We start from the raw sequence: 57671 nt of genomic DNA on the forward strand, positions 1-57671 counted from the left end.
CCCTCGGCTTCCGTAACCTCACCAATTACATCGCCCGCAGCCTGCTCGAATCAGGCGGCTTCAGACCCCACCTACACCCTCAATTACGATGAGCCTGTTAATCGCCGCCGAAACTTCACCCGTTTATTTTTTGCTTGAGACCACTCGATCTATTCGTTCACCCAGCCGTACCAATCGATCTGCTAACAGTAGAAAAAGCAGGCCCGGTGCACACGCGTAGAAGGTACTCGACTCGAATCTGGAGCTACCCGGAGAGGAATCAGAATTCGCTCTTTAAAAGCAGTATCTAAGCCCCGTACTCGAAAGAACTGCTGGGTCGGCCGAGAGCGCCTACTCACTCCTGCGGCGGCGGTACCGGTTGACCGGCACGCAAGTAGAACTACCCTGCTACAGGTATTCCTGGGTCAGATCCTCGCGCCGGTTGATGGCGAGTTTCTCGAAGATCCTGTACACGTGCCCTTCGACGGTACGCACCGACAGGGTGAGGAGATCGGCTATCTCCGCATTCTTCTTGCCGTCGATCACCAACCTGGCTATATCCCGTTCACGCCTGGTGAGTTTCGATACGCCGGCTGACGGTTGTGCAACTGCAACGGTTTCATTCCATCGCGCCAACGAACGGGAAATGCTCGCCTGTGCCGGGCGGTTCCCCTGGCTCTTGGCGAGGCGCAACCCCTCCCGCAGGGCAAGGATTCCAATTCCCTCGAATCCGCCGGTTGTCGCCTCTTCCGCAGCCTGGATGAGTCCCTCCGGGGTTCGGTTCAGCGCTGCATCGGCGAAGGACAACAAAGCAGTTGCCTCGGCACCTTCGGTTGCCTCGGCGAGCAGCCGTAACTCGGGAATCGAGTCCGCGATACCGAGTCGGATAGCCAGGAGCGTGACCTCCAGTTCGGAGGCCGACCATCCTTTGGCTTTGGCTTCCTGCTTCAGCGCCAGTAGATGCGCGGTCGCCTCCCCATCCTCGGTGAGCATAACCTGTGCTCCGGCGACATAACCTCTGCTGATCAGTTCGAACGCCGGGACCCCGGTGTGCAGCAGGTTTTTGTACTCGCTGACGAAAGTCCCGGCGAGCGCGGCATCACCCGCCTCGGCTGCGATGAAAGCGCCTAGTGCCAGTGCGAAAGGGCGCAGGGACAAGAGGTCGAGAACCCTCAGCTCCTCGATTGCACAAACGAGGACGTCGAGCGCATTGGCATTCTGTGCCTTGGCCAGATAGAGGACGGCCAACGCCACATCGTGCGCACCTGCGACGTCGGGCAGGCCTCCCATGAGCTTACGGCGGTAGGACGCCAGCTCCTCCTCCGCCTCATGCTGATGCCCTGCGCGGATGAGGAAGTACAGATGCCGGACCAGTACATGCTCGTAGGACAAAGGGTGGTGGTTGTCGACCTTCTCGAGTCTCCGCACCGCCCTGGTGGTGAACTCTACCGCTGTCTCCGGCCTGCCAGTGGATGCCAGAGTCTCGCCCAAAAGTGTCAGGGCCAGGAGTATCGCGTCCTCGTCGAGCGTCACTTCGGCGATTCTGAGGATTTCGGAGAGTCGTTCAGCGAGGCCCCCGTGTGTCGTCGATCGAAGGTCGCGCTGAATCGTCAGCAGTTCACGGTATAGCTCAATTGCGACGGTTCCGCTTGCGGATCCGGCTGCTGCGGTGCCGGACTTTGCGAGCGTATCGAGTTTGGCCAGCCAGATACCAGGACGGGTTGCGGCTCCGTCAGAGGTTTGGTGCGAGCGATGCTCGAGTTGGGAGCTGAGGAACGCACAGAGCTTGATGGTCGGGAAGTCGGTGGCACTGTGTGCGAGATCACCGAGAATACTGCAGGCGCGCTTGTACTCCCCGAGCCGTGCGTAGGCGCGCGCCAGCTGGGCTCGCCCGGCGCCCAGCAACTCGGGCGCGGTGATCTCCCCCGCTAATCTCAGGGCCGATGATGCCTGGGTAAGGTTGTTCGCCACTACCGCACCCCAAAGCAACCGCTCCTGGTCGACCGTTTCCCCACAGTCGAGCGACCACAGGAGGTACCGCAACTGCGCTTCAACGGTGAGCGGCTCATCCGGCGGCTTTTCAGCAAGCCGCCGCCGCAGCCTGAGACTTCGCCCGGCCGGAACCATGTGCCGCAGGACCTCCCCGTACAGTCGGTAGCGAGGACGAACCAGCCGGCCGGGAGCTTTCGAGATGTCGATGAGGCGGGCCTCAGCGAGCACATCCACATCGGTATGGCGGCCTACCTTGAACAGGTGCGCCAGCGCAATCGGTTCAGCAAGCGCAACGATTTCCATCGTTTCGCGCTCATCCGCGGACAGGCCGGAAAGGTGGCGTTTGAGAAGCTCCTCCAGTTTCGTATTTGAACTGAACTGGCTCGTGAGAATCCACACACCCTCACTGGCGGTGAAATGCTCCTGGAGTGTGGGCCCGGAGATGAGGGCTCGGACAAGCAGTGGGTTTCCCCCGGTGATGCTGGCGACGAGCGAGGAGGAAACGGCCGACAATCTTCCGCCGAGTACCTCCTCACACAACTCGTGGACCTGCTCCTGGGTCAGGGGGAGTAACGAGTGGCGTATCAGAAGACCATCGAGCGCCGTCGCCAACATGGCGGAGGCACTGTTCCGCCCGGGCCTGGCAAGCACCAACACCTTGACCTGCATCGACGAAACCAATTGGACGACCAACTCCACGGTCGAGTCATCCAACTCGTGCGCGTCGTCGAGGACCATCAGCGCCGGCTCTACCCGAGCACGCCCGGGTGGCCCGGTGCCTCGATCCGGGCTTTGCAGCCTGGCGAGGACGGTACGCATCACGGCAAGCGGTGAGGTCGACTCGCCGGCTGAGAGTTGTGTGAGCAACGGAGCCAGCGCACCATACGGCACGGTCGCCACAGCGGCGCTGGCGGTGATGTAGAAAACCTCCTGGCTCGGGGCGATTTCCCGCACGACCGCGTTGGCCAATGCGCTCTTGCCCGACCCGGATTCACCTTCCACCAGAACTCCCCGGAAATCCCGGATGCCATCTAGAACAGTGGCCAGATCACTGCTCCGGCCGATAAGGCGATGGGATCCTGAGCTCTGGAGCGCGCGTTCGCTCAACGGCTAGCCCACGATTTCAGAAAGCTCGACCCGCCCGGAAATATGAAGCTTGTCGAACAGCCTTCCAAGGTGCCAGTCGACGGTACGGGTTGATAGATTGAGCTCCCTTCCGAGTTCTGCACTCGTCGTGCCTTCTGCCGCTCGGCGCGCGAGCTCCAACTCGAACGGTGTGAGGAGGGCAAGTACCCTGTCCGGGCTGTTGGAGTAATGCAATTGCCGATAGCTGGCGTTCTCGAGTGTCCGCGCCACCTTGATGTCGGATTTGTTCCCGGATCGAAGAGCCGCAGCATGAGCAGCGGAGGCACTTTCGAAGTAAAGAAGCGTATTTCCTGCTTCCCTGGCGAATCTCGCTGCTTTCAAAAGCAATTGAGCATCATCGAGAAAAAGCCCGTTGCCCAGGTACTCCGACATCTCACCCAGCAGGCCGTCCGTCTTCTGCGCTGCCTCCGCGAGCCGCGCACCGGACTCTGCTCCCGACAACCGGACAGCGGCTGATAGAAAGGAAAGGCCGTGGCCGCTGTTGCCCAGCAGGAATTCCTCCTCCGCATGCCGAAAAAGCTCTGCCGCTGCCGCTTCCTTCGAATGGTTCGTCCTACTGAGCAGAAGAAAGTAGGAGGCTGCCCGTCCAACAATCCATGGCCCCCGGGAATCGAACGCACGGGCAAGAGCGGCGTGCTCCTGCGCCTGACCTGCCTTTTGTTGAAGGCTCAGAACATAGGCAGTGGCCGCATGAGCCAACTGCAACAGGGCGCTGGGTCGCTGCACCTGCAATTGGCTGAGTGCAGGAAGGAGCGACTGGAGCGCGACGTCGGGTCGACCGCCGTAGGCATGAACCAACCCCCGTGCGAGCTCACCGCCGACCAATTCACCAAGCCTCGCAGCTTTCAACTCCGAACCCCGCTCCAGCATGTCAAGGCATTCAGCGAACATGCCTGACACCATTAGTGAGGTGAAAACCTGAAAGTGCACCTCGCCGCGGACACTTCCCGGAAGGTCGTCCTGCCAAAGCTCCTCGAGGACGCTTCGGGCGAGTTCCACGCTCTCATGCTGCCTGCCCGTCATGGCGAAGGCCTCAGCGGTCATGCCGCCGGCCCTCACCCGCTGGCTGAAGGGCAGGTCATGATTCCCGTACATCCCGAGGACGGTTTCGGGGATTTCGCTGTATCTGCCCTCGAAACAGAACTGTTCTGCTTCGGCGAGCACCATATGGTTCGCGAGCATTGCCTGGTCGGCCTCTGGAAGCTGGTGCAGTGCCGTATTGATGGCGGACCGAAGGGATTCGTCCGGCCCCACAGGGGTGACCCGCGAAACCGATCGGGATACCCGCAGGTTCTCGATCATCACCGCAGCAACTACCTCAGGCGCCTCGGCTTCGGTGAGCGGCTCCATTCCGGCCAGCGTCGAGTCGGCTTCGTCCCAGCGGCCCAGTGCGACGAGTGCCCTGACCTCCTCCACCACAGCCCTGGGATTGCACCTGCGGTTTTCGATGACCTGCACGATCCGTAGTGCCGCCGCCGGATCGCGTAGCTCGTTTGCCGTCGACGCTGCCACAAGCAGCAATTCGTCGTCCGGCCGGGCGCCACTATCCAGTCCCCACAGCACATAATGCGGGAGGCTCAGCTTAGTCATATCCGAGGGGCGCACCGTAGGCATCATGTCCTCCCACAAGCTCCGGCAGCGCCCCGGCGGAAGATTGGCCCGGATGGCATCGGCGAACAACCTGTCCTTGAGCTGCACTACGGGTGATCGAATCAGCTTCGTTTCGAGGACCAGTTGCTCCTCGAGCCTGTCGACGACGGAAGGGTCCACCAGCCCTGCCAGAACGCTTAAGGGCAGCTCACCGGCGAGAGCCAGAATTTCGACGACGAACCGCTCCTGATCCGGGAAGGCGTCCAGTTTGGCAAGAGCCCCTGATGCGACCTCTCCCGAAAGCACCAATGGTTCGGCGAGCACCCACACACCATTGTGCAATCGCAAGGAGCCTTCCCGAAGTTGCTCCTTCGTGAGAATGTGAAGATGCATCGGCACTCCCCTGGCCGTGGACCAGAGACTCTGGATGGCGAGGGAAGAGACTCCCCCGCCCGCAACCTGCTCGATAAGATCTGCGCTGCTGCGAAAATCGAGTGGTCCGATCTCAATTCGTCGAAGATGATTCTCGAGGCAAAGCTTGGCGAATTCAGCACCACCCGCATCAACATCGCGGCAGGTTATCAGCAGCGTGACCAGTCTCGCACGCACAAGTTGGGCGAGCGTGAATGCAGCGAGCGGATCAATCCAATCCGCATTCTCGACCGATATGAGGATTCGGCGTCCGCCCGCCTTGTCCAGAAGGACCTGGGCGAGCCCTTCGAGCAAAAGGGCAGGATGGCGGAGAGTGTCCTCATCCAGGCCATTCAGCAAGAACTCCAAAGCACCGTATGGCCTCTTGGCGGAGCCTGCAGTTCCACGGATATATTCGACATGGAACTTGCCGGATACTTTTTCGAGAGCAAGCTTGGCAATTGTTGTCTTACCGATCCCGGATTCGCCGGTCAGGATCGCCCCTCCGCAACTGGGCAGCAACTGCGCAGCCGTCTTGCTTACCAGATCCTCGCGCCCGACTACTTTCCCCCTTGGCGCAGGAATGGTCACCTCGAATCAGCCATTCGAAAAAAGACGCAGAAAAAACTGCCGATAAATAAAGAGACCATTTTCGCTTTCCTCCCAAGGAGCGGACGACTATCTCAGGATGATCGCCTTAGTCTAGAGCGCTTCCTCAATACCGTCTATGAAAACCGACGACTGAACCTGTGTATCAGAATCTAGTGCATGGTGGCTCGATCGGTTGCCTCAAGTCCCGATGTACCCGATGCAGCCGGTCGTGTCGAGAAGATCGACCGATTCAAGTACCTCCCAGCCGCATAACCCAGTACCGGTTGATCCCCGGTGGACAGGCCGCCTGCGGGCGCCGCCGGGAGGGCCCGTGCAGAACAGCCAGGCGAGTACTCGTGGTTGCCGAAGCGGCCTGTTCCCGCAGTCCATACTCGTGCCGGCGTCAAGCCTCGAACCTACGCTCAGGGGACGGCTTGAAAATCTGGGGATAGAAGGCACCTGACTGAAAATCATGTTTGTGACGTCGGCCGGCGGGCATCTCGCGCAACTACTTCCACTGGAACCCTGGTGGCGCCATCACGCAAGGTCCTGGGTCACTTTCCGGCGGCCGGAGGTGGAGGCTGCCCTCGCGGAAGAGGATGTTACCTGGTGCTTCTACCCGACCACCCGGAATGTCCCGAACGCGATCAGGAATCTTGCCCTCGCATGGCCCACCCTGCGTCGGGACAGGCCCGATGTCGTGGTGTCCATCGGGGCCGGAGTGAGCGTTCCCTTTTTCCTCATGGCGCGGCTGCTCAAGATCCACACCGTGTATATCGAGTGCTTCGACCGCATCACCATGCCCACGCTGAGCGGCCGGCTCTGTTACCCGTTGTCCGAAATAATCTGCGTCCAGTGGGAGGAGCAGCTTCGCTTCTACCCGGACGCCATCAACATCGGCCCTGTGCTGTGAGCGCGTGTAGCCAGTCTCCCCAGGTAGTCGTATCCTTGGGGACCGACCATCACAAGTTCGACCGCCTGGTGGGGTGGGTCGACGAGTGGCTCGCTTCCCAGGATGAAAAACCTGCCTGCGTTGTGCAGCATGGAGCTAGCCGCCCGCCTGATCATGCCCGTGGCATAACGCGTATGCCACGGAAAGAGCTGCTGGGACTTTATGCTCAAGCCACGGTCGTGATCGTCCAGGGCGGTCCGGGCTCCATTCTTGACGCCCGTGAGGTGGGGCACCTGCCGATAGCCGTCCCACGCCTGCCTGAGCTCAACGAAGTGGTCGACGGACATCAGGTGGCTTTCTCGCGCACCATGGCGGCGCTCGGCAACGCCATCCTGGCGGAGGACTTCGAAACCTTCATCGAGAGGACCGAAGCCGCACTGAGGAATCCCAAATCAGTCCGCACACCACCCAGGAACTCGGGTGCTACTGCCGCGGCGTACAAACTCGGCCTGGCCGTGGACCGGCTGGACAAGGCCCCCACCGGACCCATCGCGGTGCGGCGTATCCGTCAGCTCCTGCTCAACCGGTAGTCCACCCGTCCATAGTCGGCTGGCCAGGCGTGCTCCTCGCGTTGCGCTCCGCCCGAGGAGCACGCCGGGGCAGCCGGCAGCCCGTTGAGGCATAGCGCCCGAACTCCTACCGGGCTGCCATGTCGCCGCCGGTTCCTCCATGAAAAAGGCCGCCGATCCGTCGCCGGAGGTGTCCTACTGATCGCCCCTTGCGTCTACTCAGCCCTAGTGGGGGAGCTTGCCCGGAACCGGGCTGGGTCGACACCGGCCGGCCGTCAGGGAGGGGTACCGGAGGATCGGGAAGAGGGGTCGGCGGCGGCTGGGGATGAAGCCTTGGTCTCAGGAAGACTTCTACGCCGCCGACCCCGACCTAGGGGCCCGCGTGGGGCTGGTACAAGGGGCACCTGATTCGTCGGAGCCCGTCATACCGGTAGCTGGACCAGGTCCCTCGGACCGGCCCAGCATGTCCAACGATAATCGAGCCGCCTTCAACTCTCACGAGTAGGAGGAACCTGAATTGACTCACCAACTACCTGATCATTGCAGTTCTGATTACCTGCAACCGTCACCGCTCCTACCCAATCAGTGGCGGGATGCTGGAGGTTCCGGATGTTCACCTACTGCGCATTCGTGCGGGCGTCGGAAGGGGCTTCGAAGACGGTCGCCAGCTCTTCACGCCGGCTGATGCCGAGCTTGCTGTAGATGCGGTACAGGTGACCCTCCACCGTCCTTGCCGAGACGGTCAGCCGATCGGCGATTGCACGGTTCGACTCGCCGTTGACCGCAAGCAACGCAATCTCCCGTTCGCGTGCCGTGAGGTCCCGGACCTGGTCAGAACTCCCCCCGATAAGTCCGTTGGCCCGTTCCATCAGTCCTGTACGGCGGCGGAGCGCCCTCAGTACTCCCCGCTGAGCTGAATGGTCACCACTTGCTGCATAGAGACGGAGCGCCCGGGCCGCGGCATCCACGGAAAGTGACTGCTTTTGGCTATTTTCGGCGAGATCGCCTGCATGCTCCATCCTGGCCGGATTCTTGGTCAGGACCGCCTGGGCATACTCGGAAAGAACCTCTGCCTCGATGCCCTCGAATGAGGAGGTGAGCTGGGCGAGGCGCCCGACATGGCGTTCGTCACCGCAGAGAAGTGACATCTCGAGGATGTCCTTCTCGCAAGCCCACATGCCTCTTTTTCGGGCGGTGCCGGCGAGGTCGGCCAGGTGGGCAAGATGTTCGACAGTCGGTTCAAGCAGCACGAAGGCAGCGGCGACATGTGCCTTACCGATGAGTGAGAACGCCAACGCACCGGTGTGGGAGAGACCAGTGAATTCCTCCGCAAGGCTCCGGGAGCGTGCCTCCTGACCCACTGCTGCGGCAGCCCAGGATGCAACGGCAAGAACATAGGGAAGAACCACGTCCCGGTCTGACAACCGCAGGGTGGCAATGGCTGTTGACAACAGCGGGGATGCGCCGTGAAATCGGCCTCTCCGGACCTCGAGGATCGCCTCGAATGCCGAGAGCGTCCCTGCTGAATAGAAGAGGCTGTCGCCTTCATCATCCTGGTGCCCCCGCAACACGGCTTCCGCCTCGGCGAATTCGCCGGTATGGATCAGCAGACTGAGGTGGCGAGTGAGGGTGAGGCTCTGCAATTCGGCCAGTGCATACGGCGCCCTCCCGATCATCCCGAGCGCGCGTGCTGTCAATTTCCGTCCCTCCGTCCCGCGGCCGGTCGCGCCGAGAGCTTCACCGAGAATTGCGCACGCCAGCACCGTGAGCTTCGCGTCCGGTGTGGTGGATTCTAGAAGCCGCCGCAGTATGTCTTCTGCCTCGACGTACCGTCCCTCGAGGTTCAGGGCGAAGCAGCTCAGGAGTTGCGCTTCGGACCGGGCATATCCCACGGATTTCATCGCGTCCGCTGGATTATCGAACCTCGTCGTGAGCAACTGGTTCATGCGGCGCACAGCCGCATGTACGTCCTCTGCCGTTCCATGCACCGCGAAGGTCACTCTCGCTGCGAGAATCGCGGCTGCGGACAGCGTTTCCGGGTCCTTCGCCGTCTCCATGAGTGAGAAGACGGAGGCTTCCATCAGAACCGGTTGACCAAGGAGAAACTGCGCCCTCGCCGTTTCAACCGCGGCCGCCGGCATACTTCCGCCTCCCTGTACAGCGCCGGCGAAACGCATGCCGGACTCGGGGTCGGAACGGCTCGTTGCCACATGGGCGGCGTCGAGAAGAACTGGATCATCGACCGTCGCGCCGCAGTCGAGCGCCCAGTGGAGGTGCCGGATCCGGCCCTTGCCGAAAGCCGGGAGTCCTCGGCCCACACTAGTGACGCGCTCCCTCAGGGAGGCGCTCCGCGCGGCTGGAACGAGCGTCCGAACGATCCGACCGTAGAGGGGCGGATGACAGGCAACAAGTGAATGTTCGGTGGGAAGCGGCAGGAGAAGCCCTGACGCGAGTAGCGCCCGAACGTCGTCGTCCCCGCCCAGTGCGGAAAGATCCGTCATGGGAAGCTTCCCGGCAAGGGCTACCGCTCCCAGGATGTCGCTCTGGGCCTCCGGGAGCTGACGCACAACGCTCGCGACGAGGTCGGACAGACCCGGATCGAGGCCGTCAGGTTTGGCAATGAGAACCCACGTCCCGTCGCTGAATGCCAGGGCCTCGGTTCGAACGGCATGTTCGAGTAGCGAGCGGAGGAACAGCGGATTCCCCTCGGATTCTCCCATGAAATACGCGCAGGCTCCCTGCGAGATCCTTCCTCCCAACCCGATCTCGCATACTTTCCGCACGTCCTCGAACGGAAGGCTCTGCAGCTCGAACCGGGAGAGGAGCCCGTCCTCGCTGAGTGAGGAAAGCTCCTCTGAACGGCCCGGGACCTTCCTCGCGAACGCAAGGAGCTTGACGGTCCCCGCAGTGACGAGCTGTGCCAGAAGATGGCTGCTGTCCGGATCGAGGGCGTGGGCATCGTCGACGATGATGACGACCGGCCTGCCGGCCGAACGCGTCCGAAAGTACAGAACGAGCGCGCGGAGCACTGAAACGGAACTTCCCATGTCCGCCGCGGACGCGTTAGCCAGCCAAGGCGTCAGGGCACCATAGGGAACATTGGCCATACCCGCTCCCGCATGCAGCAGGAAAGGTACTCCGAAATCCTGCACGGTTCCCGCCAGGTGGCGCGCCAGTGCGCTCTTACCCATTCCGATGGGTCCGTAGACGATGGCCCCGCTCGACGTCCGCTCCTTCACGCTGCCCAGCAACTCATCGACGAGGTCGTTTCGTCCCACAGGCACAGGCTCCCGAGGTTCGCTTGCCATTACTGTGTGCTGGTGCCCGGGAAAAGCTCGGCAAGCTCGGCGCGCGAACTCACACTCAGTTTCGAGTAAAGCTGATAGAGGTGGCCCTCGACAGTCCTCACCGAGACGCACATCTGCTGGGCAATGTCCCGGTTCGACGCACCAGCCGCCGCGGCGAACGCCACTTCCCTCTCCCTTTTGGTCAACCCCTCCAGTTTCTCCCCAGTGGTGTTCAAGGCATCGACATCAGGAACCACGGAGCGTACGCGTTGCTGGATATGGCGTATTGCACGCTTGTCCGAGGAATTTTGGGCGAGCTGCACGGCTGTCTGGGCGGCCTCCCGGGCGAACTTGTGGTCCCCCATGCCCGCCGCCATCTCCATGGCCTGTACCAGCAGTTCACTATCACTGTTGCCGAGCCCTTTGGCGTAGGTTTCACATAGCCGCGCGTACGCTCCCTGGGCACCAGCCGACGTCGAGGCAAGGGGCTCGATGGCGCTGCGATCACCCAGCCGGACGGCGCTGCAGAGAGCGAAGAGCTGGAAAGCCCTGGTTCCGCGGTTGGCATCGTTCCGAGCAAGGCTATGAAGATCCCTCGCCGCAGCTGCCTTCGATTCCATATGGGCGGATGCCAGGATCTGAAAATAGCGGGCGATCCGTTGGATCTTCCATGGGCTGCTGGACGAGGCTTCACTGAACGGGAGATAATGGATGGCCTGCTTGATGTCGCCTTCGATCGCATAGCAGTAGGCGATGCCCGCGGCTGCAGCTGGAAGAAGACCCTGCGGATCCCGAATCTGAAGCTGGTTGAATACCGGGATCAGTGACGACAACGCCGCTTCCGGCCGTCCGACCGACACCAGGGCAAGCCCCCGCGCCATGACTCCGCACGACTGGCCGGACATGTCGATTCCGGGAACTTCGAGGGCCGCCTGATTGAGCACCTGGACGGTGGATGACCGGTCACCGACCATGCGGTGGGCATCCTGGACCTGGGCCCAAGCGAGTTCTTTCGTATACCAGCTCAGTGAATCATCCGACAGGGCAACCGCCACCGCGTCTGCGAGCTCCAATGCCTCCAGCTGCTTGTTCGTCAGGATCCATGCCTCGCACAGCAGAGTCTGGAGACGGATCAGCATGTCCGAAACGCGAGGGCTGGTTCCCACCCACATGCGCTGCAGGAGGGTCTCATTTTCCCGAAAACGACCCAGGTGCGAGTTGAGTTCTGCGCGGGACAGCAGCAGTTCGTCCCAAAGGTGCGCCCGCCCCTGTTCGTCGAGGAGGCTTTCCCCCGCCTTGAGGATCTCTTCCGCCTCATCAAGCGGCCGTTCCGCACCGGCCTCTCCCCGATGCCGGAGGATGTCCGCCTTAACTATCTGTTGCCGGACACGGCTCTCGAGGTCAGGGTTACCGTTCCCGCGCGAAATCTGGGACAGTGCCGCCTGGGCTCCCTCATAATCCCCGAGGCCGATGAGCGCCCGCAGCATTTCGACCGCACCAGCACCGCGCGGGCCGCCGTCGGGATGCAGGGCACTGAGGTCGAGGGCTTCGGCGTACCGCCCGCGATGGTTTGCGCTCCGGGCCGCCAGGACCGCGGTATTCGGATCCACGGGTAGCGCACATCTTCGACGCCACGCGACATGCGCTTCGACGTCGAGGCCCAATATCTCCTGACCGTCAGCACCACCGACCAACTGGTTGTAGAGGACAAGTGCCTTCCCGTGCGGGATGGGCGCCGCGAGGGCACCCGAAAGGAAAAGGGTTGCGCAGCGCACGATCACCGGAGTGCAGTGGTCCACCTGGATGAGCCCCAGCGCCTGAAGCCCGTCGATCGCCGTACCGTGGCCGTCAGCCAGAAGCCTCGTCAACGGGAGGCGTCCGGCCAGGGCAATGAGGTCCATGAGCGAGCGTTGCGTCGGGGTGCAGTCCTTGAGGAGATCCGCCGCACCCACTGACGCCTCACTGCAGACGCTGAGCCGCCCGGGGACCACTGCCCAGGAACCCCCGCTCAGCACGAGTTGTCCCTGCACCCGGAGTTCGCGGAGGGCTCCTTTGAGAAACCTGGGGTTACCGGCACTTCGCTGCCGTGCCACACGAACGGCCTCGCCTGAGATCGGCGACCCGAGCTCGGCTTCGGCGAAAAGCGCTACTTCCTCGAAGGTGAATTCCTCGAGGTCGAACCGATGCAGCGAGCCTTCACTCCACAACGCCAAGAAAGCGGGGTCCACCCTTGAGAAGTCGCGCGTCGCCAGGATCACCTGCACGGTTCCACCGAGCACCAGCTGGCTGAGGATCATGGACGAAGCGGCATCCAGGTGCTCGGCATTGTCCACCGCGACCACTACGGGCCGGCCTTCTGCCTGGGCATCGAACAGTGCCGTGAGACCCTGAAGAACCAGGACCGGGTGTCCCAGGTGGTCCGGCTCCAGATTCGACATAAGAAAGTCGATAGCCCGGTACGACGAGTGAGCGGATTGCTCCGAACCCCGAACCCGCACGATATGAATGGTAGGGGCAGCAAGCTGAAGTGCCCGTTGGAGAAGTGCTGTCTTGCCGACACCTGCCGGCCCGACCAGGACTGCACCTGCAGCAGGGCCGCCCGTGAAAACTTCACCCAACTCGTCGAGCGTCCTCGAACGTCCGATGAAGGACTGCGGAGCGGCGGCACTCATGCCGGGTCTCCCGACGGTGTTCCCTGAGACCCGATGTGCGAGAACAAGAATCGATGAGATCCCATGAGACGGCTTCCCCTTCCCCAGTCTGTGGAAATGCTTTTTCCAGCCTAGGAACAGGAACCTGTAATTTCACGAGTGGTGCATGCGGGAAGAATCCGGATACCTACTCGGTTTCCCACTTACTCACGTGAACGGTCACGACAGTCGGCCCCCGCTTTCTACTCGCCCACCCGCGCCACGCCCACCCGGTATTACTTATCCAAGAGGCGGGATCACGTGCCTGCCGAGGACCGAGTGGCAAGAGATCTACGCGTTTCCGTCAAACAGGCTTGTCACCGAGCCGTCGTCGAATACTTCGCGGATAGCCCGTGCGATCAGCGGCGCGATGGAGAGCACTGTGAGCTGCGGGAATCTCTTCTCGGAGGGAATTGGCAGGGTATTGGTGACGACCACTTCACGGGCTCCGGATTCGGCGAGGCGGCGCGCCGCGGGATCGGAGAAAACTGCATGCGTTGCGGCGATGATGACGTCTTTTGCGCCTGCATTCTTGAGGACCTGCACTGCTCCCGAGATGGTTCCACCGGTGTCGATCATGTCATCGATGAGTACGCACGTTCGACCCTTCACCTGGCCCACTACCTGCTTGGAAACCGCCTGGTTCGGTACGGTCAGGTCCCTGCTCTTGTGGACGAAGGCCAGCGGCGCTCCCCCGAGGCGTTCCGCCCACTGCTCCGCTACACGGACGCGTCCGGTGTCGGGCGAAACGACAGTGACGTTGTCGGCGTCGACCCGTGACCGAATGTAGTCGGCGAGCAGAGGGATGGCCATGAGATGATCCACCGGCCCGTCGAAGAAGCCCTGGATCTGCGAGGTGTGCAGGTCCACGGACATGAGCCGGTTGGCGCCCGCCGTCTTGTACAGGTCGGCGATGAGCCGCGCCGAAATAGGTTCGCGGCCACGGCCCTTCTTGTCCTGCCGGGCGTAGGGGTAGAACGGCGAGACGACAGTGATGCGCTTGGCCGAAGCCCGCTTGAGCGAATCGATCATGATCAGCTGTTCCATGAGCCAATTGTTCAGCGGTGCAGGGTGCGCCTGGATGACGAACACGTCGGTACCGCGGACACTTTCGCCCGAGCGTACGTAGATCTCGCCGTTCGCGAAATCATAGGCAGAAACCGGCAGCAGCTCGGTCCCGAGCCAGGACGCGATCTCCTCGGCCAGTTCGGGATGTGCTCGCCCTGAGGCGAGCACCAGTTTCTTCTCGCCGCGTGCCGTAATCTCGCTCATGCGTGACCGCCTTCTTCTATGGGGGTGCTGGGGGTGTCGGTGGAAGCCAGGATACGGGCCGCTTCCGCGGCCTCCGCAGCAGCTGATCCTGGGCGTTTTTCGGACACCCAGCCCTCGGTGGTCTGCTGGGGAGCAAAGCTCACGGCCAGTGCTCCCGGCGGTACGTCCTTGCGAATCACTGCCCCCGCTCCGGTGTACGCGCCGTTCCCAACGGTGACAGGTGCAACGAAAACGGTGTTGGAGCTGGTGCGGACATGCGAGCCGATCACCGTGCGGTGTTTGCTGACGCCGTCGTAGTTGGCTGTGATATTGCCGCACCCGATGTTCGTGTACTCGCCGATCTCGGCATCGCCGGCGTATCCGAGGTGGGACAGCTTGGAGCCCCGGCCCACCGTCACGTTCTTGGTCTCATAGAAAGCCCCGATCTTCCCGTCCTCGCCAAGGACCGTGCCGGGTCGGAGGTAGGTGAAGGGCCCCACCGAGGCGCCGGCGCCGATGCGGGCGCCTGTACCGTGCGTACGGATCACCGAGGCGCCCTCCCCCACCTGCACGTCGGTGAGTGTGGTGCCAGGTCCGACGACGGCGTCGCGCGCCACCTTCGTGGCTCCGTGCAGCTGGGTGCCGGGCAGGATGGTCACGTCCTCGGCCAACAGCACTGTCGCATCGATCCAGGTGGTCGCCGGATCCACGATGCTGACACCCGCACGCATCCACCGCTCAAGGACGCGGCGGTTCAATTCCGCGCCGAGATGTGCGAGCTGGACCCGATCATTCGCGCCTTCCACCTGCCAGCGGTCAGTAGCCACGATCGCGGCCACACGCCCGCCGCCGGCCCGGGCGATGCCGAGCACGTCCGTCAGATACATCTCGCCCTGCGAGTTGTCAGCGTCCACCTGTAGCAGAGAGCTGCGCAGGATCCCGGCGTCGAACGCATAGATCCCGGAATTCACTTCGCGGATGGCCAACTGCGCTGCTGTAGCGTCCTTGTGCTCCACGATCGCCGTGACGGTGCCGTCGGCAGCACGCTCGATTCGGCCGTAACCTGTTGCATCATCAAGGACTGCGGTCAGGACCGTGACGGCGTTTGCGCCGTCGTTGTGTGCCTTCACCAGTGCCACCAGCGTTTCGGACGTGAGCAGCGGCACATCGCCGTAGGTCACCACAACGGTGCCGCTGAGGGGCCGGCCGGCGTCCACGTCCAGCGCGTCGAGGGCAACCTGTACGGCGCGGCCGGTGCCCGGGACGTCATCCTGGTCGACAAGGTGGACCCCGCCGTCGAGCTCGGTGATGTGCCGGGCCACGCGTTCACGCTCATGCCGCACGACGACGGCGAGCGCGTGCGGTTCGAGCCCGCGCGCAGCCTCGAGCGCATGGCCCACCATCGAAAGGCCGCCGAGCGGATGCAGGATCTTGGGGATACGCGACTTCATCCGGGTGCCGGCACCGGCAGCGAGAACGATCACTGCGGCCGGAGGGGAGGAGCCCGGAAGGGACGGCTTGGCAGTGTCTGGGTTCTGGGGGCTCACGAAGAAGCGCTCCTACCTGGTTCTGATCGGCCGGACGGACCCGGCGCAATTCTACGCGGCGCATTCGGCCGTTCCGCCCATAGGATTCGAACCTATACTCCACAGCTCCAAAGGCTGGGGTGCTGCCATTACACCAGGGCGGACCGCGCCATGCCCTGCCGGGACGGCGGGGCACCTGCGCACGGTTATCTAGTTTGCCACGTCCCGGCGCCCGACCGCGAGCCGGAACGATGGGCTGCCCTAGGAAGCACTTTCCAGCGCTGATATGCGCTCCTTCACGAGCTCCGCAATCCGTTCGTGACCGGCGTCGTTCGGGTGGAAGGCGTCCGAGTTCCCCAGCCAGGTCGGTTTTCCCTCCGGACCCCGCAGTCCGGTTTCCCCGAAAAGGCCCGACAGCGGTTGAAACACGCCACCGCGGCTGGTGCACTCGCGCTCGATGGCGGCGTTGAACCCGGTAGTTTGGTCCGACGCCGGATACCAGACGCCGAGGCACACGAGATGTACGCCGGGAGAAGCTTCCTCGAGGTCATCCAGATACGCCGCGTACTGGACGCCGAAGTCCCCGACGGGGTTGTTCCGCCCGGTGTCGTTGGTTCCCAGCTCCACTACGGCGAGGTCCACGCCGCGCGGAACCTCGAACCCGTCGGCCACCTCACATCAACGCTGAGACCGTACGGCATTCAGAATCCTCACGAGCGTCCGACACTGGTCATTTCAACCAACGATAACGACGCTATAACGGAGGCGCGAGGGTAAACCCGCGGTCTGACTACTCGATTTTGTAGGGCAACTACTCGCCCAGAATCTCCGCAGTTTCCATCCACTGCTCTTCAAGCTCGCCAGTCTCAGTCTGCAGTGCCCGCAGCTTGGCGTCGAGGTCCGCAATCCTGTCGAAGTCGGCATCGGCCTTGGATCCGGCCTCATTCATCTGCTGCTGAAGCTTGCCCTTCTGCGCGTCCACTTTGGTGATCTGCCGCTCGATACGCGTCAGGTCCTTGCGGGCCTGCCGCAGCTCGGCCTCCGACGAACCGCCCGTTCCCGCGGAACCTCCGCTGTTGGCCGGAGACGCCGCTGAACCGGTAGCTGTCAGTGGGCCGGCCGCCCTGCGCAGCTCAAGGTACTGGTCGACTCCTCCCGGAAGATCCCTCAGCCGGCCATCGCCAAGCAGCGCCATCTGCGAATCAGTGACCCGCTCCAGCAGGTAACGGTCGTGCGAAACGACAACAAGGGTGCCGGGCCAGCCGTCCAGGACGTCCTCGATCGCCGACAGGGTGTCGGTGTCGAGGTCATTGGTGGGCTCATCGAGCATGAGTACATTGGGCTCGCCGACCAGCAGCCGGAGCAGTTGCAGACGTCGGCGTTCTCCGCCCGACAGCTCGCTGACGCGGGTCCACTGCTTCTCATTGGTGAAGCCGAGCTGTTCGACGAGCTGGCTGGCCGACACCTCCTTGCCGCCCACACTGAAAACGCGTTTCTCGGCCTCGATCACCTCGATGACGCGGCTGTTGCCAAGCTCGTCAAGTTCACGGACCTCCTGCGAGAGCACAGCCGTCTGTACGGTCTTGCCCCGCTTGACCTTGCCGCCGGTGGGTAGGACGTCGCCGTTGAGGAGGTGGAGCAGTGTCGTCTTCCCCGATCCATTCACCCCGACCAGGCCCAGGCGCTGCCCCGGGGCGAGGCGCAGCGTCACGTCCTGGAAGAGCGTCCGTTGCCCGGCCCCGTCTCCGTCCACGGGGAGGGACAAACTGACGCCCTCCAGGTCGAGGACATCCTTGCCGAGCCTGGACATCGCCATCTTGCTGAGCGCCAGGGAGTCACGCGGTTCCGGAACATCGGCGATCAGCTCGTTCGCGGCCTCGATGCGGAATTTGGGTTTCGCCGTCCGTGCCGGAGCCCCGCGCCGTAGCCAGGCGAGCTCCTTCTTCACGAGCTGGACGCGTTTGGACTCGATCACGGAGTTCATGCGGTCACGCTCGGCGCGGGCCAGCACGTAGGCGGCATAGCCGCCGTCGAAATCGTCGACGACGGCGTCGTGGACCTCCCACGTATGGTTGCAGATCTCATCGAGGAACCAGCGGTCGTGGGTGACCACGAGGAGGCCGCCCTCGGTGGGGCGCCACCGCTGTCGGAGGTGCTGCGCAAGCCAGGCCACGCCCTCGACGTCGAGGTGGTTGGTGGGCTCGTCGAGCATGATCACGTCGTCGTCGCCGATCAGGAGCTTGGCCAGCGCCACCCGGCGCTTCTGCCCGCCCGAAAGGGAGGAAACCTTCGCATGCCAATCGACCTCGGAGACGAGCCCGCCCATCACGTCGCGGATTTTCGGGTTGGAGGCCCACTCATGGTCAGCCTGGTCCCCGACGATGGCCTGGCCCACTTCGAGCGCGCCGTCGAGGACGTCGGTCTGGTCGAGGTAACCGACCGAGACGTCGCGGCGCTGCGTCACGCGGCCCGAGTCAGGCTTCTGTCGCTGGGCAAGCAGACGCATCAGGGTGGATTTGCCGTCGCCGTTCCGCCCCACCACCCCGATGCGGTCGCCGTCCTCGAGGCCCAGGGAAACGCCGTCGAGGATGGTGCGGGTGACAAAGGCGACGCTGAGGTTTTCAGCGCCGAGAAGGTGTGCCAAGAAGTGCTGCTTTCGTTAATGACTTGTGTGCGATCGATGCCGGCGGGACACCGGCTAGGCGGGGTGACTGGTCCTGATCCGCGCTCCGTGGGCCGGTCCATAGACCGCCATGGCGGTCAGCCCCTCCGCGGTGAGCCGCGATTCAAGCTCGGCCGCGTGCCCCTCGCCTGAAGCGAGGAAGGCCACCGTAGGCCCGGAACCCGAGACGATTCCGGCCAGCGCTCCTGCCTTATGTCCCGCTTCAAGGATATCCCCCAGCCCGGGGGCAAGTTCCAGCGCGGCTTCCTGGAGGTCGTTGTGCAGCAGAGGCGCAAGCCCGTGGCCGTCACCCGCGCGCATCGCACCGAGGATCGAGGGGTTGATATCCGGCTGTGCCGGGGGTTCGATGCCCTTCCGCTCGCGAATTTCGTCCAGCAGCCGGTAGACGACGGGTGTGGACAGGCCGTAGTCGGCAGGGACCAGCACGAAGTGCAGGGGCGTCTTGGAGATCGCGGGCGTGAGGCGCTCCCCCACCCCCAGCCCGACGGCGGTACCGCCAAGCAACGCGAAAGGGACATCCGCGCCCAGTTCACCCGCGATCTTGGCGAGCTCATCGCGGGAGAAGCCGCTGCCCCACAGGGCCTCACAGGCGAGCAGGGCGGCAGCGGCGTCGGCCGATCCCCCGCCCATCCCCCCGGAGACCGGAACTTTCTTGACGATGTCCAGGTGGACGCCGGTGGATGCGGGGCTCACCTCGGCGAGCAGCCGTGCTGCACGTACAGCGAGGTTGGAGCTGTCCAGCGGAACAGTGTCGGTGGGAATGGGGAAGGGACCCGCACCGGTCACCGAGACGGTGATGTCTGGGCCCCGCGTCGGGGTGGCGGTGACCTCCTCATAGAGGGAAACGGCGAGGAAGACGCTGGCGATACCGTGATAGCCGTCCTCGCGCGGCGGGCCGACCCGGAGCGAGACGTTGATCTTTCCAGGGGCGGCCACCCGGACGGAACGCGGATTGCCTCGTATCTCCCCTGCTTTGCCCAACACCATAGGTACCAACCTAGATGACCACGGGGTTCCTGAGGTAGTTCCGGCCGGGTGGGGGTGGCGCGTGCCTCGGGGAGGGATGGCCTTCGGTGATCAGATTGCGGTCAGGACGTCTCGAGGACAGGCTTCAGCTCCGGCGTCGGGGAACCGGTGACGCAGCTGTGGAGGGACGCCCAGAAACGCTCGGCGGCAGGACTTCGCCGCACGGTGAGCAGACCTTGGTCCACCAGCGAATCGGCCCAGGCATGGACCATCGTCTGGTGGAAGACGAACTCCTCGAGCGCCATCCGCTCCGGAAGCGGCAACGCCACGGGCCCACTCTCATAGACGGGCAGGGCGCCGATGGCTCCCAGCAACGATTCGAGGGTGCGCCGCGTGGACTCGGGGGCCCTGGTCTGGGTGGGCAGCTTCCCCTCCGCCTTTCCGGCGGCGATGTCCTGCCGCAGTCCACCGATATAGGCTGCCCACATCCGCGCGTCGGCACCCTGGACTGTCAGCAGGCCCCGGTTGGAGACATCCGAGGCGGAACTGAACACACGGAAACATCCCCTGCCCTGGTGCTTGGCGGAATACATGGCGCGATCGGCATCTTCGGACAGGTTACGCCCCCGGTTGTCGGCCGAAGCCACTGCGATACCGACACTCGCGCTGATCCGGACCTCCTCCCCGTCGAGCAGGATCGGCTCGGCGACGAATTCGATGATCCTCTGGCCGAGCGCGCCGACGTCCACTTCGTCCAGTCCCGGAAGCACCAGCGCGAACTCGTCCCCGCCCACCCTTGCCACGGTGTCCCCCGTGCGGGTGCAACTCCGGAGGCGTCCGGCGATCTCCACCAGCACCGCGTCCCCCGCAGCGTGGCCCAGGGCATCATTGACGGGTTTGAAACCATCGATGTCGATCACGAAAACCGCGAGCGGTCGTGCGCTGCGTTCCCGCTCCCGCAGGGCGTGGTTGAGCCGATCGTTGAACAGTGAGCGGTTGGCCAGCTGGGTGAGTGGATCGTGCAGGACCTGCCGCTCGAGTTGACTGAGCAGCTTCCGCTCGGACTTCCTTGCGTTCTCGTGGATGTTCCAGTGGACCAGACTCGTGACGCACATCCCGAGAAACAGTCCCCCGTGGATCAGGGTCGAGACGATGGGTTCCCCGGACTGGGATGAGGAACCACCGGGACCGATCAGTGCCGCCGCTACGTGGTTGGAGAAGACCAGTCCGGCGGCGGTGGCGAACGGAGCCCAGTCCTCATACAGCGCCACGATCGGCATGACGATGAAGAACAGGAAGTGGGCCTCCACGGTTCCCGATATTTCGACCGCGATCGCAGCGACGGCTATCAGGGCAGCGCAGGCGAGTGAAGCCCGGATTCGCTGGCCGCTTCGAAGGAACCAGGCCGATGCTGCAAGGACCAGGGGAAGGGCGCCGTCGATAAGGGCCCGGGACAAAGGCAGTTCCTGCGTCAGGCCGAAGCCGACCAGGAGCACGGAGGCGATGAGCACCGAGGCGACGATCGCGCGGTGGCGCCTCAGCCACTGATCCGAAGGTAGCTGCCGACCCTGCGGGAGGACAGCCGTCGCTGCGGAGATCCATCGTCCTGCCACTTGTCCACTCCTCGCCTGCGGGGTCGATCGGCAGGAGCTTTTCTGGATTGACCACCTTAACTGACAATGTCATCCGACAGTCGCGCGCACTCCCACCCTCGACAAATGCCCCTCGCCGGGGGGCCGCCTTTCATCGTGGCCCCATGCTACGTCACAAAGGCATAACGCGGCACACCCGCCACTTTCATCGTGCCGTTGCGGCAGTTTTCCCTGCCTCGGCGATCCGCGCGTAGGCCGTGATGTCAAGCACCTCGCCGCGGGCGGCTGGATCGACACCCGCCCTTCGAAGAGCCTGCTCAGAGAGCATCGGGCTCCCCGCCCAGCCTGCGAGTGCGGCCCGCAGGGTCTTGCGGCGCTGGGCGAAGGCGGCGTCGATGACGGCGAAGACTTCGGTGCGGCTGGCGGTGGTCTCGGGCGGGTCACGCCGGGTGAAGCGCACCAGGCCCGACGCGATCTTGGGCGCGGGCCAGAACACGTTCATGCCCACAGTGCCGGCCTTCACCATGCTCGAGTACCAGGCGGCCTTGACGGAGGGAACGCCGTAGATTTTCGAGCCCGGCCCCGCCGCGAGCCTGTCGGCGACCTCGTCCTGAACCATCACCAGTCCTGAACGAAGCGTGGGAAACCGCTCGAGGAGATTCAGCACCACGGGAACCGCCACGTTATAGGGCAGGTTGGCCACAAGTGCGGTGGGCTGGTGCGGCAACTCGGTGACCCGCAGGGCATCCGCGAGAACGACGTCGAGCCTTTCAGCTTTGTCCGGACGCAGGAGATTCACGGTGGCCGGAAGCCTGGCGGCGAGCACGGGATCGATCTCGACGGCGACCACGCGTTCCGCGACGTCGAGCAGGCCGAGCGTCAGGGAGCCCAGCCCCGGACCGACCTCGAGCACCGTCTCGGAGGGACCAAGCTGCGCCGAGGCAACGATCCTGCGGATGGTGTTGCCGTCGATCACGAAGTTCTGGCCGAGCGTCTTGGTGGGCCGGATGTTCAGTTCAGCGGCAAGGCGCCGGATATCCGTGGCCCCGAGAAGCGGAACGGGGGGCGGCGTTTTCCGGGGCACAGTCACCTGTTCATGGTAGCCGTGCGTGCGCCCAGCTTCCGTAGACGGCCTCGGTGTTCAGCGCCAGGCGTCCACACAGCTCCTCGAGGTCAGCGCCCAGTACCTCGGCCATCGAGCGGACCGTGTACGGGAGCACGTAGGACGCATTCGGCTGCCCCCGGTACGGGTGCGGGGTGAGGAACGGTGAGTCGGTCTCGGCGAGGATCAGCGAGGGGTCCGCGACCTGCAGGGCGTTCCGCAGATTCTGGGCATTTCGGAACGTGACGGTGCCGGCGAAAGACATGTACCAGCCATGTTCATTGCAGAGCCGTGCCAATTCCGTATCCCCCGAGAAGCAGTGGAACACCACGCGATCGGGGGCGCCCTCCGTCAGAAGGGTCGCAACGACGTCGGCATGGGCGTCCCGGTCATGGATCTGCAGGGCAAGGCCCAGGCGACCGGCGATGTCGATGTGCCGGCGGAACGAATACTGCTGGCGCTCCACTCCGCTTTCCGGGGTGCGGAAATAGTCGAGTCCGGTCTCCCCGATCGCCCGGATCCGTGGGTGGGCAGCGAGCAGTTCGATCTCGGCGAGCGCTTCTTCGAGCAAACCGTCTTCTGCGAGCATCGGGGCATCATTGGGGTGGATGGCCACGGCGCCCAGGAGCCGTTCGTCGGCCTCGACCGCTTGCACGGTGAAGCGCGATGATTCGAGATCACAGCCCACCTGGACGGCACCCCGCACGCCCGCTGCCGCCGCGGCATCCATGGCACTGCGCACATCGACCTGTACGAGGCCGTCCCGGAAATCGAGGTGGGTGTGGTTGTCGATCACCGGCACCGGAAGTGGCTCGGGCAACGGCGGGTAGTCGGGCTTGCGACGGCGTCCGCCGCCGTCCGCGGCACTATTTACGGTGCCCGGCTGGACGACCTGGTAGGACGCCGGCGTGGTCCCGGCGGAAAAAGGCTGGCTGTTGCACATGGTTCAAGCCTAGCCAGTACCGGAACTTATCCCCCGCGCGGCAGGTTGAGACAGTAACCTGTAGATCACGATCAATCCTGTGCGTCGGGGTCAGCGGGTCCGCGGGCCGCTGACCCGTCGGCTTGTAACCGCCTGTGTGGAAGGTACCGATGGACGTTCAGAACACTGTTGAAGCGCCGGACCTCACAGACGCCGGAGATACCGCGCCGGGAAATGGACCCGGGAGCGGGCCCGGACACTCCTTCTACGATGTCAGCACGAAGATCCTGGAGTCGATCAACACCGTGATCGACGGCAAGCCGGACGCTGCACGGCTCGCCCTCACTGTCCTCCTCGCCGAGGGGCACCTGCTCCTCGAGGACGTTCCGGGTGTCGGAAAGACAATGCTCGCCAAGACCCTCGCCCGCACCATCGACTGCACGGTGAACCGCATCCAGTTCACTCCCGATCTGCTGCCCTCCGACGTGACGGGGGTTTCGATCTACAACCAGGACACTCGCCGCTTCGAGTTCCGGCCCGGACCCGTCTTCGCGAACATCGTGATCGGCGACGAGATCAACCGCGCGTCAGCGAAGACGCAGTCCGCGCTGCTGGAGTCCATGGAGGAGCACCAGGTCACCGTCGACGGCCGGACCCACTTGCTTGGTGAGCCGTTCATGGTGGTCGCCACGCAGAACCCCATCGAGATGGAGGGCACGTACCCCTTGCCCGAAGCCCAGCGTGACCGTTTCATGGCGCGGATCTCAATGGGCTACCCGGATGCCCGTTCGGAAGTGGAGATGCTCGAGAGCCACCAGTCCATCTCCCCGCTCAGCCGGATCCGGCCGGTGGCCACGGCCGCCGACATCGCGGGGATGATGGGACAGGTCCGCGCCGTCTTCGTGTCCCAGTCCGTCAAGGAGTACACCGTCGCGATCGGCAGGGCTACCCGGGAGCACCCCCGCCTCCGCCTCGGCGCGAGCCCCCGCGCGCTCCTTCAGCTGCTCCGGGCCGCGAAGGCCGGTGCCGCCCTCGAGGGCCGCGATTTCGTCCTGCCCGACGACGTCGCTGCCGTTGCCGACGCCGTCCTCGCCCACCGCCTGATGCTGGACCGGAAGGCAACGACGGCGGGCGACACTGCGTCGTCGGTCATCGAGGGCATCATCGCCCGGGTTCCCGTGTCGCGCGAGAACTCCCGGTCGGGTGCCCGGCAAAACCGGGTGAACTGACAGCCGGCTAGGTCCATGACGCTCCTTGACCGACTGCCCTCCAGGGTCCTGACTCCGCGAGGCTGGGGCTTCACCATCGCCGCAGCGGCGTCTCTGCTGTTCGCCCAGACCCTGGGTCGCCGGGATCTGCTCTACCTGGGGGTCCTCCTCCTGTGCCTGCCGCTCCTCTCGGTGCTCATCCTGCGGTGGAGCAAGCCCCGCTTCACCGTGGAACGCCGCTTCTCCCCCCAGTCCATGGAGACCGGTTCCACCACGACCGTGGGGCTCGCACTGGCCTCCTCGGTCCCGTCCGGTGCTTTGGTCCTGATGCAGGAGCAATTGCCCGCACGCTTCGGTGAGGCACCGAAGTTCGTTTTCCCTTCCCATAACCCCACCTCCGACGGAGTGTCACTGTACGAATACCGGCTTCGGTCCTCCGCCCGCGGGATGTACAGGGTAGGTCCGGTTCTCGCCGAGTTCAGCGATCCGTTCGGACTGGGCAAGTCGCGCCACCAACTGGGTGGAACCGACACACTGGTGGTGACTCCGGCGCCCGTCGAGTTGCTGCGGTCCGCCCTCTCGGGCTCGCGCGGCAGCGACGGCATGGCAGCCACCCGGCGCCAAGCGAACCCCAGCGATGACGACGTCATGACCCGCGAGTACCGCCACGGCGACTCGATGCGCCGGGTGCACTGGGCCGCGACCGCCCGGCACAGCGAACTCATGGTCCGGCAGGAGGAGTCAGTGACCGCACCCGAGGCGACCCTCCTGCTCGACCAGCGAACCGGCAGCTTCGGCGCCGGTTTTTCCGCGGCCATCAGGCATGATCACGCACCGGACGAAAACGGTCTGAGTACCTCCCCGACCTTCGAATGGGCAGTGACGGCAGCCGTGTCCATCAGCGCGCACCTCCTCGAGCGCAACTACGCGCTGCGCTTCCTCGACCACCACGGAGCCCCTGCGCTCCTGCGCTCGCCGTCGGCTCCGTTTCCCGGTGAGGAGGAACACCAGGGCCAGGGTGCACTGGCGAACATCGCGGAGGGCCTCGCCGCACTCGAGCCGGCGGCGGAGACGGGGCACGCCGGCAGCTCGGCGGTGCACGGAGGCGAAGCCGCACGATCGGCCGTCCGCCGGCTGAGGGCCAACCGCTCGAATGCTGAACGGGTGGCCGCAGGGGCCGCGTTCGGTGATGAACTGCTGGACAAACTAGCGGCGAACCGACACCGCGGCCCGGTGGTCGCCCTCCTCGGACTGATGACGGCGACCGAGGCGACCGCGCTCGGGGCAGCGTCGGAGTATGGTTCGGCAGCCTTCGCCATCCTCGTCACCGATCGCCCCCGCGATGCCGAGAGCCAGCTTGAAATCCTCCGCTCGGCCGGCTGGCAGGCGTCGGCGGCGTCGCCGGATGCGGACCTCCGGGAGGTCTGGGCCGGACTGGGTCAGACCCCCGCCACCGCGACGGGTGTTCGAACGAGCACATCGGCTTTCCCAGGCACAGCAGCGGAACCCCGCAGGAGATCCTCATGACATCATTACTCGACCGCCCGCCGCAGGAATTGAAGGGGCGCCCGACAGCGCCGGAGCAACGCCGGGCCGCTGATCCCGGGCACTGGTGGGTCACCGGTGCGACACTGCTCGCCGTCCTCGCCTCCGCCACGAGCCTCAACGGCGTGCTGGAACCGTGGACCTGGTTCCTGCCGGTGGTACGGACGGTTGCTCCCATCCTGCTCGTCATGGCAGCCATGAGGGCCCTCCGCCTCCCCGGCAGCGCAGCCGCGCTTGCAGGACTGGTTACGTGGGCCGGCGCGCTGACCGCGCAGTTCTTCCCGGCCCAGAGCATTCTCGGCGTAGTTCCGGGGCCGGGAACGCTGGCGCAGCTCGGGTCGCTCCTTGATGCAGCAGAAGAAACCGTGGTGTCCCAGGTTGCCCCGGTGCTGCCCGGCGACGGCATCCTCCTGGTGGCATGCGCGGCGATCGGGTTTGTCGCCATCCTCGTGGATGTCCTGGCCACGACCCTCCGGATGCCGGCCACGAGCGGGCTTGCGCTCCTGACGCTGATGGTGGTTCCCGCCGTCGTCAAACCCACCGGCGTAGGAATCGGGGCGTTCGTCCTCGGCGCGGCCGCTTACCTCCTGGTCCTCGGCTGTGCGCAACTGCGGGAGACCCGCACCGTCTCCTCGGGAGCTCCGGCCGGGTTCCTCGGTCGCGGACTCGCGATCGGCAGCGCGGCACTGGCCGTGGCCGTCCTGCTGCCCCTGGCCATCCCGGGCTTCAACTCGGGAGCTTTCCCACAGGGCGCGCGGCTGAACGTCTGGGGCAGCGCCACAGGCCTCAATCCCGCGGTGACGCTCGGCAATGACCTTCGGAACCCCACCGGGTTCGGCCGGATCACCTACGCCACCGATTCCTCGGCGCCCCTGTACCTGCGCGCAGTGACCCTCGAAAATTTCACGGGACGGCGGTGGGAACCGGACCAGCGCCTCGGGAACCGCGAGCGCGGACTCGCAGAGATGGGAACCGACCTCGAGCGGAACTCGCTGTCCAACGGCGTCAGCGCCTTCACCCGGATCACCACGCAAAGCTATTCAAGTCCCTGGCTGCTGTCGCCGTACGCACCCGTGGGCATCACCGGGCTGACGGGCCGGTGGTCGTGGGATTCCGAGAACCTCAGCGTGCTCGCGATCGACGGTGGTTCCACAGCCCGTCAGATATACGAGGTACAGAGCGCCATTCCGCAGCTGACGCGCGAGGGCCTGAGAACGATCGGCCCCTCCGAACCGGGTGCTGTCGCCGATGTCTTCACCGACCTCCCCGAGGACACCCCCGACATTGTGAGGGAAACCACCGAAGCGGTGGCGGGTGGCTTCGCCAACCCCTACGACAAGGCCCTGGCCATCCAAAGCTATCTGCGCGGTGCCGAGTTCACCTACTCGGTCGAGGCGCCCGTGGACGGCGGTTACGACGGCAGCGGCATGGACGTCATGGCCCGCTTCCTCGAGGCCAAGGCGGGTTACTGCGTCCACTACGCGGGCACCATGGCGGTCATGGCAAGGGCGGCCGGCATCCCCAGCCGAGTGGCCGTCGGTTACACGCCGGGCACCCCCACCGGCGAGCTGGAGGAAGGTCCGGGGGATACTGAGCTGCGGGAGTTCGTCGTCGATTCCCGCAACGCCCATGCGTGGCCCGAGCTGTATTTCACCGGAGTGGGCTGGGTACAGTTCGAGCCCACTCCCTCACGCGGCGTGGTGCCGGGTTACGCCCAGGCGGCCTTCTCTCCCGTCGGGCCGAGGGCCGACGACATCGACAGCCTCAACCCGGGAACGATACCCGATGCGCTGGTTCCGTCGGGCGACGGGGCGGATCAACCGGCGGGCGGAACGGGCGCCACTCCCGGCGACGACGGCTCGGCCCGTGTCGTCGGTGTCGTCGTCGGAGGCGGACTGATCCTTCTCCTTCTGCCGCTTCTCCTGCGCACCACCCGCACCGGCCTGCGGCGGCGTCAGCTCGTCAGCGGACCGGCGCCGCGAGCGGCCACGACCGCCTGGGCCCAGGCCACCGAGCTGGCCGGTGACTACGGACACCCGCTGCTTCCCACCGACACCCCGCGCGTGTTCGCGGAGCGGCTCCGCGGTAAGGCCGGTTTGCAGGGTGCGCCGTCCACTTCGCTGACGAGACTGCAGCAGGCCTATGAGCGCGAGGAATACGCCTTGCCCGTTCTGCAGCGAGCGGATCAGGAGCTGGACGGGACGACGACGGTCCGGCGGTCCGGCATGCAGAGCCTCTGGGACGATGTCGAGACGGTCATTGTCGCCCTTCGGCAGCGCAGCGGCTGGGGCATCCGGTTGAAGGCGCTGCTTCTGCCGCGCTCCGTGATGAGCCGGCTTCCCCGGAAATACTGAGGAACCGTGTAAGCCCCTGACCCCCGATCCGGGGATCTGGATTTCGGGATCTGGGTTTTATCACCGTCTGCCGGCCCTACGAGCCCAGGGGATCCGCAATGCCGATGTACTGCGTGTAGAGGTACTCCTCGATTCCCTCTGTTCCGCCCTCGCGGCCCAGACCGGACTGCTTCACACCGCCGAAGGGTGCTGCCGCGTTGGAGATCACGCCGGCGTTGAGGCCCATCATTCCGGTGTCGAGCCGCTCGCCCATGCGGAGACCCCGGTTGAGGTCGCGGGTGAAGACGTAGGCCACGAGGCCGTACTCCGTGTCATTGGCAAGTCTGACTGCCTCATCTTCGGTCGCGAAGGTGATGATCGGTGCAACGGGTCCGAAGATCTCCTCCTTGAGGATGCGGGAGGACCGGGGTACGTTCTTCAGCACCGTGGGCTGGTAGAAGTATCCTGCACCGTCCACGGGGGCACCTCCGGTCACTATTTCCGCGCCGTCGTCCTGCGCCGCGGACACGAGGTCATGCACCTTGTTCCGGCTTTTCGCGTCGATCAGCGGTCCCAGCTTGGAGTGCTCCTCCGTGCCGCGCGCCGGTGTCATCGCCGCCATCCGGGAGGCCAGCTCGGCGGCGAATTCGTCGGCGACCGACTCGTGCACGATGAACCGGTTTGCGGCGGTGCATGCCTCGCCCATGTTGCGCAGCTTCGCGAGCATCGCCCCGTTCACCGCCGACTCCAGGTCCGCATCCTCGAAGACGAGGAACGGCGCATTGCCGCCGAGCTCCATCGAGGTACGCAGGACCTTGTCCGAGGCCGCCGCGAGCAGGCTCCGCCCCACCGGAGTGGACCCGGTGAAGGAGAGCTTCCGGAGCCGGGAGTCCCTGATCAGCGGGCCGGTGACACCGCCGGCGTCGGTGGTGTGAATGACGTTCAGCACCCCTGCAGGCAGCCCGGCCTCCTCCATCACCGCGGCGAACAACGACGACGTCAGTGGCGTGAGGTTCGCCGGCTTGAGCACCATGGTGCATCCGGCGGCGACTGCCGGGGCGATCTTGCGCGTAGCCATCGCGAGAGGGAAGTTCCACGGTGTGATGAGCAGGCAGGGCCCTACCGGCTTCTTGTTGACGAGGAGCCGTGACTTGCCGTCCGGTGCCACCGAATAGCGCCCCGACGTCCGCACCGCTTCCTCCGAGAACCACCGGAGGAACTCGGCGCCGTAGGTCACTTCGCCGCGGGCCTCGGCAAGCGGTTTGCCCATTTCGAGGGTCATGAGCAGCGCGAAGTCCTCGGCGCGCCGTGTCACGAGCTCGAAGGCCCGCCGAAGAATCTCACCACGCTCACGGGGCGCTGTCCGAGCCCAGTCGTCCTGGGCGGCAACGGCGGCGTCGAGTGCTGCAACACCGTCTTCCGGCGTCGCGTCGGCAAGCGACCTCAACGTCTTGCCTGTTGCCGGATCCTCGACGTCGAACACTGCACCCGAGGAGGAGCCCCGCCATTCGCCGCCGATCAGCAGGCCTTGCGGCACCTGCTCCAGCAGTTCGTTCTCGCGGGTGGCGGTCACAGCGGTGACGGACATGGGGGCACTCCTCGGTCAGAGATGGCAGCGCAGGGGCTTCCCGTACGCAGCAAAGTTCACGCTTCACGCTAGCCGCGGGGTGGAATCGGTGTCCAGACTTCGCTGCACGGCCGAACCGGGGAAGCGCTGGTCACTTGCACAACCGGCGCGGCGCGGAGGTTGGCAACCGGCGCAACGCGGGGGTGGCGCCGGGTGGCGGCGCCGGGCTTCGACGTACCCTAGATTATGACGACTAACTATGTTCGAGGCGCCTCGGCCAGCAGCGCGGACTCCCGGGCCGAGATCGTGGGCCTGCTGAGCCGCCATGGCGCGAGCGATGTGCGGTGCATTTCCGAGCAGCGCCGGACGGCAATCGTCTTCTCCTCGGGTGACCGCCAGTTCCGCCTCCTGCTCACAGGCCCGGCCGGGTTCCCTGACGAAACCGACGACTCGGGCCGCGAAAAGGCGGCCCGTCGGCGCTGGCACACCCTGGCCCTGCTGGTGAAGGCGAAACTCGAGGCCGTCAACGCCGACATCGTGACATTCGAGCAGGAGTTCCTCGCCTACACCCTGCTTCCGAACGGCCGCACCGTGTATGAGAATACCCAGCAGGCCATCCTGAGGGCCTATGCGTCCGACTCCTCGCTGCCGCTGGAAGCACGGTCCTGATCTAGCGCGCGGCAATCACTGCTGCATACAGTTCACGCTTGCTGACCCGGGCGTCCTCCGCGATCGTCGCGACCGCCTCCTTGAGCCGGGCGCCGTCGGCCACGAGTTTCTGCACCGCCGCAACGGAGTCCTCGGGACGTGACGGCGGAGCCTCGGGAGCGCCGCCCACCACCACCGCGATCTCCCCGCGCACCTCGCTGTCCTGTGCCCACTGGAGCAACTCGAGGAGTGTGCCGCGCAGCACCTGCTCATGCACCTTGGTCAGCTCGCGGGCCACCGCAGCGGAGCGGTCCGAGCCGAAGGCCTGCTGCAGGGAGCGCAGCATCGGTTCGAGCCGGTGCGGTGCCTCGAAGAACACCATGGTGCGTCGTTCGGCAGCAAGTTCGGCAAGACGCCCGGCGCGCAGCCCGGGTTTCCGGGGCAGGAATCCCTCGAAGCAGAACCGGTCCGTCGGCAGGCCCGACAGCGCGAGCGCGGTGAGCACCGCCGAAGGCCCGGGCGCGGCGGTGACCTGGATCCCCTCCCCCACCGCGGCTTCGACCAGCCGGTAGCCGGGGTCCGACACCGAGGGCATCCCGGCGTCGGTAACCATCAGCAGTGTGGCTCCGGCACGGACGAGGTCGAGCAGTTCCCCGGTCCGGCTGTCCTCGTTGTGCTCGTGGTAACTGATGATGCGTCCACCCACCGTCACCCCGAGGGACTGCACGAGGCGGTGGAGCCGGCGCGTATCCTCGGCGGCCACGACATCCGCACTCTCCAGCAGGCCCAGCAGGCGCTCGGTGGCATCGCCCATGTTACCGATCGGAGTTCCGGCGAGAACCACCCGACCCTGGGACGCGCCGTCGCCGGCGGTCCCCCGGTAGGCCGCGAACTGCGTCTTGCCGGCGTCGGTGGTCTTTCCGCTGCTGTCTTCTCCTGGCTCGCTCACCGATCAAGCCTAGCGCTGTATCGACCCGCGAGACGGGGTAGGCGCGTTTCCGCCGCCTGGCCTCGAAGGGTTCCAGCAGCGCTGTAGCCTGAGGGGATGGGGAACCATCACCACCATGCGGCGGGTGCGGCGCCCGGTGGGTTCCACCGCGGCCCGCTGGCCGCAGCCCTCGCCGTCACCCTCGTTGTCTTCGTGCTCCAGCTCGTGGGGGCGCTCTGGACCGGAAGCCTTGCTCTCCTCTTCGATTCCGCCCATGTCTTCACCGATGCTGCAGGCCTGGCCATGGCGCTGGGTGCCGCGGCCCTTGCCGCCCGCCCGGCCACGGCGCGCCGGACGTGGGGCTTCCGGAGGGCTGAAGTGGTTGCCGCGATGGCGCAGGCCGGCGTGCTCCTCGCCGTCGGGCTCTATGTCCTCGTCGAGGGAATCCAGCGCCTCATCACGCCCACCGACGTCGCCTCGCGGGAACTGCTGGTCTTCGGGATCATCGGCCTGCTGGGGAACCTCATCGCCCTGCTCATCCTCTCCCGGCACCGCGCCGCGAACTTCAACCTGAGGGCGGCCTTCCTCGAGGTCCTGGCCGACGCGCTGGGCTCGGTGGCCGTCATTCTGGCCGCCATCGTCATTCTGCTGACCGGCTGGATGCGAGCCGACGCCGTCGTCGCCATGCTGATCGGCGTGCTGATCCTGCCCCGGACAATGAAACTGCTGCATGCGACGGTGAATGTGCTGCTGGAATCCACGCCGGCCGGCATCGATCCGGATGCCGTGCGGGAGCACATCTGTGCGCTGCCGTCGGTGCGCAATGTCCATGACCTGCACATCACCCAGATAGCCACCGGTTTGCCGGTGCTCACCGCGCACGTGGTGGTCGACGACGACTGCTTCACCAGCGGTGACGCCCACCGCGTACTCGATCAGCTCCAGACCTGTGTTGCCGAGCACTTTCCTGTGAGCATCGAACACTGCACCTTCCAGTTGGAGCCGGTCAGCCACCGCCTGCACGAGGACGGGCTCGCGCACTAGGTGCAGTGCGCCCGCGTGCTGGGCGCGTGTGTTGGGCCCGCCTTCTCCGCCGGTAGCATGGCACCTGTGAGCCACACCGCCGTTCGAGAGCCCGGGAAGAGCGCCTCGGGAGCCTGGCTCGCTGCTCCCCGGGAGGCCTTCACCGAGGCCGCGCTGGTCCGCCGGCTGGTGGGCGCGGCGGCTCCGGGCGGACCGTTCACCTGGCTTCTGCCGCTGGCGATGGCCGTCCTCGCGGGCCTGCTGCGGTTCATCCGGCTGGGCGAACCGGGCTCCCTCGTGTTCGACGAAACGTACTACGTCAAGGACGGCTACTCGATGCTGCTCTCGGGCTATGAGCGCGAGTGGCCCGAGGACGCCAATGACTCCTTCAACGCAGGGAACCCGGACGTTCTCCTCCCCACTGCCGACTACGTGGTGCACCCGCCGGTGGGCAAGTGGATGATCGGTGCCGGCATGCTCCTCTTCGGGGCCGACGATCCGTTCGGCTGGCGCTTCTCGGCCGCGCTGGTGGGAACGCTGTCGGTGCTGCTCATCGCCTTCGTGGCCCAGCGCCTGTTCAGCTCGTCTCTCCTGGGGGCGGCGGCGGGGCTGCTGCTCGCCGTCGACGGCCACCATCTGGTGCACTCACGCACCTCACTGCTCGATATTTTCCTGAGTTTCTGGATCCTCGCCGCCTTCGCCGCCCTGCTGAAGGATCGGGACCAGGGACGACGCCGGCTGGCGCGGTCGCTGTCGGCCCTTGCCCGGGCAGCCCCCGACTGCGTGCCGACAGGGGCACAGCTGCGCTACGGGCCGTGGCTCGGCGTGCGTCCGTGGCGGATCGCCGCCGGCGTGTGCCTCGGTCTGGCGCTCGGCACCAAATGGTCGGCACTACCGTTTCTCGCCGTTTTCGGGCTGATGACCGTGGCGTGGGACCTGAGTGCACGGCGCATCGCCGGAGTGCACCGCTGGATCGTGGGCGGCGTCCTGCGGGACGGGCTCCAGGCCTTTGCGGCGCTGGTGCCTGTTGCGGCGCTGACCTACGTCGCCTCCTGGACCGGTTGGCTGCTGTCCACCGATGCGTACGGGCGGCAATGGGCACTCACCAATCCCTCCTCACTCTGGGGCTGGGTGCCGCCCTCGCTCCGCTCGCTCGCCGAGTACCACCGCAGCGCCTTCAGCTTCCATGAGGGCCTCGGCTCGGACCACCCGTACGAATCGAGCGCCTGGACCTGGCTCCTGATGGGCAGGCCCACCTCGTTCTACCGGGAAACCCTGGGCGCCGAGCAGGGCTGCGTGGTTGAATCCTGCTCCCAGGCGGTGACGGCCCTGGGGAACCCGCTGATCTGGTGGGGTGCCGCCGCCGCGCTGGTGGTGCTCCTGTTCGTCTGGGCCGGGCGCCGTGACTGGCGGGCGGGAGCGGTGCTGGCCGGCATTGCGGCCGGTTACCTGCCCTGGCTCCTGTACCCGGAGCGCACCACGTTCTTTTTCTACGCCGTGTCCTTCGAACCATTCCTGATCCTGGCTCTGGTGCACTGCCTGGGGCTGGTCCTCGGCGCCCCGGAGGGACAGCGACAGGGAGAGGCTCAACCAAGGCTCCAGGACCCTGCCCGCCGTCGCGTGGGGATCGCCGTCGTGGGCATCTTCCTGGTGGCCGCCGTGGCGCTGTCCGCCTTCTTCCTGCCACTGTGGACCGCCGAGGTGATTCCCGACGACCAGTGGCGGATGAGGATGTGGATGCCGAGCTGGATCTAGCGGATCCGCGGCTCAAGACCAGCCGCGTAGCGGGCCTGGTGCGCCTCCTGCGCTGTCCTCGACCGTTCGCGCCTCGCTTTGGTGGGCCAGGTGAGGATCAGGGTCAGCAGTGTTGCGAGGAGCACGATGGCTCCGACCGACGCTGCGGCGTCCGTCCAGAACTGTTCCGGGAAGAGCCGGATCAGGGTGTCGTCAACGCGGAACGTCCATGACCCGTCGGCGAAGAACAGCGCGTGGATCTGGGTGAAGAAGGTCTGCCAGGCGAGGATTGCGGCAACCGCGAGGGCCATGATCAGTACGAGGGTGATCACCGCACCGGAGAAAAGCGCCCGGCGGACGCCGCCCTTGTATTTGCGTGCCAGGTAGATGCAGGAGGCAACGGCGACCACGAACAGCAGGAAGGCCGCTCCGAAGGAAAGCTGCAGCACGGCCTTCACATCCTCCATGTGACCCACTTCGGAGTCGAGGAACAACTGCCCGCCCCCCGGGGTGACCAGGCCTGCCAGGTAGCGCGCCGGTGCCAGGTTGACGACGTAGTCGAGCGCGTAGGAGCCGTACGTCATGCGATCCTCGGGGGAGAAGCCGTAGGAGTCGGCGGGGAAACCTGGGCGGTGGTACTCGATCCAGAGGAACGCCGACGTCGTCACCGCACGTACCGCTCCTGCGAGCACGATGACGGGAAAGAGGACGGCGATCAGCACCTGGAGGAAACGGGGCAGGCCCGGCTTCGGGGCAACGGCCTGCTCACGCTGCGCTGCGCGACGCGCCACCTCGTCGTCGGACGGCCGCAGGGTGAGGGCTCCGGTGTCCGAGGGAGGTTCAGCGTACCTCCGGGCGTCGTCGGCCGGGACACGGCTGGACACGGCTCCGGCGGACAGGGGAACGGCCGGCACGGGAGCGGGAGTGACACCTGCGGCTGCGGGCGCCCCGGTGGGCGGCGCGTCCGTCTGCGACGGTTCCGCCGGCAGCGCGGCAGTGCGTGGAGAGGCATCGTCGTGCTCGCCGGTGTCGTTCAGCCGTGGCGCGGGCCGGGCATCCTCGGCGGTGTCCTGCTGCCCGCGGGCGTTGTCGGTGTCGGCCACTGCGTAGGTCTCCTAGCTATGCACTGCGCCGCTCGGGACGGCATGTCCTTTCGAGGGTACCGGCCGGACATGCGGCAGCGCGGGAGGCTCCCCGAACGACGGACCGGACCCGTTCAGGCCGTGCGGACGGTCTCACCCCGGTCGACGGCGTCGAGGTCGCCCGTTGCACCCGCCTTCACCGCACGGCTGCCGAGGAGGAGGGTGTAGGTCCAGTACGCCGCGAGGACGAGGAACCCGACGGCGATCCGCAGCCATGCAGGAAGCGTGCTGGGCGTGATGAAGCCTTCGACGAGGCCGGAGACGACGAGCACGAGCACCAGTCCGAGGGCCACGGTGATGAGCGACCTGCCCTCCTCGGAGAGTGACGCCGCACGGGTTCGCCGTCCCGGTGCAACCCAGGCCCAGAAAATGCGCAGTCCGGCAGCGGCTGCAATGAAGATGGCGGTCAGTTCCATGAACCCGTGCGGCAGGATGTAGAGGAAGAAAACGTCGAGCCTGTCGTAGGCCGCCATCATGCCGCCCGCCATGCCCACCCCCTGCGCGTTCTGATAGAGGATGAAGGGGGCCCAGATGCCGGTCACCCCGAATGCCACCGCCTGGAGTGCGATCCATGCGTTATTGGTCCAGACGGCTCCCGCGAAGGAGGCCGCCGGATTCTCGGAGTAGTAGTCGACGAAGTCCTCCTCCACATACTGCCGGAGCTCCTGGTCCGTTCCCATGGCGGCGATGACACCCGGCGAATTCGCGACCCATGCGCCGTGCAGCCAGGCGACGCCGACGAACAACACACCGACCACCACCGTCAACCAGCGGATGCGGTAGAAAGCAGCGGGCAGGGAGAAAAGGAAGAACCGGGCCAGATCCTCGAGAAAGTTGGAGCGGGCACCCGTGAAACGCGTCCGCGCCCTCGACAGCCGCATCGACAGCGCACCGGAGAGCGCGCTTTCCGGGTCCACGGAGCGGATCATCGACAGGTGCGTGGACACGCGCTGGTACAGCATCAGCAGTTCATCGGACTCGGGACCGGACAACCTGCGCCTGCCCACCAGCGCATCCAGCCGCTGCCAGTCAGGGCGGTGCACTTCAACAAAGGCGTCGACGTCCATGCCAACACCCTATAGTTCCCCGCTCCACCTCCGGCACGCCTCTCCTCCCGCTCCACCGGGCCCGCGGCGGAAGCGTCCCGTCCGCTATAGGCTGGGCACGGAACAGCAGGCCGGCACCAGGTAAAGGGGGCTTCCGGTGAGTTCGGTGGTAACGGGCGAGGCAGTCGTCCTCGAACTGCGGCCCGCAGGGTTCGCGGCCCGCGGCCTCGGGACCCTCATCGACGTCGGAGCGCAGCTTCTCGTCGTGTTCGGGCTGGTCCTCCTGCTCGCAGATACTCTTGACGGCGCGTTCGACCCGGCGCTCACCGGCGCGCTGGTCCTCATCCTGGTTGTCCTGGTCTTCGTTGTCGTCCCGGTGACCATCGAGACCGTCACGCGCGGCAAGTCCCTCGGACGCCTGGTCATGGGACTCCGGATCGTGCGCGACGACGGCGGTGCCATCCGCTTCCGGCACGCCTTCCTGCGCGGGATGGTGGGTGTCCTCGAGATCTATCTCCTGCTCGGGTCGCTCGCCTTCGTGGTGTCCCTGTTCAATGAGCGTTCCAAGCGGCTCGGCGACCTCCTCGCGGGAACCTACTCGATGCGTGAACGGGTAGTCGTGAAGCCGCGAGCCGCGGTGGGAATGCCTCCGCGGCTGCAGCCGTGGGCCTCGACGGCCGACATCGCGCGCCTGCCCGATCCACTGGCGCGGCGGGTCTCCCAGTTCCTCGCACAGGCGCCCCGCCTCACGCCTTCCGCCCGCTCCGTGCTCGCGGCGGAACTCGCATCGGAAGCGAGCCTCCTCGTCTCTCCCCCACCACCGCGGGGCACGCATCCCGAGGAGTTCCTGCACGCCGTCATCGCCGCACGGCGCACCCGTGAGTTCCGGGCGATGTCCCTCCAACGGTCCCGCGTCGTCGCCACCGCCGAGCGGCTCCATCGACTGCCGTTCGGGCAGGACGGCAGGAACTGAAGAGGCACGCAACTCCGGTTGCGTGCCTCTTCCGCCGGACGGAACGTTCCGGGCATTCCAGCTGGATCTGTCAGTACCGGTACTGGTTGGACTTGTACGGACCGGCGATGTCGATGTCCAGGTACTCGGCCTGGCCCTTCGACAGTTCGGTGAGCTCCACTCCGAGAGCGTCGAGGTGGAGGCGTGCCACCTTCTCGTCGAGAATCTTGGGCAGGACGTACACCTGATTCGCGTACTCGGGGTTGCCCTCGGCGTCCGCCTGCTGCCATTTCGTGAAGAGCTCGATCTGCGCGATGGTCTGGTTCGCGAAGGAGTTGCTCATGACGAAGGAAGGGTGCCCGGTAGCGTTGCCAAGGTTCAGCAGGCGTCCCTCGGACAGCATAATGATCGAGTGCTGCGCGGTTCCGTCGGCCTCGCTCTCCGGGAAAACCCACTCGTGGACCTGCGGCTTGATCTCGATCTTCCCGATGCCTGGGATGCGCGCCAGCCCTGCGATGTCGATTTCATTGTCGAAGTGGCCGATGTTCCCGACGATGGCCTGGTGCTTCATCTTCGCCATGTGGTGCGCCATGACCACGTCCTTGTTGCCGGTGGTGGTGATGAAGATGTCGCCCTCTCCCAGAACCGATTCGAGTCTGGCCACCTGGTAGCCGTCCATGGCCGCCTGAAGCGCGCAGATCGGATCGATCTCGGTCACGATCACGCGTGCACCCTGCCCGCGCAGCGCCTCGGCGGCGCCTTTTCCGACGTCGCCGTACCCGCAGACGACGGCGACCTTGCCACCGATCAGGACGTCGGTGGCGCGGTTCAGGCCGTCGGGCAGCGAGTGCCGGATGCCGTACTTGTTGTCGAACTTGGACTTCGTCACGGAGTCGTTCACATTGATGGCGGGGAAGAGCAGCTTGCCCTTCGCTGCGAGCTGGTAGAGACGCAGGACCCCCGTGGTGGTCTCCTCGGTGACCCCCCGGATGCCGGCGCCGATGGCGGTCCACTTCTGCGGTTCGGACCCGAGGGTGCCGCGCAGGGTATCGAGGAACACCGTGTACTCGTGGGAGTAGTCGGCGTCGCCCTCCTGCGGATTCGCCGGCACAGCACCCACCGCCTCGAACTCCGCACCTTTGTGCACGAGCATCGTGGCGTCGCCGCCGTCGTCGAGGATCATGTTCGGTCCCCGGCCGTCAGCCTGGCCCGGCCAGGTGAGGATCTGGGTGGCGGTCCACCAGTACTCCTCGAGGGTCTCGTTCTTCCACGCGAACACCGGAACGCCTGCAGGCTCCTCGATGGTGCCGGAACCGACCACGACGGCGGCGGCGGCCTCGTCCTGGGTGGAGAAGATGTTGCAGGACGCCCACCGGACCTCGGCGCCCAACGCGGTCAGCGTCTCGATCAGCACTGCTGTCTGCACCGTCATGTGAAGGGATCCGGCGATCCGGGCGCCGGCGAGGGGCTGGGCGTCACCGAACTCGCGCCGCAGCGCCATGAGGCCCGGCATTTCGTGCTCCGCGAGGCGGATCTGGTGGCGGCCGGCTACGGCCAGTGAGAGGTCTGCAACCTTGAAGTCGAATGTCATGGGGTTCCTAGGATCGGGCTGGGTTCTCGAGTAGTTCGGGGCGAAGAAGCACGGGGATGCCTTCCTCAAGCCGGTATTCCAGTAGGGCGCCGTCCGGGCCCGGCGCTGTCGAGGTCAGGCGGCCGCCGTCCTCGACCAGCAGCGATCCCGTGACCGGGCAGCGGAGGATATCGAGCAGTTGCTGGGGCAGATTCGCCATTGCTGAAACTTTCCGGGGAGGACAGACGGTACGGAGATTCCCTTCAAGGATACCGTTGACGGCCGTCCCCGGCCGAACCAGGAGTACGTACGCGACTAGTGTTCCCGGAGGATCCGGAGGTGGCCCCGGCGCGGTCCGCCGCCGTCAGGGGGTGGCTCGATGGGTAGCTTCGTTCCCCGGTGGACGGCCGCCGCAGGTTGGGCGGAGCGGTCAACTGCCGCTTCGCGGACAGCGTCGGCGAGCGCGAGGAGGTCATCGGAATTGTGTTCCGGCGGTGCGGTCGGCAGAGTCAGGCGCACCACCTCCCAGCCCCGGGGGACGGTGAGCCGCTCGGCATGGAGTGCACAGAGATCGTACGTGTGGGGCTCCGCGTAGGTGGCCAGGGGCCCGAGGACCGCCGTCGAATCGGCGTACACATAGGTAAGCGTGGCCACTGCCGAACGCTGGCAGGCTGAACGCGAACATGAACGGATGAATCCCACGAGGGGAAAGCCTACCGTCCTCCAGCGGCCCGGCGGCATTTCGACAGGCCATTCGCCTCCGCCGATCGGAGGGCCGCCTCCCGGACCGCCCTCCAGCCTGCTGGCTCGAGGCCTCGCCGGACAGCAGGAAGCGCCGGTGCAACATCGCTCATCCGCTTCGGCGGATTCGCGCTGCGCGGATGCGTCGGCGGGGCAATGGGCTTACAGTCTTTATATGCGGGAAGCTTCAACATTTTCGGTGAACCTGACCGAAGCAAAGGGTCCCGGCCCCTTGGCCGGACGGTCGTTCTTCGAGCGTCGCAGGAACCGCCGTGGGCGTGGAATGCGGGGGGAGCTGATCGGTTCGCACCTGCCCGGCTTCCGCACCCGTTCTGAGCAGTTCGACGAGTGGGTGATGGAATCGGCCCAGCGCCTCGAGCGGCTGTGGGGCGAGCGCATCCAGGATCTGCAGATCGTGGTCCAGGAGATTCCCGACGGCCTCGAGGACAGGACTCCCGGGAGCCTGCGCGGTCTCCTCGGGGCAGCCACCCCTGCCGTACCCGGACGTCCAGCAGTGATCACGGTCTTCCGCCATCCCATCGAGATGGCGGCCAAGGGCATCCTCCCGGTCAACGAACTCGTGCATGATGTCGTGATCGAGCAGACGGCGGAACTGATGGGTATGGCACCGGAAGCCGTGGATCCTGCCTACGGGCGCTCACAGGCCTGACCGCAAAGCTCCCCTTAGTACCTCAGCTCCACCGGGATGCTTCTATTGCCGTTCGGAGCTTCGGGGATGGCGCTCACCGAGACACCGGCGGTGTTCCCACCCAGGGTCGCGACCTGCGCACCGAACACGGGGCCTCCTGTGGCTCCGACGATCACCGCCACCACGTCGGGTCCGAAGGACGACGCCGGCACCGTCACCGACGTCGTCCCCGCAAGGCCTACCACCCGCGGATCACCGAGGACACCATCGGCACCCACCGGAGTGAGCGATACCTCTGCACCGTTTTCGGGCGCCCCGAACACGAGCTGGACATCGACGCCGTCGGCGAAAACCACCGCGTGCTCAATCCCCAACCGCTCGGCTGCCGGCGCGCTGCCGAAGTCCACCGGGGCACCCGCCGTGACGCCGCGGCTGACGCGGGCGGCCGCTGCCACGGGAACATCCGAGGCGATGGACACGGTGTAGGTGCCCTCCGCCAGGCCTTCCAGCGGAAAGGTGCTGACGCTGCCCGCTGCCGCCGTCATCGCTCCCCCCTCCGGCAAGGAAACTTCTCCGTCGGCGCCGAAGATCCGGATGTCGAGTACTGAGTCAGTACTGCCGGGGACCAGGACCTGCAGGACCGGGGAGGCAGCAGCGTACCCTTCCTGCCCGCGGATGATGCGGGCAGTGTCCGCATTCTGGAGAACGACGCCGGGGATCACCTGCTCCAGTGCCGCCGGAGCGGACGGTGCCAGCAACTCGATGCCGCCCGGCGTGAGCCCGCGGAGGACGCTCTGCTGGATCACCGAAGACACGCCCCCGCCGTCGCTGCGGACGCGGACAGCAAGGTGCTCCTGACTTCCGGCAAGGCCTGCGAGGACCACATCCCGCGACTCCCCCGGCGGCACCAGGTGGCCGCCCGTTCCTGCGGCCTCGACCGGGCCGTCGGCGCCGAAAAGCTCGAGGTCGACAGCCGCGGGAATGTCGGTGGGGTTCGTGAGCACCAGGACCGAGGAATCGCCGACTTCGGTGGCGCCGCCGAGGAGCACCATGTCGTTGGACGGCGCTGGGCAGCTGGAAGCGGCAAGGCCGCGGAGGTCGCCGTCGACGGCGGTGTAGGTGAGCGATGCCCCGGCAACCGGCGCGTTTCCCTCCATCGGATCGGACCGGAAGATGGACGGCGCATCGACGGTGCTGCCGCGGGCCACTGCCGCCGTCCTGTCCGTACCGACGTCCCCCCTTGTGCCGACCGGTGGGTTCGCCGATCCGGAACGTGAGGTTCCGGATCGTTCGGAGGAAACTGACATCGGCGACCCGGGGCCGAGCGGGACAAGGGTGGCGGCAGGAATAGTGCCGCCGAGGTCGCTGAGCACTATGGCACTGGCGAGCGTCTTCGCAGTCGAGGACACCGGACTGAACAAGGAATGCCCGCCAGGAGAAACTCCGCTGTTGCCAGGGAGCCGGGGCGGGCCCGGGCACACGGCCGTGTGGATCCCGGCCGGGACCTCGGCTTGGGGAATCGGTACGCTCGGCGGCGCCGCACCGGATCCTCCTGCCGCGCTCCCCCCTACCAGCGCCGCCGTCGCACCGAGGAGAAGAACGCCCGCCGCACCCGGCCGCCAGTTGCCCTCGCGTTGCTTTCCTGCCACGCCCTGCGTGGCTGCGGCGCTCATGATGAAGCCCCGGCAGCGGCCATGTCCGGCTCTCTTTCGGTGGGACGGGAGCTGCCGGGATCCGCCGGGCCGTGGCCAGTCGCCAATTCCCGCCCGCTGGCAGAAGTGCCACCCCGGTCGGCCGGCAGGACCCGCACCGCCCTGGGCCGCGATGGCACGGGCACTGCAAGCAGGATGCCTGCGCCGAACACGACCATTTGCACTGCTTCGGCCCAGGGCTGCCAAGCGTTGACATAGTCAACCGTCAGGTGTCCGCCCCGGGGCGGCAGCACGAAGGTTTGTGCCCACCCTTCCGAAGCGCTTTCGAGTGGACGCCCGTCGAGCGTGGCCTGCCACCCGGCATCCGCCCGCTCGGCGAGGACGAGGGTACGTCCCTCGCCTCCGTCCCGCACTCCCGTATCCACCCTGGTGGTCCCTGACGGGACGAGAGATTCGGTTCGGCCCTCGGCGTCGACGATTCGGGCCCGGGCCGTCTGCCCGCCGGAGTCTTCCGTTCCGTTCGGCAGTATCGGCGCCGTCACACGCCACAACCAGCCCGAAGGCGTCTTGCCGACGGCGGTCAGGCCCGGCGCGGCGTCGAGCTGTTCCGCCAGTAGTTCGGCGGCGGTGTCGGACTGCTGCAGGACGACATATCCGACGCCGAACCGGCGCAGCTCCGCGCGCGCGTCAGCTCCGGTGCCGCCCACCAGCATCGCGACGGCGCCGCGGAGGGCCGCCGCAGCGGCGTCACCGGGACGGAACTGTGGAGCGGCTCCAACCCCGGACGATCCTGCAGGTGAGTTCAGCGGGGACAGCGCGTCAAGGGTGGTGCCTGCGCCGCGCATGAGCATCGCCGCAACACCCTCACCGTTGCTCCCGTCGATGGCCAGGACCAGGGTCCTGGCCCGGTCCGGTCCGGTTCCACGGTCAGCCGCTGTGGCGGGCAGGATGCGCTCGGCGACCGGGTGCACCAGGACGGCCGTGCCGAAATCCGTACCTTCCCCCTGGCTGTCACCGCTCGCCGTATCCGCCCCGGCCGCCGCGTCCGCGGCGCTTGAAGGGGTGAGCGCCACCGCTTCTGTGTCAACGACCTGCGCCGGCTGCGGGAGGATCCACAGGCCGAGGCTCGTGAGGGGACCTGCCGCCAGCACCACCGATCCTGCGAGGACGAGGGCGCGGACGGCGGGAGCCGGTTTGCCGGATGACCGGTCGGTGTCCCGGCGGACCAGGAGACCGTCCGCTCCCACCAGGGCAGCAGCCAGGAGGAAGAGGACGATGCCCGATACCAGCGGGCCGGAAAAGGGGGGAATCAGCGCGGTTCCGCCCGCCGTCCCGGGAAAGGAGAGGGACACTGCACTGACGATCAGGCACAGCAGCGCCAGGGCCCAGGCGGCGTAGGCGCCCGGCCTGCCGCGAACGGAACCGAAGAGGGCGAAGACGGCAAGGACCACCGGTGGCGCACCGATGACGAGCACCGGAACCAGCGCCCAGGGACCTGAACCCAGGAACTCCAGTGCCTTCGGCGGCACCAGCGGGTCGAAAGCCACCGGAAATCCGAGAAGCTGTTGCCAGAGCTCGGCAGCCGTGAACGGCAGCGGGATTCCCGGATCCGCCACGGCATCCCGAAGAGTGCCGGAGGCCGACGCCGCGAAGGGAACGAACAGCGCGAGCGCCGGAAGGACACTCCACCACAGGGTTTTCGCGCGCCGGCGCAGGATCATCCGGGCACCGATCACCCCCAGGAGGGCCACCACCAGCACTGACGGCGCTGCCGCGGTGACTGCGGCCAGCAGCAATCCTGCCGCGCCAGCCGCCGTCCAGCTGGGAACCCCGGACGTTCCCGGCGTGGGCGTTGCTCCGGTCTGTGTGAAAGGACGGGCGCCCACCCCGACGGCGCGGACCATGGCGGCCAGTACCAGCGGCAGCAGGACGTGGGCAACTAGTGCGCCGAGCCGCCCGCTGCCGATCGCCACCTGCAGCACAGGCACGGCACCCCAGGAGAGCGCTGCCCACATCCGCAGCCCGCGGTGGCGCGTGATTGCTCCGGCACCGCACCAGGCGGCCAGGCCGGCGAGAGGCATTGCGAGCAGGACCAGCCCCGCGACGGCCGCGTTGCCGTTCCCGAAACCGAGGATCGAGAGCAGCCACAGGACATAGGAGAAGGGGCTGCCGTGTCCGGCAAACCCTGCTCCCAGGGGAACCCACCAGGTGGAAGCGCTGTCCCACAGCTCGGCAGGGGACTGCGGAAGGGGAAGGAGCGCTCCACCGGAAAGGGCCGGCGCCCCGACCAGCCCTGAGAGGCCCACCAGGGAGGCAGCCAGCAGCACGCCGAAGGAGGTTGCGGCGCCCAGCCCTCCCCAGGGGCGCCGCGGTCCGCCGGGTGCGGAGAAGTCATGGCTGTCGCGGGAGGAAATGCCTGGCTTATCGGCGGCGTTATCCGGCAGTGCACCGGCCGCCCGGAAAGCTTCGAGGACGGACCGTCGATGGGACCGGACCTCGCGCCGCGGCGTGCGAAGCGCATGCACAACGCGGCGGGGCGCGGTCTTCGTCCGTGCGATGGAGCGCCGGCCACGGAAAAGGTCGAAGGGTTTGCAGACACCGGCGCAACTCGCGAGGAGTTGCCCCGCCCCGTGGCCCGGATCCTTCGTCATCAGGCCGACCAGCAGCCGGGCGACGCCCCCGATCACGGCACCCGCTGCGAGGAACGGCACCGACCACAGGACGGAGTGCTTCAGCCGGAGGTAGACCTCCGCGCGGCGTGCAGCGCGGAGCATCGCGGCGGCATTGGACCGGGATCCGGAATGCCGTACGACGGCGCCCGGAACCACCACCACACGGTGGCCCGCGCGTCGGTTCCGCCAGCAGAAGTCGACGTCGTCGCCCACACCCGGCAGTGCGGGATCGAACCCGTCCAGCTCGTCCCACGCGCTTCGCAGCACCAGCATGCCGGAGGAGCTGACGGCGAAAACGTCACTGCGACCGTCATGCTGTCCCTGGTCGAGCTCACCTCCGTCGATGAGCGTAAGCCGCTCAGCCCACCGGCTGACGGACAGTCCGACGTCCTCGAGCTTCTTCGGGTCGTCCCAGCCCACTTGCTTTGCACCGGCCACGGTGACGGACGGCGCGCGTTCAACGGCGGAGAGCAGCTCCTCGAGGGCGGACGGTTCCGGGGCCGAGTCGTCGTGGAGGAGCCACAACCAGTCCTGGATTCCAGTCCCCTTCCGCGCGTTGTTCCGCTGGGGGATCTGCAGGATGCCCGTCTGGACGGCGGCACCGAACCCTGATGCCGCCGACTCGACGAGAAGGCTGTCGCCGGGCAGGTACAGGCGGAGCGTCGACGCCGACTCGTCCGTCGAACCGGCGGCGACGCCCACATGGAAGTCAGCCGGACGGGTTTGGCGCTTCAGGGCTTTCAGGGTTCCGGGAAGGAACAGGGATCCGTTGGAGGCTACGACAACGGCGGTGACACGGCGGTCGAGCAGGATCAGACTGCTCGCTTCCGCAGGCGGCGGCGCTCGCGCTCCGACAGGCCACCCCAGATGCCGAACCGTTCATCATTTTCCAGGGCGTACTCGAGGCACTCCGATTTCACCATGCAGGAACCGCACACCTTCTTGGCGTCGCGGGTCGAGCCGCCCTTCTCGGGGAAGAAGGCTTCAGGATCAGTCTGGGCGCACAGGGCGTCCGACTGCCAGCCGAGCTCCCCCTCATCCGGGAAGTCGCCCGGGCGGGACGGGGACACGGTCCAGCCGGCATGCGAGGGCTCGGAAAAGGCCGGTGCCGCGCGGAGCTTGGCATCGTCGGCTACGCGGGGCAGCACGAGGAGGCTGCTCGGCCCCTCGGCTAGTGCGGGCAGGGCGACGTCGGGCGAAGCCGCGAGGGCCTCATGCGCCGTGAGGAAGGCGGTGGCCTGGTTCTCGAGCGCGAAGCGTGAGTCCTCGCGGTAGCGTCCGCCCGCATCAGGGTCAGCTGGATCCAGGAACCAGTCGTCGGGTACTCCCCGCGATCCGTAGCGGGCTGATGCCTGCGCTGCGATGTCTGGTCTTTCCTGGATACGCTCTGCTTGCCCCATACTGTGCCTTCCCGGTGTTGCCGTTCCAGCATCAACCAAGGAGACCGTCGCGCCCAGCTGCTGGAACAAATCCGATGTCTAATTACAAGCGTGTAATACGTACTGAGTCAAACCGCGGGGGGATCCTATAGAGTCGGTTCGGCGGTTTGGCGTGCGCCACGCCGGGAACCGATGAAGAAGTAGCGGCGCGTCGGTTGTTATTTGATCAACTATCACTTCAGTCACATTCATACCACCACAACCTTGGCGGAGACACAATGCCCCAGCACACGAATCCGACCGAACAACTCGCCTTCCTGCGGACGGTGGCTTCTTCGTCACCCCGACTGGTGTGGTACGGAACGGACGGCAGGGTGGAACTTTCGGGGCGGGTTTTCGACAATTGGGTGGCGAAAACCGCGAACCTCCTCGTGGACGAGCTCGACGCCGTCCGGGGCACGCGCGTGGCGATGCACCTTCCCACCCACTGGAAGGCAGTGGTGTGGGCCTACGCCACCTGGCAAGCCGGCGGCGTGCTCGTCCTGCCCCGCACTCCTGATGGCGGTAGCGGCACCAGTGACGGCACCAGTGACGGCAGCGGCGACATCGACGGCGACATTCTGGTGACCTCCTCCGCCCGACCCCCTCTCGAGGCACCGCTGATGCTGGTTCCCGTGGCGCTGGGCGCCCTGGCACTCCGCTGGCCGGGCGAACTCCCGCGCGGCGCCGTTGACTACGCCGCAGAGGTGCGCTCGTACGGCGACGTATTTCCGGAGGAGGCGCCGCCTCGACCGGGAGCCGTGCTGGTCGAGGCAGGCAACTCGGGGGACAGCGGAACCACCGGGGCCCCCGGTCCCCGCAGGCTCTCCTTCGCCGACCTTTCCGGTGGATCGGATGGAGCGGTGCCGCCCTCCTCGGTGGCACTCCTCGAACCAGGGTGCACCGTTCTTCGGGCACTGGAGGCAGCGGCGTCGGTGTGGGGTGCCGAGGGCACCTTGATCCTGGTGGACAGGGACGTCCAGGTGACAGACCAACTCCTGGCAGGCGAACGGGTTACTGCCCGGCTTGCCGCCCGGTAGCGCTTCTTTCCTGGCTTTGGGCAGGCACCTCGACAGGCGCCTGTTCGGTAGCTCCGTCGCCTTTCCGGGCCGTCCCGGGGGCGCCGTCAGTAGCTTTACCGGCCACCTTCCGGGATGCTTTCGGGATTGATCCGGAATGGGGGTGAAGGATCTCGTGGTCGTGGCTGAACTCGGGCTCTCCGTCCAGTTCGGCATTGAAGACCCAGAAGCGGTAAGCGATAAAACGCACGAAAGTGGCAAGTACTGTGCCGATGATGCCTGCAACGAACAGATACGTGGTGTCGGTGACCCCGAACGGGTAGTGGACGATCCAGACGCAGCCGGCCGCGATCCCCATGCCGATCACGTTGATGAAGATGAACATGAGCAGTTCCCGGGCTGCATTCGGCTGGCGGCGGTGCCGGAAGGTCCAGTAGCGGTTCGCCACCCAGGCGAAGACCGTCGCCACGGACGCGGAGACGAACCGCGCCTTGACCACGCTGTCGTCCATGGGGCCGTTGATGAGGTGCCAGTACAGGCCGTTGTCTATGATGAACGCCACGCCGCCCACTGCCCCGAACTTGGCGACTTCACGCCAGAAAAGCGAGGCGAGGCCCCTGATACGCTCTGCTATTGCCGTCAACACAACCTCCGCGGTCGAATCCGAGTTACCTTTCACCGCAGTGCTGATGCCGCGGATTCCCGGCAAACACCCTGTCGACGCAGGGGTGCCCTTCATCCGCCTGCCCAGTGCCTGGCGTCCAGCTCCCCATTTTAGGGGGCCGAGCCCGCCGTTGCCTACGGAATAGCCCGCAGCTGCCGGGCCCGTCCCAGTGCTCCCGTTCGGGTAGGTACCCTGAGTAGGTGACTTTTCCCGTAATCGGTGTAGTTGGCGGTGGCCAGCTGGCCCGGATGATGGCAGCCCCCGCGGCGCAGCTCGGCTTTGTGCTGCACGTCTTCGCCGAGGGCCCGAATGTTTCAGCGGCACAGGTAGCAGCCCACGTGACGGTGGGTGACTACCGCGACGCCGACGCCCTGCGCGCCTTCGCACGCAGCGTGGATGTCCTCACGTTCGACCATGAGCACGTTCCCGGCACCCTCCTGCGGAACCTGGCCTCCGACGGAATCAACATCCAGCCGCCGCCGGCGGCGCTCGCCCACGCACAGGACAAGCTGCTCATGCGCGAGGCTGTTGAACGGCTCGGATTCCCCAATCCACGGTGGGCGCGCGTTTCCGTTCCCGCCGAACTCGAGGCATTCGGTGACGCCCATGGGTGGCCCGTGGTGTTAAAGACCCCGCGCGGTGGCTACGACGGCAAGGGCGTGATGGTGCTCAGGTCCGCCGCGGAAATTTCGAAGGCGAGTACCTGGTTCACAGGGGAGGATCTGCTCGTGGAGGAACACGTCCCCTTCACCCGTGAGCTGGCCGTACTCGTGGCACGCACCCCTTCCGGCGAAGCAGCGGCCTGGCCCGTCATGGAGTCGGTACAGGTCAACAGCGTCTGCGACGAGGTGATCGCGCCCGCGCAGGGCCTGTCCGAACCGGTGGCGCAGGCAGCCGTCGAGGCAGCACTCCGAATCGCCGAGGCACTGGAGGTTACTGGAGTAATGGCCGTCGAACTCTTCGAAACGCCGTCCTCCGCTGAGGGCTTCTTGGTCAATGAGCTCGCCATGAGGCCGCACAACTCCGGACACTGGACCATGGACGGCTCCGTCACGAGCCAGTTCGAGCAGCACCTGCGCGCCGTGCTGGACCTCCCCCTCGGCGACACGAGCCTCACCGCTGGCGTAGCAGTCATGAAGAACTACCTGGGCGGCTCCAACACCGACACCTACACCGCCTACCGATCGGCCCTGTCCTCGGACCCGTCGGCCAAGGTGCATTTCTACGGCAAGGACATCCGCCCCGGCCGAAAGATCGGGCATGTGAACGTGGTCGGCGCCACCGGCGAAACGGTGGAACAGGTTCGGGCACGGGCGGGGCTCACCGCCGCGATCCTTCGCGACGGCACGGCTTCCGGGAAGGAACCCTCATGAAGAACCCAGCAGTCGGCCTCGTCATGGGCTCGGATTCCGACTGGCCCGTGATGGAGGGCGCGGCGAACGCGCTCGAGGAATTCGGCATCAGCTACGAGGCCGACGTCGTCTCTGCCCACCGGATGCCCGTCGAGATGGTGCACTACGGGCAGGATGCTCACCAGCGCGGCCTGCGGGTGATCATCGCCGGCGCCGGAGGTGCCGCGCACCTTCCCGGGATGCTCGCAGCGCTCACACCACTGCCGGTGATTGGAGTGCCGGTGCCGCTCAAGTACCTCGATGGAATGGATTCCCTGTTGTCGATCGTCCAGATGCCGGCCGGCGTCCCTGTTGCCACGGTCTCGATCGGCGGCGCCCGCAACGCGGGGTTGCTGGCGGTGCGCATCCTCGCTACCGGAAACGGGCCCGAAGCGGAGCGCCTGCAGATGCAACTGGTCGATTTCTCTGCGTCCCTGAAACAGACCGCCCTCGACAAGGGAACCGCACTTCGAAGCCGGCTTCCGGACCATCCGACGGAGGGCCGATGATGATCACCAAGGCGAGGGCGGACTCGGGAGCATCAGGGGCCACCCCCGTGCATCTGACCGACCCGGTCCGGTACCCCCAGACGGCCGCACCGGCGGTCCGGACGAAACGTGCCTTCGTGCTGCTCGGCCTCACCCTCGCCCTGCCAGGCGCAGCTCAGGTCGTGGCGGGCAACCGGAGGCTCGGACGCCGTGCCCTGCGCGTCACCCTCACCGTCTGGGCGCTGGCGGTTGCCGCCGTCGTGCTGGCACTCACCAACCCGCAACTGGTCGTCACACTGGTGACGCACCGCTGGTGGTCACTGGTGCTGATCACTGCACTGCTGGGCCTCGCCGTGGGCTGGGCCCTCCTGTTCCTCAATACCCTGCGGATCATCCGCCTTCCGCTGCTCGAGCGCCGCGTGCGGGCAGCGGTAGCCGGCACGCTCGCCCTCCTGATGGTGCTCACGAGTGGATCGTTGACGTATGGCGCCTACCTGCTCGGTGTCGGGCGCTCCACGGTGGGATCCATCTTCCAGGGCGGGCCGGCCTTCGACCCGGTGGACGGCCGGTACAACTTCCTGCTGATGGGCGGCGACGCCGGCGAGAACCGGACGGGCCGTCGGCCCGACAGCATCTCGGTGATCAGCGTGGACGCCTCCACGGGCGCCACCGTGACCTTCAGCATCCCCCGCAATTTCCAGAACGCCCCCTTCCCCGAGGAGTCTCCGCTGGCGGAGATCTATCCGGACGGCTACAACTGCGGCGACGAATGCATCATCAACAGTCTCTACACCACGGTGATCCAGAACCATGCGGACCTGTACCCCGACAGCGAGGACCCGGGCGCCGAGGCGATGATGGATGCCGCGAGCGGCATACTCGGCATCGAAGTGCAGGCCTACGTCATGGTCGACATGAACGGTTTCGAGCAGCTGGTGGACGCCATGGGCGGCATCCGGATCGACGCGGGAGGCTGGGTGCCCATCACCGCCGCCGAGATTCCCGGCACCGACCCGATCCGCCACTATCCGCCGGACGGCTGGATTGCGCCGGGTGTTCAGACCCTCAACGGCTATCAGGCGCTCTGGTACGCCCGCTCCCGCGAATTCGTGACCGATTACGACCGCATCGCCCGCCAGCAGTGCGTCCAGCAGGCAATGATCGCCCAGCTCGATCCTGCCACCCTGCTCACGCACTTCCAGGAGATCGCCGCCGCCGGCACGCAGATCGTCGAGACGGACATCCCGCAGGACCAGCTGGGCAGTTTCGTCAACCTGGCGCTGAAGGCCAAGGACCAGGAGGTCCGGCGGTTGACCATCGGGCCGCCGGACTTCGGGACACCGGAGGACAACTTCGTGACCTACCCCGACTTCGACCTGATCCACCAGCGCGTCCAGGACATGCTCTCCCAGGGCAGCGAGGATCCCTCGGAAGCGGACGACGGCGCCCCTTCGGACGCCGGCATCCTCGAGTTGGAGCGGGCGGGACTGGTGTCGGTGCTTCCCTCGCAGACAACCGACAGTGGAATCACCGAGGAATACCTCCAGGAGCTCGCGATCATCCAGGATGACGCTACGCTCATTGAATTGCTCGCCGACAACGGGGAGTGCTCCCCGGCCTGACCACTCGGTCCGACCATCCGGCCCCACCTAAGGAACAGCATCTATGTACCTGTTGGACAACCCGCTGCGCCCCTACGCCTGGGGGTCGGTGACCGCGATAGCCGACCTTCTCGGACGGGAGCCGTCAGGAAGTCCGGAGGCGGAGCTGTGGATCGGTGCGCATCCCGGATCCCCCTCGGTGGCGGTGCTTCCCGACGGCACGCGCACCCCGCTGGACCAGCTGATCGCAGCAAATCCCCAGGCAGCTCTCGGCGGCGCCGGAAGCCGCTCCGGCGACCGTTTGCCCTTCCTCCTGAAGGTGCTCGCCGCGGAGTCAGCGCTGTCGCTGCAGGTACATCCGAGCCTGGAACAGGCTGCAGCGGGGTACGACGCCGAGGAGGCCGCCGGCGTACCGGTCGACGCCGCACACCGGAACTACAAGGACCGCAACCATAAGCCGGAGATGCTTTTCGCGCTGACTCGCTTCGACGCGCTCTGCGGGTTTCGGCCCCTTGAGGAATCCGCTGCGGTCTTCGGGTTCCTCGCGGGCCTCTGCGAACCGGGGTCCGAGGAAGCCGGGCTGCTCGGTACCGTTGCCACCGAGCTCGGGTCCGGTGCTCCGGCCGCGCTCCGCAACGCCTTCGAGGCGCTGCTGTCGGCAGACGGCGGCATCGTCTCCGCCGTCGAGGCCGCCGTTGCATCACCGCGGGGGATCGAACCGACCGACGTGGATTCCGCCGGGCATTTCGCCGATGACGCAGCCACGGTGGCCGAACTGGGTTCCCAGTACCCCGGTGACGCCGGCGTGCTGGTGGCCCTGCTCCTCAACCGCGTGTCGCTCCAGCCCGGCGAAGTCATCCACCTTCCCGCGGGACACATCCACGCCTACCTCAGCGGCCTCGCGATCGAGGTGATGGCGTCCTCGGACAACGTGCTGCGTGGCGGCCTGACAGGCAAGCACGTGGACGTCCCGGAACTGCTGCGGACCGTGATCTTCGAACCACTCGCGTTGCCCTCGGTTCCAGCCGCCACGAATCTCCTCGACCAGGAGCTGTACCTTCCCCCCTACGAGGAATTCCAGCTCCAGCGGATCGTCGTGCACGACGGCGACCCCGTGCCGCTTGCCCAGAACGGTCCCGCGGTGGTCCTCGTGGTCTCGGGGAGCGTTCGGCTTGATTCGCCGAAGTCCGACCTCCTCCTGGAGCGCGGGCAGTCCGGCTTCCTCCCGGATATCGAGCAGCCGGTCCTGGTCCACCCCGTGCAGGGCGCCGGCTCCCCCGCAGTACTGTTCGCGGTGACCTGCGGCACGCCTGCCGGCACCGAAGGTGTCCGCCGGTGAGCGCCGAACGACTGAACGAACCCTCGATCCTCCAGTCCCCCGCGTGGGCGGACTTCCAACGCGCCCTGGGCAAGAGAGTCTTCACCGGCAGCGGCGACGGATTCTCGTTCCTGGCGATCGAGGAGAAGACTCCGCTCGGCAGTTTCCTCTACGTGCCGTTCGGACCGGTAGCCGCGGACACGGCCGGGTTGCGCCGCTCACTCGATGCCCTCGCCGCCCTTGCCGCCGCGGAACACGCCCACTATGTCCGGGTAGAACCGGTCAATACCGATCTCGGCCCGCGCCCCGACTCGACCCTGGAGGGGCTCGGACTCGTCAAGGCTCCCGCCGATGTGCAGCCGAAGCTGACCTGGCTGGTGGACCTCAGCCAGGATGAGAAGGCGATTCTCGGCGGAATGCGCAGCACCAGCCGGGGCCTCTACCGCAACATCCGGAAAAAAGGTGTCACCTTCGACACCTCCACGGATCCGGCAGAAATTACGGTACTGCTCGCCTTCCTTCACGCGGTGTCCGAGCGCGCGGCGTTCCGGGCCCAGTCCGACGACTACCTGGCACGGGCAGCACAGACCCTCATGCCCGCGGGCAGTGCAAAGCTGTTCATCGCGCGGCTGGACGGGGAACCGATTGCTGCAGCCCTCTCCTACGACACCGACACCACCAGGGTCTATGCCCACGCGGCAGCCGACACCGCCCATCGCAGCCTCAACGCGGGAATACCGCTCGTGGTGACCATGATGATGGATGCCAAGGCCACCGGCAGAACCCGGTTCGACCTGTGGGGTGTTTCCGCCGAGGACCAGCCCGAACATCCCTGGGCCGGTTTCTCCCGCTTCAAACGCTCCTTCGGCGGATACGAAGTGGAGTATCCGGGCTCCTGGGACTTGCCGGTCAACGCGCTCATGTACCGCGCGTACTCGATGGCCCGCGGCCTGCGGGAGGCAGCGGTCCCGGCCGTGCGCTACGCCCGGGCCACGGCCGCCACTGCGGCTCGCGTCGTCACCCGACGCCCGCGCTGAACACACGACCCGATCCGGCGGCGCCGGATCGGGTCGTGGGCGGTACGCAGCCGCCGCAGGGGCCGGCCGAGAGAACGTACAGCCGAACGTGCGGTCGGTGGATCACCGCAGGCGCGCGTAGGTCTCCCATTTGTGGGCCTGGTGCTCGCCGTCCACCACGCGGATGGTTCCCGACTTGGAGCGCATCACGATGGACTGCGTGAGTACCTTGTCCTTGCTGTAGCGCACCCCGCGGAGAAGGTCGCCGTCGGTGATTCCCGTCGCTGCGAAGTAGCAGTTGTCGCTCGTGACGAGGTCGTTGGTGGAGAGCACGCGGTCCAGGTCGTGGCCGGCGTCGAGCGCTTTCTGCTTCTCGTCATCGCTCGTGGGCCACAGCCGGCCCTGGATCACTCCGCCGAGGGATTTGATCGCACAGGCGGCCACGATGCCCTCGGGCGTTCCGCCGATGCCCATGAGCGCATCGACGTCGGTGCCCTCACGGGCGGCGGCGATGGCGCCCGCCACATCGCCGTCCATGATGAATTTGGTGCGTGCACCGGCCGCGCGGATCTCGTCGACCAGCGGCTTGTGGCGGTCGCGGTCGAGGATCATGACATTGAGCTGGCTGACCTTCCGGTTCTTCGCCTTCGCGATGAGGTGCAGGTTCTGCTTGACGGGTAAACGGAGGTCCACCATGTCGGCGGCTTCCGGACCGGTGACGAGCTTTTCCATGTAGAACACCGCGGAAGGGTCGAACATGGTGCCGCGCTCGGCAACCGCGAGAACGGCGAGCGCGTTGTTGATGCCCAGGGCGGTCAGGCGTGTTCCATCGATCGGATCGACGGCGACGTCGCACTCGGGTCCGCTTCCGTCGCCCACCCGTTCACCGTTGAACAGCATGGGCGCTTCATCCTTCTCGCCTTCGCCGATCACGACGATTCCGTTGAAGTGGACGGTGGAGAGCAGCGACCGCATGGCGTCGACCGCGGCGCCGTCGGCCAGGTTCTTGTCGCCGAAGCCCACCCAGTGGCCGCCCGCGATGGCCGCGGCCTCCGTCACCCGGACCAGTTCGAGTGCCAGGTTGCGGTCCGGCTCGTCATCTCCCACTGCAAGGGCTGGCGAAAGTGTTGAATACCGGGCGTTCTCGGGGTTTTGGGACACGTCAATCCTCATCGTCGAAGTTCGTGGTGGTGCACGGCGGGGAGCCGCAAGCAGGGTCCCCGCAACCTATTCTAGTGCTGACGTACTCCTCCGACCTCCGTGCCGTTGGACACACTTCCCGGCCGACGGGCCTTGTCCGTTAGGCCGCCCGCCCGCCGTGGGGGAAAATGGAGGCGTGGATGATCAGGAGCGGGCACGTGGCGGCCAGGACCGGGACAGCAGAACCGGCAGCGACGACGGAGCAGCTTTCGAGGACGGTGCGGCCTTCCCGAGCGGCGAGCCTCCCGTCCGTCCGGTGCTCACACCGGCGCAGGCGAAACGGGCCAACTCCACGGTGATCGGCATGCTCATCGCCATCGGGGTGACTCTCGCCGTCGTTCTTCCCGTCTACTTCCTCAACCCCACCTACACCGCCGAAACCTACCAGCGGGACGTCAACGTTGAGATGGTGTCCCGGCAGTCAGCGGGCGACGCCGGTTATCTTCCGGCAGCGCCCAAGCTTCCTGAGGGATGGACCTCCAACTTCGCCCGCTGGACCGGCGGAGCCGGCGACGGCGTCAACTACTGGGAAGTCGGCTACCTGAGCGCGAACCGGGGTTTCATCCAGTTGACCCAGACCGACCAGGCCAACCCCACGTGGATATCCCAGCGGCTCGACAAGGCGCAGGTGTCGGGAACGCGCGTCATCAACGGGGTGGAGTGGGAGCTGCTGGACAGCCCCAATGGGGACACCGCTCTCACCACCGAGTTCCAGGGCACGACGATCATCCTCGACGGTGAGGCAGAGTTGACTGAATTCGACGTACTGGGCGGAGCAACCCTCGAGGAGATCGAGGACAACGCCGCAGCCGAAGCCCTGCGCACGTCATCGACTGCGGAAGCCCCGTGATCCGCCGCTAGAGTAGGCGCGTGAACAAGCAACTGACTCCCGCCCAGGCCTGGTTGCGGTTGCGGGAGGGCAACGCCCGCTTCGTAGCCGCCGATGTGTCTCATCCCAACCAGGACGCCTCCCGCCGGACGTCGCTGGTCAACAACCAGAACCCGTTCGCCGTCATCTTCGGCTGCTCGGACTCGCGCCTCGCGGCCGAGATCATCTTCGACCTCGGCCTCGGAGATATCTTCGTGGTCCGAACCGCGGGACAGGTCATCGACGACGCCGTCCTCGGCTCCCTCGAATACAGCGTCAGCGTGCTGAACGTCCCCTTGATCGTCATCCTCGGGCACGACAACTGCGGAGCCGTCACCGCCACCATGGATGCCGTGGAAACGGGCGACATGCCCGTCGGTTTCCTGCGGGATCTCGTCGAGCGCATCACCCCCTCCGTCCTGACCGCGCGGCGCTCCGGCATCCTCGATGTCAACGCGACAGCCGTGGAACACACCAAACAGACCTCGAAGCGGCTGATCGACAGCTCGCGCGTCATCTCCGACGCCGTGCAGCGCGGGTCGGTCGCCGTCGTCGGGGTTTCCTACCGCCTCGACGAGGGCAAGGCGGTGCTCGTTTCGGGATTTGGCGCACTGTAGCTCCGGAGGCGAGAATTGGCGAATGACTCCAACGCCTGCATCAGCCTCGAATTCCATTCCCCCCGCCGTCGATTCCGCTTCGACCTCCCAGGAGACCGAGTACCGGATCGAGCACGACACCATGGGGGAAGTGCGTGTCCCGGTGAATGCGCTGTACCGGGCGCAGACCCAGCGTGCCGTCGAGAACTTCCCCATTTCCGGCACCACCCTTGAACGTTCCCACATCGAGGCGCTGGCCCGGATCAAGAAGGCCGCCGCGACGGCCAACGCGGAACTGGGAGTGCTCGACGAGGAGCGTGCCCGCGCCATCGAGGCCGCTGCGGAGGACGTCGCGAACGGCAGGTACGACGGCGACTTCCCCGTGGACATCTACCAGACCGGTTCCGGGACGTCGTCGAACATGAACGCGAACGAGGTCATCGCAACCCTCGCGAGCCGTGCCCTCGAGGCTGCCGGCAGCGCGACGACGGTTCACCCGAATGACCACGTCAACGCCTCACAGTCCTCCAACGACGTCTTCCCCACGTCGGTGCACGTGGCGGCGACGTCAGCCCTGACCAACGACCTCATCCCCGCCCTCGCGCACCTCGCCGAAGCGCTCGAGCGCAAGGCGGAGGAGTTCGCCACTGTCGTGAAGTCCGGCCGCACGCACCTCATGGACGCCACCCCGGTGACCCTCGGCCAGGAGTTCGGCGGATACGCGGCACAGGTGCGCTACGGCATCGAGCGCATCGAAGCCTCACTCGCCCGTGTCGCTGAGGTGCCCCTTGGAGGCACTGCCGTCGGAACCGGGATCAACACCCCGGTAGGGTTCTCGGCGCGCGTCATCGAACTGCTCGCCGCGGACACCGGCCTGCCGCTGACCGAGGCCCGCGACCACTTCGAGGCCCAGGCTAACCGCGACTCGCTGGTCGAGGTCTCGGGCATGCTGCGCACCATCGCCGTGTCACTGACCAAGATCCACAACGACCTGCGCTGGCTCGGATCCGGCCCCAACACCGGCCTCGGGGAGATTGCCCTTCCCGACCTGCAGCCCGGATCCTCGATCATGCCCGGGAAGGTGAACCCCGTGATCGCCGAGGCCGTTCTCATGGTGTGCGCACAGGTGGTCGGCAACGACGCCACGGTGGCGTGGTCCGGGACCAACGGTGCCTTCGAACTCAATGTCGGAATTCCCGTGATCGCCCGGAACGTCCTCGAGTCCATCCGGCTGCTGAGCACCTCCACCCGGGTCTCGGCGGACCGCATGATCGATGGCATCACGGCCAACGTGGAACGCGCACGGTTCCTTGCGGAGGCGTCCCCCTCCATCGTCACCCCGCTCAACAAGTACATCGGCTACGAGAACGCGGCGAAGATCGCGAAGAAGGCCGTGGCCGAGGGGCTGACCGTCCGCGAGGCCGTCGTCGCCCTCGGTTTCGTGGAGCGCGGAGAACTGACCGAGGAGCAGTTGGACTCGGCACTCGACGTGC

At 66.2% G+C, this 57671-nt stretch carries 43 protein-coding genes, 1 tRNA gene and 1 pseudogene (1 of these 45 running past the window's edge); 19 read left to right on the forward strand and 26 right to left on the reverse strand.

The genetic code is table 11. The features are described 5' to 3' along the window. Positions 1-387 precede the first annotated feature (387 nt). The 3 genes and pseudogenes from IWX65_RS03620 to IWX65_RS18035 form a co-directional block, all read right to left on the reverse strand. A complete protein-coding gene (locus IWX65_RS03620) occupies positions 388-3078 on the reverse strand; it encodes a helix-turn-helix transcriptional regulator (protein ID WP_196881093.1) in 2691 nt (896 codons plus the stop codon). A 3-nt stretch (positions 3079-3081) separates the two neighbouring features. Beyond that, a complete protein-coding gene (locus IWX65_RS03625) occupies positions 3082-5055 on the reverse strand; it encodes a helix-turn-helix domain-containing protein (RefSeq protein ID WP_196881094.1) in 1974 nt (657 codons plus the stop codon). A 315-nt stretch (positions 5056-5370) separates the two neighbouring features. Continuing rightward, positions 5371-5709: pseudogene (locus IWX65_RS18035) on the reverse strand (AAA family ATPase); the annotation flags it as partial. Positions 5710-6181: 472 nt separating this feature from the next. Here IWX65_RS18035 and pssD point away from each other — a divergent pair. After that, positions 6182-6622: a PssD/Cps14F family polysaccharide biosynthesis glycosyltransferase gene (pssD, locus tag IWX65_RS03635; protein ID WP_334683624.1), complete on the forward strand. Its 441-nt coding sequence runs from the start codon at positions 6182-6184 to the stop codon at positions 6620-6622. 173 nt (positions 6623-6795) lie between these two features. Next, positions 6796-7191, forward strand: coding sequence for a glycosyltransferase (locus IWX65_RS03640; RefSeq protein ID WP_196881096.1), 396 nt, complete (start codon positions 6796-6798; stop codon positions 7189-7191). Positions 7192-7787: 596 nt separating this feature from the next. Here IWX65_RS03640 and IWX65_RS03645 read toward each other — a convergent pair. The 11 genes from IWX65_RS03645 to IWX65_RS03695 form a co-directional block, all read right to left on the reverse strand. Next, a complete protein-coding gene (locus IWX65_RS03645) occupies positions 7788-10478 on the reverse strand; it encodes a LuxR C-terminal-related transcriptional regulator (protein ID WP_196881097.1) in 2691 nt (896 codons plus the stop codon). Beyond that, positions 10478-13129 carry a helix-turn-helix transcriptional regulator gene (locus IWX65_RS03650; RefSeq protein ID WP_196881098.1) on the reverse strand — a complete coding sequence of 884 codons (2652 nt, stop codon included), beginning with the start codon at positions 13127-13129 and terminating at the stop codon, positions 10478-10480. Before IWX65_RS03650 ends, IWX65_RS03645 begins: the two co-directional genes overlap by 1 nt. Before the next feature lie 309 nt (positions 13130-13438). After that, on the reverse strand, positions 13439-14419 hold the full coding sequence (locus IWX65_RS03655) for a ribose-phosphate diphosphokinase (RefSeq protein WP_196821832.1): 981 nt from the start codon (positions 14417-14419) through the stop codon (positions 13439-13441). Further along, complete coding sequence (glmU, locus tag IWX65_RS03660; RefSeq protein ID WP_334683625.1) at positions 14416-15945, reverse strand: bifunctional UDP-N-acetylglucosamine diphosphorylase/glucosamine-1-phosphate N-acetyltransferase GlmU; 1530 nt, start codon at positions 15943-15945, stop codon at positions 14416-14418. Before glmU ends, IWX65_RS03655 begins: the two co-directional genes overlap by 4 nt. A gap of 71 nt (positions 15946-16016) precedes the next feature. Continuing rightward, positions 16017-16088: transfer RNA gene (locus IWX65_RS03665), tRNA-Gln, on the reverse strand. 97 nt (positions 16089-16185) lie between these two features. Beyond that, entirely contained in the window at positions 16186-16596 is a 411-nt protein-coding gene (locus IWX65_RS03670; RefSeq protein WP_196881099.1) for an SGNH/GDSL hydrolase family protein, read from the reverse strand. Positions 16597-16735: 139 nt separating this feature from the next. Continuing rightward, positions 16736-18568 (reverse strand): ATP-binding cassette domain-containing protein, encoded by a 1833-nt coding sequence (locus IWX65_RS03675; protein WP_196881100.1) that lies wholly within the window; start codon positions 18566-18568, stop codon positions 16736-16738. Positions 18569-18622: 54 nt separating this feature from the next. Beyond that, positions 18623-19594 (reverse strand): 4-(cytidine 5'-diphospho)-2-C-methyl-D-erythritol kinase, encoded by a 972-nt coding sequence (locus tag IWX65_RS03680; protein WP_196881101.1) that lies wholly within the window; start codon positions 19592-19594, stop codon positions 18623-18625. A gap of 101 nt (positions 19595-19695) precedes the next feature. Next, a complete protein-coding gene (locus IWX65_RS03685) occupies positions 19696-21186 on the reverse strand; it encodes a diguanylate cyclase domain-containing protein (protein WP_196881102.1) in 1491 nt (496 codons plus the stop codon). A 184-nt stretch (positions 21187-21370) separates the two neighbouring features. Next, positions 21371-22255, reverse strand: a complete 885-nt coding sequence (gene rsmA, locus IWX65_RS03690; protein WP_334683626.1) for a 16S rRNA (adenine(1518)-N(6)/adenine(1519)-N(6))-dimethyltransferase RsmA — start codon at positions 22253-22255, stop codon at positions 21371-21373. 4 nt (positions 22256-22259) lie between these two features. Beyond that, positions 22260-23210 carry a TatD family hydrolase gene (locus tag IWX65_RS03695; RefSeq protein WP_196881103.1) on the reverse strand — a complete coding sequence of 317 codons (951 nt, stop codon included), beginning with the start codon at positions 23208-23210 and terminating at the stop codon, positions 22260-22262. A gap of 149 nt (positions 23211-23359) precedes the next feature. Here IWX65_RS03695 and IWX65_RS03700 point away from each other — a divergent pair, with 149 nt between their 5' ends. The 3 genes from IWX65_RS03700 to IWX65_RS03710 are packed head-to-tail and all read left to right on the forward strand — an operon-like array spanning position 23360 to position 28296. Continuing rightward, positions 23360-24418, forward strand: a complete 1059-nt coding sequence (locus IWX65_RS03700; RefSeq protein WP_196881104.1) for an AAA family ATPase — start codon at positions 23360-23362, stop codon at positions 24416-24418. A gap of 15 nt (positions 24419-24433) precedes the next feature. Continuing rightward, complete coding sequence (locus IWX65_RS03705; RefSeq protein WP_196881105.1) at positions 24434-25924, forward strand: DUF58 domain-containing protein; 1491 nt, start codon at positions 24434-24436, stop codon at positions 25922-25924. Beyond that, positions 25921-28296, forward strand: coding sequence for a transglutaminase family protein (locus IWX65_RS03710; RefSeq protein ID WP_196881106.1), 2376 nt, complete (start codon positions 25921-25923; stop codon positions 28294-28296). The genes IWX65_RS03705 and IWX65_RS03710 overlap by 4 nt, the downstream gene beginning before the upstream one ends. A 76-nt stretch (positions 28297-28372) precedes the next feature. On the opposite strand, the gene IWX65_RS03715 is transcribed toward IWX65_RS03710, so the two are convergent. Continuing rightward, positions 28373-29863: an NAD-dependent succinate-semialdehyde dehydrogenase gene (locus IWX65_RS03715; protein WP_196881107.1), complete on the reverse strand. Its 1491-nt coding sequence runs from the start codon at positions 29861-29863 to the stop codon at positions 28373-28375. Between the two features lie 225 nt (positions 29864-30088). Here IWX65_RS03715 and IWX65_RS03720 point away from each other — a divergent pair, with 225 nt between their 5' ends. After that, positions 30089-30511, forward strand: coding sequence for a hypothetical protein (locus tag IWX65_RS03720; protein WP_196881108.1), 423 nt, complete (start codon positions 30089-30091; stop codon positions 30509-30511). Between the two features lies 1 nt (position 30512). On the opposite strand, the gene rsmI is transcribed toward IWX65_RS03720, so the two are convergent. After that, positions 30513-31334, reverse strand: coding sequence for a 16S rRNA (cytidine(1402)-2'-O)-methyltransferase (gene rsmI, locus IWX65_RS03725; RefSeq protein ID WP_334683668.1), 822 nt, complete (start codon positions 31332-31334; stop codon positions 30513-30515). 201 nt (positions 31335-31535) lie between these two features. Between rsmI and IWX65_RS03730 the strand changes: the two genes are divergently transcribed. Together IWX65_RS03730 and IWX65_RS03735 are read left to right on the forward strand one after the other, a co-directional pair. Beyond that, positions 31536-32462, forward strand: a complete 927-nt coding sequence (locus IWX65_RS03730) for a cation diffusion facilitator family transporter (protein ID WP_196881110.1) — start codon at positions 31536-31538, stop codon at positions 32460-32462. 57 nt (positions 32463-32519) lie between these two features. Then, positions 32520-34196: a dolichyl-phosphate-mannose--protein mannosyltransferase gene (locus tag IWX65_RS03735; RefSeq protein WP_196881111.1), complete on the forward strand. Its 1677-nt coding sequence runs from the start codon at positions 32520-32522 to the stop codon at positions 34194-34196. Here IWX65_RS03735 and IWX65_RS03740 read toward each other — a convergent pair. Both IWX65_RS03740 and IWX65_RS03745 read right to left on the reverse strand, forming a co-directional pair. Then, on the reverse strand, positions 34193-35278 hold the full coding sequence (locus tag IWX65_RS03740) for a TIGR01906 family membrane protein (protein WP_334683627.1): 1086 nt from the start codon (positions 35276-35278) through the stop codon (positions 34193-34195). The genes IWX65_RS03735 and IWX65_RS03740 overlap by 4 nt on opposite strands. 113 nt (positions 35279-35391) lie before the next feature. Further along, positions 35392-36384, reverse strand: a complete 993-nt coding sequence (locus IWX65_RS03745; RefSeq protein WP_196881112.1) for a stage II sporulation protein M — start codon at positions 36382-36384, stop codon at positions 35392-35394. Positions 36385-36520: 136 nt separating this feature from the next. On the opposite strand from IWX65_RS03745, the gene IWX65_RS03750 reads away from it, so the two are divergent. Beyond that, positions 36521-37336, forward strand: a complete 816-nt coding sequence (locus tag IWX65_RS03750; RefSeq protein WP_196881113.1) for an RDD family protein — start codon at positions 36521-36523, stop codon at positions 37334-37336. Positions 37337-37406: 70 nt separating this feature from the next. On the opposite strand, the gene ahcY is transcribed toward IWX65_RS03750, so the two are convergent. From ahcY to IWX65_RS03765, 3 genes are all read right to left on the reverse strand, one after another. After that, positions 37407-38906, reverse strand: coding sequence for an adenosylhomocysteinase (ahcY, locus tag IWX65_RS03755; protein WP_196881114.1), 1500 nt, complete (start codon positions 38904-38906; stop codon positions 37407-37409). 7 nt (positions 38907-38913) lie between these two features. Then, positions 38914-39105, reverse strand: coding sequence for a Trm112 family protein (locus tag IWX65_RS03760; RefSeq protein ID WP_196881115.1), 192 nt, complete (start codon positions 39103-39105; stop codon positions 38914-38916). 95 nt (positions 39106-39200) lie between these two features. Beyond that, positions 39201-39587: a DUF3499 domain-containing protein gene (locus IWX65_RS03765; protein ID WP_196881116.1), complete on the reverse strand. Its 387-nt coding sequence runs from the start codon at positions 39585-39587 to the stop codon at positions 39201-39203. A 271-nt stretch (positions 39588-39858) separates the two neighbouring features. Here IWX65_RS03765 and IWX65_RS03770 point away from each other — a divergent pair, with 271 nt between their 5' ends. Beyond that, positions 39859-40296, forward strand: a complete 438-nt coding sequence (locus IWX65_RS03770) for a metallopeptidase family protein (protein ID WP_196881117.1) — start codon at positions 39859-39861, stop codon at positions 40294-40296. A gap of 14 nt (positions 40297-40310) precedes the next feature. Here the strand turns inward: IWX65_RS03770 and IWX65_RS03775 are convergent, their stop codons facing one another. The 3 genes from IWX65_RS03775 to IWX65_RS03785 are packed head-to-tail and all read right to left on the reverse strand — an operon-like array spanning position 40311 to position 45999. Beyond that, positions 40311-41948: a DUF5719 family protein gene (locus IWX65_RS03775; RefSeq protein ID WP_196881118.1), complete on the reverse strand. Its 1638-nt coding sequence runs from the start codon at positions 41946-41948 to the stop codon at positions 40311-40313. Continuing rightward, entirely contained in the window at positions 41945-45415 is a 3471-nt protein-coding gene (locus IWX65_RS03780; RefSeq protein ID WP_442859160.1) for a glycosyltransferase, read from the reverse strand. Before IWX65_RS03780 ends, IWX65_RS03775 begins: the two co-directional genes overlap by 4 nt. After that, positions 45412-45999, reverse strand: a complete 588-nt coding sequence (locus IWX65_RS03785) for a WhiB family transcriptional regulator (RefSeq protein ID WP_196881119.1) — start codon at positions 45997-45999, stop codon at positions 45412-45414. Before IWX65_RS03785 ends, IWX65_RS03780 begins: the two co-directional genes overlap by 4 nt. Positions 46000-46256: 257 nt before the next feature. Here IWX65_RS03785 and IWX65_RS03790 point away from each other — a divergent pair, with 257 nt between their 5' ends. Continuing rightward, the gene (locus IWX65_RS03790) at positions 46257-47057 is read left to right on the forward strand and encodes a TIGR03089 family protein (RefSeq protein WP_196881120.1); all 801 of its coding nucleotides are present in this window, start codon (positions 46257-46259) and stop codon (positions 47055-47057) included. On the opposite strand, the gene IWX65_RS03795 is transcribed toward IWX65_RS03790, so the two are convergent. Next, entirely contained in the window at positions 47032-47682 is a 651-nt protein-coding gene (locus tag IWX65_RS03795; protein WP_196881351.1) for a GtrA family protein, read from the reverse strand. The genes IWX65_RS03790 and IWX65_RS03795 overlap by 26 nt on opposite strands. Before the next feature lie 218 nt (positions 47683-47900). Between IWX65_RS03795 and IWX65_RS03800 the strand changes: the two genes are divergently transcribed. Genes IWX65_RS03800 through IWX65_RS03820 form a run of 5 tightly spaced genes read left to right on the forward strand, consistent with a single transcriptional unit; the run spans position 47901 to position 53535 of the window. Next, a complete protein-coding gene (locus IWX65_RS03800; RefSeq protein WP_196881121.1) occupies positions 47901-49073 on the forward strand; it encodes a 5-(carboxyamino)imidazole ribonucleotide synthase in 1173 nt (390 codons plus the stop codon). Continuing rightward, complete coding sequence (purE, locus tag IWX65_RS03805) at positions 49070-49600, forward strand: 5-(carboxyamino)imidazole ribonucleotide mutase (RefSeq protein ID WP_196881122.1); 531 nt, start codon at positions 49070-49072, stop codon at positions 49598-49600. Before IWX65_RS03800 ends, purE begins: the two co-directional genes overlap by 4 nt. Next, a complete protein-coding gene (locus IWX65_RS03810; protein WP_196881123.1) occupies positions 49597-51201 on the forward strand; it encodes an LCP family protein in 1605 nt (534 codons plus the stop codon). Before purE ends, IWX65_RS03810 begins: the two co-directional genes overlap by 4 nt. A 43-nt stretch (positions 51202-51244) precedes the next feature. Beyond that, positions 51245-52519 carry a mannose-6-phosphate isomerase, class I gene (gene manA / locus IWX65_RS03815; protein ID WP_196881124.1) on the forward strand — a complete coding sequence of 425 codons (1275 nt, stop codon included), beginning with the start codon at positions 51245-51247 and terminating at the stop codon, positions 52517-52519. Beyond that, entirely contained in the window at positions 52516-53535 is a 1020-nt protein-coding gene (locus IWX65_RS03820; RefSeq protein ID WP_334683628.1) for a lipid II:glycine glycyltransferase FemX, read from the forward strand. The genes manA and IWX65_RS03820 overlap by 4 nt, the downstream gene beginning before the upstream one ends. Before the next feature lie 102 nt (positions 53536-53637). Here the strand turns inward: IWX65_RS03820 and glpX are convergent, their stop codons facing one another. After that, on the reverse strand, positions 53638-54687 hold the full coding sequence (gene glpX, locus IWX65_RS03825) for a class II fructose-bisphosphatase (RefSeq protein WP_196821748.1): 1050 nt from the start codon (positions 54685-54687) through the stop codon (positions 53638-53640). A 163-nt stretch (positions 54688-54850) separates the two neighbouring features. Here glpX and IWX65_RS03830 point away from each other — a divergent pair, with 163 nt between their 5' ends. The 3 genes in view from IWX65_RS03830 to IWX65_RS03840 are tightly spaced (at most 22 nt apart) and all read left to right on the forward strand, a layout consistent with a single transcriptional unit that may run on beyond the window. Then, entirely contained in the window at positions 54851-55564 is a 714-nt protein-coding gene (locus tag IWX65_RS03830) for a DUF4245 domain-containing protein (protein ID WP_334683629.1), read from the forward strand. Positions 55565-55584: 20 nt separating this feature from the next. After that, positions 55585-56199, forward strand: a complete 615-nt coding sequence (locus IWX65_RS03835) for a carbonic anhydrase (RefSeq protein ID WP_196881125.1) — start codon at positions 55585-55587, stop codon at positions 56197-56199. Between the two features lie 22 nt (positions 56200-56221). Then, positions 56222-57671 carry the 5' portion of a class II fumarate hydratase gene (locus tag IWX65_RS03840; RefSeq protein WP_196881126.1) on the forward strand. The gene runs 29 nt beyond the window's last position, so the window shows 1450 of its 1479 coding nt (coding positions 1-1450); the start codon lies at positions 56222-56224; the stop codon falls past the right edge of the window.

Source organism: Arthrobacter sp. CAN_A214, assembly GCF_015751955.1.
GTDB lineage: Bacteria > Actinomycetota > Actinomycetes > Actinomycetales > Micrococcaceae > Arthrobacter_D.

Excerpts from the sequence above, each read along its gene's own strand:
- purE (WP_196881122.1), top strand. The coding sequence starts at position 49,070 with ATGAAGAACCCAGCAGTCGGCCTCGTCATGGGCTCGGATTCCGACTGG.
- IWX65_RS03695 (WP_196881103.1), bottom strand. The coding sequence starts at position 23,210 with ATGTGCAACAGCCAGCCTTTTTCCGCCGGGACCACGCCGGCGTCCTAC.
- IWX65_RS03710 (WP_196881106.1), top strand. The coding sequence starts at position 25,921 with ATGACATCATTACTCGACCGCCCGCCGCAGGAATTGAAGGGGCGCCCG.
- IWX65_RS03735 (WP_196881111.1), top strand. The coding sequence starts at position 32,520 with ATGGCACCTGTGAGCCACACCGCCGTTCGAGAGCCCGGGAAGAGCGCC.
- IWX65_RS03640 (WP_196881096.1), top strand. The coding sequence starts at position 6,796 with ATGCCACGGAAAGAGCTGCTGGGACTTTATGCTCAAGCCACGGTCGTG.
- IWX65_RS03745 (WP_196881112.1), bottom strand. The coding sequence starts at position 36,384 with ATGGACGTCGACGCCTTTGTTGAAGTGCACCGCCCTGACTGGCAGCGG.
- IWX65_RS03680 (WP_196881101.1), bottom strand. The coding sequence starts at position 19,594 with ATGGTGTTGGGCAAAGCAGGGGAGATACGAGGCAATCCGCGTTCCGTC.
- IWX65_RS03775 (WP_196881118.1), bottom strand. The coding sequence starts at position 41,948 with ATGAGCGCCGCAGCCACGCAGGGCGTGGCAGGAAAGCAACGCGAGGGC.
- glpX (WP_196821748.1), bottom strand. The coding sequence starts at position 54,687 with ATGAGGATTGACGTGTCCCAAAACCCCGAGAACGCCCGGTATTCAACA.
- IWX65_RS03785 (WP_196881119.1), bottom strand. The coding sequence starts at position 45,999 with ATGGGGCAAGCAGAGCGTATCCAGGAAAGACCAGACATCGCAGCGCAG.
- IWX65_RS03700 (WP_196881104.1), top strand. The coding sequence starts at position 23,360 with ATGGACGTTCAGAACACTGTTGAAGCGCCGGACCTCACAGACGCCGGA.
- IWX65_RS03720 (WP_196881108.1), top strand. The coding sequence starts at position 30,089 with ATGACGACTAACTATGTTCGAGGCGCCTCGGCCAGCAGCGCGGACTCC.
- IWX65_RS03655 (WP_196821832.1), bottom strand. The coding sequence starts at position 14,419 with ATGAGCGAGATTACGGCACGCGGCGAGAAGAAACTGGTGCTCGCCTCA.
- manA (WP_196881124.1), top strand. The coding sequence starts at position 51,245 with ATGTACCTGTTGGACAACCCGCTGCGCCCCTACGCCTGGGGGTCGGTG.
- IWX65_RS03810 (WP_196881123.1), top strand. The coding sequence starts at position 49,597 with ATGATGATCACCAAGGCGAGGGCGGACTCGGGAGCATCAGGGGCCACC.
- IWX65_RS03715 (WP_196881107.1), bottom strand. The coding sequence starts at position 29,863 with ATGTCCGTCACCGCTGTGACCGCCACCCGCGAGAACGAACTGCTGGAG.
- IWX65_RS03790 (WP_196881120.1), top strand. The coding sequence starts at position 46,257 with ATGCCCCAGCACACGAATCCGACCGAACAACTCGCCTTCCTGCGGACG.
- IWX65_RS03650 (WP_196881098.1), bottom strand. The coding sequence starts at position 13,129 with ATGAGTGCCGCCGCTCCGCAGTCCTTCATCGGACGTTCGAGGACGCTC.
- ahcY (WP_196881114.1), bottom strand. The coding sequence starts at position 38,906 with ATGACATTCGACTTCAAGGTTGCAGACCTCTCACTGGCCGTAGCCGGC.
- pssD (WP_334683624.1), top strand. The coding sequence starts at position 6,182 with ATGTTTGTGACGTCGGCCGGCGGGCATCTCGCGCAACTACTTCCACTG.
- IWX65_RS03760 (WP_196881115.1), bottom strand. The coding sequence starts at position 39,105 with ATGGCGAATCTGCCCCAGCAACTGCTCGATATCCTCCGCTGCCCGGTC.
- IWX65_RS03705 (WP_196881105.1), top strand. The coding sequence starts at position 24,434 with ATGACGCTCCTTGACCGACTGCCCTCCAGGGTCCTGACTCCGCGAGGC.
- IWX65_RS03730 (WP_196881110.1), top strand. The coding sequence starts at position 31,536 with ATGGGGAACCATCACCACCATGCGGCGGGTGCGGCGCCCGGTGGGTTC.
- IWX65_RS03645 (WP_196881097.1), bottom strand. The coding sequence starts at position 10,478 with ATGGCAAGCGAACCTCGGGAGCCTGTGCCTGTGGGACGAAACGACCTC.